Origin of the sequence: Texcoconibacillus texcoconensis, assembly GCF_014202575.1 — a bacterium.
Lineage (GTDB): Bacteria > Bacillota > Bacilli > Bacillales > Salisediminibacteriaceae > Texcoconibacillus > Texcoconibacillus texcoconensis.
Genome location: NZ_JACHHB010000003.1, coordinates 1 through 57,671 on the forward strand (window position 1 = coordinate 1; position 57,671 = coordinate 57,671).

Annotated in this window: 51 protein-coding genes, 1 tRNA gene, 1 CRISPR repeat array and 1 riboswitch; of the genes, 5 read left to right on the forward strand and 47 right to left on the reverse strand. The window is 41.5% G+C overall.

Annotated elements, in window-relative coordinates; genetic code table 11:
- Positions 1–110 precede the first annotated feature (110 nt).
- Positions 111–1,405: a CRISPR direct-repeat array (repeat unit 30 nt; unit sequence GTTTCAATTCCTCATAGGTAAGATGAAAAC).
- A 211-nt stretch (positions 1,406–1,616) separates the two neighbouring features.
- A complete protein-coding gene (locus HNQ41_RS03800; protein WP_184663105.1) occupies positions 1,617–3,236 on the reverse strand; it encodes a copper resistance D family protein in 1,620 nt (539 codons plus the stop codon).
- Between the two features lies 1 nt (position 3,237).
- Positions 3,238–3,831 carry a copper resistance CopC family protein gene (locus tag HNQ41_RS03805; RefSeq protein WP_184663106.1) on the reverse strand — a complete coding sequence of 198 codons (594 nt, stop codon included), beginning with the start codon at positions 3,829–3,831 and terminating at the stop codon, positions 3,238–3,240.
- 406 nt (positions 3,832–4,237) lie between these two features.
- Between HNQ41_RS03805 and HNQ41_RS03810 the strand changes: the two genes are divergently transcribed.
- Positions 4,238–4,732 (forward strand): cation:proton antiporter regulatory subunit, encoded by a 495-nt coding sequence (locus tag HNQ41_RS03810; RefSeq protein WP_184663107.1) that lies wholly within the window; start codon positions 4,238–4,240, stop codon positions 4,730–4,732.
- Positions 4,733–5,911 carry a cation:proton antiporter gene (locus tag HNQ41_RS03815; protein ID WP_343043322.1) on the forward strand — a complete coding sequence of 393 codons (1,179 nt, stop codon included), beginning with the start codon at positions 4,733–4,735 and terminating at the stop codon, positions 5,909–5,911.
- A gap of 37 nt (positions 5,912–5,948) precedes the next feature.
- Here the strand turns inward: HNQ41_RS03815 and HNQ41_RS03820 are convergent, their stop codons facing one another.
- From HNQ41_RS03820 to pxpB, 4 genes are all read right to left on the reverse strand, one after another.
- On the reverse strand, positions 5,949–6,131 hold the full coding sequence (locus HNQ41_RS03820; RefSeq protein WP_246421479.1) for a hypothetical protein: 183 nt from the start codon (positions 6,129–6,131) through the stop codon (positions 5,949–5,951).
- An 80-nt stretch (positions 6,132–6,211) separates the two neighbouring features.
- Entirely contained in the window at positions 6,212–7,174 is a 963-nt protein-coding gene (locus HNQ41_RS03825; protein WP_184663109.1) for a 5-oxoprolinase subunit C family protein, read from the reverse strand.
- Positions 7,174–7,938: a LamB/YcsF family protein gene (locus HNQ41_RS03830; RefSeq protein WP_184663110.1), complete on the reverse strand. Its 765-nt coding sequence runs from the start codon at positions 7,936–7,938 to the stop codon at positions 7,174–7,176. Before HNQ41_RS03830 ends, HNQ41_RS03825 begins: the two co-directional genes overlap by 1 nt.
- Positions 7,939–8,001: 63 nt before the next feature.
- Entirely contained in the window at positions 8,002–8,733 is a 732-nt protein-coding gene (gene pxpB / locus HNQ41_RS03835; protein ID WP_184663111.1) for a 5-oxoprolinase subunit PxpB, read from the reverse strand.
- Between the two features lie 177 nt (positions 8,734–8,910).
- Here pxpB and HNQ41_RS03840 point away from each other — a divergent pair, with 177 nt between their 5' ends.
- Complete coding sequence (locus HNQ41_RS03840) at positions 8,911–9,282, forward strand: hypothetical protein (RefSeq protein ID WP_184663112.1); 372 nt, start codon at positions 8,911–8,913, stop codon at positions 9,280–9,282.
- A 29-nt stretch (positions 9,283–9,311) separates the two neighbouring features.
- On the opposite strand, the gene HNQ41_RS03845 is transcribed toward HNQ41_RS03840, so the two are convergent.
- The 8 genes from HNQ41_RS03845 to hemA all read right to left on the reverse strand — a co-directional run bounded on the left by HNQ41_RS03845 (position 9,312) and on the right by hemA (position 16,529).
- On the reverse strand, positions 9,312–9,743 hold the full coding sequence (locus HNQ41_RS03845; RefSeq protein ID WP_184663113.1) for a ribosomal eL19 family protein: 432 nt from the start codon (positions 9,741–9,743) through the stop codon (positions 9,312–9,314).
- Positions 9,740–10,066 (reverse strand): hypothetical protein, encoded by a 327-nt coding sequence (locus HNQ41_RS03850; protein WP_184663114.1) that lies wholly within the window; start codon positions 10,064–10,066, stop codon positions 9,740–9,742. Before HNQ41_RS03850 ends, HNQ41_RS03845 begins: the two co-directional genes overlap by 4 nt.
- A gap of 58 nt (positions 10,067–10,124) precedes the next feature.
- The gene (gene hemL, locus HNQ41_RS03855) at positions 10,125–11,411 is read right to left on the reverse strand and encodes a glutamate-1-semialdehyde 2,1-aminomutase (protein ID WP_184663115.1); all 1,287 of its coding nucleotides are present in this window, start codon (positions 11,409–11,411) and stop codon (positions 10,125–10,127) included.
- Between the two features lie 19 nt (positions 11,412–11,430).
- Positions 11,431–12,408, reverse strand: coding sequence for a porphobilinogen synthase (hemB, locus tag HNQ41_RS03860; RefSeq protein WP_184663116.1), 978 nt, complete (start codon positions 12,406–12,408; stop codon positions 11,431–11,433).
- On the reverse strand, positions 12,405–13,235 hold the full coding sequence (locus HNQ41_RS03865; RefSeq protein WP_184663117.1) for a uroporphyrinogen-III synthase: 831 nt from the start codon (positions 13,233–13,235) through the stop codon (positions 12,405–12,407). Before HNQ41_RS03865 ends, hemB begins: the two co-directional genes overlap by 4 nt.
- Positions 13,232–14,164: a hydroxymethylbilane synthase gene (gene hemC / locus HNQ41_RS03870; RefSeq protein ID WP_184663118.1), complete on the reverse strand. Its 933-nt coding sequence runs from the start codon at positions 14,162–14,164 to the stop codon at positions 13,232–13,234. Before hemC ends, HNQ41_RS03865 begins: the two co-directional genes overlap by 4 nt.
- 44 nt (positions 14,165–14,208) lie before the next feature.
- Positions 14,209–15,030: a cytochrome c biogenesis protein CcsA gene (locus tag HNQ41_RS03875; protein WP_184663119.1), complete on the reverse strand. Its 822-nt coding sequence runs from the start codon at positions 15,028–15,030 to the stop codon at positions 14,209–14,211.
- A gap of 113 nt (positions 15,031–15,143) precedes the next feature.
- Positions 15,144–16,529 carry a glutamyl-tRNA reductase gene (gene hemA, locus HNQ41_RS03880; protein ID WP_184663120.1) on the reverse strand — a complete coding sequence of 462 codons (1,386 nt, stop codon included), beginning with the start codon at positions 16,527–16,529 and terminating at the stop codon, positions 15,144–15,146.
- Positions 16,530–16,813: 284 nt separating this feature from the next.
- On the opposite strand from hemA, the gene HNQ41_RS03885 reads away from it, so the two are divergent.
- Entirely contained in the window at positions 16,814–17,290 is a 477-nt protein-coding gene (locus HNQ41_RS03885; protein ID WP_184663121.1) for a hypothetical protein, read from the forward strand.
- Between the two features lie 35 nt (positions 17,291–17,325).
- On the opposite strand, the gene yihA is transcribed toward HNQ41_RS03885, so the two are convergent.
- From yihA to HNQ41_RS04000, 23 genes are all read right to left on the reverse strand, one after another.
- A complete protein-coding gene (gene yihA / locus HNQ41_RS03890; protein WP_184663122.1) occupies positions 17,326–17,907 on the reverse strand; it encodes a ribosome biogenesis GTP-binding protein YihA/YsxC in 582 nt (193 codons plus the stop codon).
- Positions 17,907–20,228, reverse strand: coding sequence for an endopeptidase La (gene lon, locus HNQ41_RS03895; protein WP_184663123.1), 2,322 nt, complete (start codon positions 20,226–20,228; stop codon positions 17,907–17,909). Before lon ends, yihA begins: the two co-directional genes overlap by 1 nt.
- Positions 20,229–20,359: 131 nt before the next feature.
- Complete coding sequence (gene lonB, locus HNQ41_RS03900) at positions 20,360–22,042, reverse strand: ATP-dependent protease LonB (protein ID WP_184663124.1); 1,683 nt, start codon at positions 22,040–22,042, stop codon at positions 20,360–20,362.
- A 403-nt stretch (positions 22,043–22,445) separates the two neighbouring features.
- Complete coding sequence (clpX, locus tag HNQ41_RS03905) at positions 22,446–23,720, reverse strand: ATP-dependent protease ATP-binding subunit ClpX (RefSeq protein ID WP_184663125.1); 1,275 nt, start codon at positions 23,718–23,720, stop codon at positions 22,446–22,448.
- 389 nt (positions 23,721–24,109) lie between these two features.
- Positions 24,110–25,405: a trigger factor gene (tig, locus tag HNQ41_RS03910; RefSeq protein WP_184663126.1), complete on the reverse strand. Its 1,296-nt coding sequence runs from the start codon at positions 25,403–25,405 to the stop codon at positions 24,110–24,112.
- Positions 25,406–25,511: 106 nt separating this feature from the next.
- Complete coding sequence (locus HNQ41_RS03915) at positions 25,512–26,558, reverse strand: tetratricopeptide repeat protein (protein ID WP_184663127.1); 1,047 nt, start codon at positions 26,556–26,558, stop codon at positions 25,512–25,514.
- A 667-nt stretch (positions 26,559–27,225) separates the two neighbouring features.
- A tRNA-Arg gene (locus tag HNQ41_RS03920) sits at positions 27,226–27,302 on the reverse strand.
- A 111-nt stretch (positions 27,303–27,413) separates the two neighbouring features.
- Positions 27,414–27,920 carry a YfcE family phosphodiesterase gene (locus HNQ41_RS03925; protein ID WP_184663128.1) on the reverse strand — a complete coding sequence of 169 codons (507 nt, stop codon included), beginning with the start codon at positions 27,918–27,920 and terminating at the stop codon, positions 27,414–27,416.
- Positions 27,921–27,935: 15 nt separating this feature from the next.
- The gene (locus HNQ41_RS03930) at positions 27,936–28,529 is read right to left on the reverse strand and encodes an XTP/dITP diphosphatase (protein ID WP_184663129.1); all 594 of its coding nucleotides are present in this window, start codon (positions 28,527–28,529) and stop codon (positions 27,936–27,938) included.
- 2 nt (positions 28,530–28,531) lie between these two features.
- Complete coding sequence (gene rph, locus HNQ41_RS03935) at positions 28,532–29,296, reverse strand: ribonuclease PH (RefSeq protein ID WP_184663130.1); 765 nt, start codon at positions 29,294–29,296, stop codon at positions 28,532–28,534.
- A 102-nt stretch (positions 29,297–29,398) separates the two neighbouring features.
- Positions 29,399–30,517 (reverse strand): GerMN domain-containing protein, encoded by a 1,119-nt coding sequence (locus HNQ41_RS03940; RefSeq protein WP_184663131.1) that lies wholly within the window; start codon positions 30,515–30,517, stop codon positions 29,399–29,401.
- Positions 30,518–30,630: 113 nt separating this feature from the next.
- Positions 30,631–31,431 carry a glutamate racemase gene (racE, locus tag HNQ41_RS03945; protein ID WP_184663132.1) on the reverse strand — a complete coding sequence of 267 codons (801 nt, stop codon included), beginning with the start codon at positions 31,429–31,431 and terminating at the stop codon, positions 30,631–30,633.
- A gap of 36 nt (positions 31,432–31,467) precedes the next feature.
- The gene (locus HNQ41_RS03950) at positions 31,468–31,938 is read right to left on the reverse strand and encodes a MarR family winged helix-turn-helix transcriptional regulator (RefSeq protein WP_184663133.1); all 471 of its coding nucleotides are present in this window, start codon (positions 31,936–31,938) and stop codon (positions 31,468–31,470) included.
- 284 nt (positions 31,939–32,222) lie between these two features.
- Positions 32,223–33,947, reverse strand: coding sequence for a phosphoenolpyruvate--protein phosphotransferase (ptsP, locus tag HNQ41_RS03955; protein ID WP_184663134.1), 1,725 nt, complete (start codon positions 33,945–33,947; stop codon positions 32,223–32,225).
- The gene (locus tag HNQ41_RS03960) at positions 33,947–34,210 is read right to left on the reverse strand and encodes a phosphocarrier protein HPr (RefSeq protein ID WP_184663135.1); all 264 of its coding nucleotides are present in this window, start codon (positions 34,208–34,210) and stop codon (positions 33,947–33,949) included. The genes ptsP and HNQ41_RS03960 overlap by 1 nt, the downstream gene beginning before the upstream one ends.
- 514 nt (positions 34,211–34,724) lie before the next feature.
- Entirely contained in the window at positions 34,725–34,949 is a 225-nt protein-coding gene (locus tag HNQ41_RS03965; protein WP_184663311.1) for a helix-turn-helix domain-containing protein, read from the reverse strand.
- A 164-nt stretch (positions 34,950–35,113) separates the two neighbouring features.
- On the reverse strand, positions 35,114–35,557 hold the full coding sequence (locus HNQ41_RS03970; protein WP_184663136.1) for an acyl-CoA thioesterase: 444 nt from the start codon (positions 35,555–35,557) through the stop codon (positions 35,114–35,116).
- 355 nt (positions 35,558–35,912) lie between these two features.
- Complete coding sequence (locus HNQ41_RS03975; protein ID WP_184663312.1) at positions 35,913–36,836, reverse strand: IS3 family transposase; 924 nt, start codon at positions 36,834–36,836, stop codon at positions 35,913–35,915.
- On the reverse strand, positions 36,785–37,081 hold the full coding sequence (locus HNQ41_RS03980) for a transposase (RefSeq protein WP_184663137.1): 297 nt from the start codon (positions 37,079–37,081) through the stop codon (positions 36,785–36,787). The genes HNQ41_RS03975 and HNQ41_RS03980 overlap by 52 nt, the downstream gene beginning before the upstream one ends.
- Positions 37,082–37,463: 382 nt before the next feature.
- Positions 37,464–38,225 carry a succinate dehydrogenase iron-sulfur subunit gene (gene sdhB, locus HNQ41_RS03985; protein WP_184663138.1) on the reverse strand — a complete coding sequence of 254 codons (762 nt, stop codon included), beginning with the start codon at positions 38,223–38,225 and terminating at the stop codon, positions 37,464–37,466.
- Positions 38,222–39,991, reverse strand: coding sequence for a succinate dehydrogenase flavoprotein subunit (gene sdhA, locus HNQ41_RS03990; RefSeq protein ID WP_184663139.1), 1,770 nt, complete (start codon positions 39,989–39,991; stop codon positions 38,222–38,224). The genes sdhB and sdhA overlap by 4 nt, the downstream gene beginning before the upstream one ends.
- 23 nt (positions 39,992–40,014) lie before the next feature.
- Positions 40,015–40,623: a succinate dehydrogenase cytochrome b558 subunit gene (locus HNQ41_RS03995; RefSeq protein WP_184663140.1), complete on the reverse strand. Its 609-nt coding sequence runs from the start codon at positions 40,621–40,623 to the stop codon at positions 40,015–40,017.
- 421 nt (positions 40,624–41,044) lie between these two features.
- Complete coding sequence (locus HNQ41_RS04000) at positions 41,045–42,394, reverse strand: TrkH family potassium uptake protein (RefSeq protein ID WP_221301845.1); 1,350 nt, start codon at positions 42,392–42,394, stop codon at positions 41,045–41,047.
- A 180-nt stretch (positions 42,395–42,574) separates the two neighbouring features.
- On the opposite strand from HNQ41_RS04000, the gene HNQ41_RS04005 reads away from it, so the two are divergent.
- Positions 42,575–43,012, forward strand: coding sequence for a DUF2507 domain-containing protein (locus tag HNQ41_RS04005; protein WP_184663141.1), 438 nt, complete (start codon positions 42,575–42,577; stop codon positions 43,010–43,012).
- Between the two features lie 306 nt (positions 43,013–43,318).
- Here HNQ41_RS04005 and HNQ41_RS04010 read toward each other — a convergent pair whose 3' ends face one another.
- The 10 genes from HNQ41_RS04010 to HNQ41_RS04055 all read right to left on the reverse strand — a co-directional run bounded on the left by HNQ41_RS04010 (position 43,319) and on the right by HNQ41_RS04055 (position 57,669).
- Positions 43,319–44,557: an aspartate kinase gene (locus HNQ41_RS04010; RefSeq protein WP_184663142.1), complete on the reverse strand. Its 1,239-nt coding sequence runs from the start codon at positions 44,555–44,557 to the stop codon at positions 43,319–43,321.
- A 160-nt stretch (positions 44,558–44,717) separates the two neighbouring features.
- A riboswitch (Lysine riboswitch) is annotated at positions 44,718–44,900 on the reverse strand.
- Between the two features lie 77 nt (positions 44,901–44,977).
- Entirely contained in the window at positions 44,978–46,780 is a 1,803-nt protein-coding gene (uvrC, locus tag HNQ41_RS04015) for an excinuclease ABC subunit UvrC (protein WP_221301846.1), read from the reverse strand.
- A gap of 341 nt (positions 46,781–47,121) precedes the next feature.
- Positions 47,122–47,436, reverse strand: coding sequence for a thioredoxin (trxA, locus tag HNQ41_RS04020; RefSeq protein WP_184663144.1), 315 nt, complete (start codon positions 47,434–47,436; stop codon positions 47,122–47,124).
- A gap of 253 nt (positions 47,437–47,689) precedes the next feature.
- Complete coding sequence (locus tag HNQ41_RS04025; RefSeq protein WP_184663145.1) at positions 47,690–48,667, reverse strand: electron transfer flavoprotein subunit alpha/FixB family protein; 978 nt, start codon at positions 48,665–48,667, stop codon at positions 47,690–47,692.
- A 16-nt stretch (positions 48,668–48,683) separates the two neighbouring features.
- Positions 48,684–49,454, reverse strand: a complete 771-nt coding sequence (locus HNQ41_RS04030; protein WP_184663146.1) for an electron transfer flavoprotein subunit beta/FixA family protein — start codon at positions 49,452–49,454, stop codon at positions 48,684–48,686.
- Positions 49,455–49,549: 95 nt separating this feature from the next.
- The gene (locus HNQ41_RS04035) at positions 49,550–50,332 is read right to left on the reverse strand and encodes an enoyl-CoA hydratase (RefSeq protein WP_184663147.1); all 783 of its coding nucleotides are present in this window, start codon (positions 50,330–50,332) and stop codon (positions 49,550–49,552) included.
- Positions 50,333–50,404: 72 nt separating this feature from the next.
- A complete protein-coding gene (gene fadR, locus HNQ41_RS04040) occupies positions 50,405–51,001 on the reverse strand; it encodes a fatty acid metabolism transcriptional regulator FadR (RefSeq protein ID WP_184663148.1) in 597 nt (198 codons plus the stop codon).
- A gap of 180 nt (positions 51,002–51,181) precedes the next feature.
- Positions 51,182–52,888 carry an AMP-binding protein gene (locus tag HNQ41_RS04045; protein WP_425506954.1) on the reverse strand — a complete coding sequence of 569 codons (1,707 nt, stop codon included), beginning with the start codon at positions 52,886–52,888 and terminating at the stop codon, positions 51,182–51,184.
- A gap of 190 nt (positions 52,889–53,078) precedes the next feature.
- Positions 53,079–54,773 carry a long-chain-fatty-acid--CoA ligase gene (locus HNQ41_RS04050; RefSeq protein WP_184663149.1) on the reverse strand — a complete coding sequence of 565 codons (1,695 nt, stop codon included), beginning with the start codon at positions 54,771–54,773 and terminating at the stop codon, positions 53,079–53,081.
- A gap of 532 nt (positions 54,774–55,305) precedes the next feature.
- Complete coding sequence (locus HNQ41_RS04055) at positions 55,306–57,669, reverse strand: endonuclease MutS2 (protein ID WP_184663150.1); 2,364 nt, start codon at positions 57,667–57,669, stop codon at positions 55,306–55,308.
- Positions 57,670–57,671: the final 2 nt, after the last annotated feature.

The following is a 57,671-nucleotide window of genomic DNA, read 5'->3' on the forward strand; positions in this document are numbered from 1 at the left end:
CTAGCATCATTTTCAAATGAAGATTCATAACTTATTAGCTCTTTAAAAAGTAAATGTACCTTAAAGAAATTGTTCAGTTTAGTGTTGACATTCCAATCGCAAACAGTGGTGTTTCAATTCCTCATAGGTAAGATGAAAACAATCGTCGAAAAGGACGGCGAGGAAATCGCTAGGCAGTTTCAATTCCTCATAGGTAAGATGAAAACAGAAGAAGGCGCGATGGGTTTTCGTCCCGGTTCGCAAGTTTCAATTCCTCATAGGTAAGATGAAAACAATTGCGGCGCACAACTTAAATGCGGAATGTAGCGCAAGTTTCAATTCCTCATAGGTAAGATGAAAACTCCGGAACTGAACCGACCTGTCACCGTACCCATCGGGTGTTTCAATTCCTCATAGGTAAGATGAAAACTGTTCGAGAATGCTTTCATCACCTTCTACATAATCAGTTTCAATTCCTCATAGGTAAGATGAAAACTTTAACTCTACGCCTAAAGGTTGCATGTGGAGAGGATCGTTTCAATTCCTCATAGGTAAGATGAAAACGGAAGAGTTCGCAAATGCTATCGTTCGAGGAGCTGGTTTCAATTCCTCATAGGTAAGATGAAAACAGAGGACGCGCTATCTCTGCACACTGACCGAAAGAGGTTTCAATTCCTCATAGGTAAGATGAAAACGGGATAAAGACGAAGCCAAAGAGTTTTTAGAGTGCTGGTTTCAATTCCTCATAGGTAAGATGAAAACTCTGCCATTTTCATCAGCACTGGAATTTTGCATAATCAGTTTCAATTCCTCATAGGTAAGATGAAAACAACTCTACCGCTATCAAGAACATCTTGTTTTATCTGTTTCAATTCCTCATAGGTAAGATGAAAACGGACGAATGGTCAGAAGCTGAGGACATTGTTGCGGAGTTTCAATTCCTCATAGGTAAGATGAAAACTATAATCAATCCCCCACGTTTTTTCTTCTTTACGGATGTTTCAATTCCTCATAGGTAAGATGAAAACCTATACGACCAACATTCAGCCGCAGACTTTGATGGTGTTTCAATTCCTCATAGGTAAGATGAAAACTAATGGCGAAAAACCTTTGTTTGCATATGTAGACACGTTTCAATTCCTCATAGGTAAGATGAAAACCCGAAGACATAACGCGTGAAGACATCGAAATTATCGAAGTTTCAATTCCTCATAGGTAAGATGAAAACGTTTGACGTTGGTAATACATCTATACGGGAAAACCCGGTTTCAATTCCTCATAGGTAAGATGAAAACCTACAATCAACGAACAAAAATTACTAAGAATAAATTGTTTCAATTCCTCATAGGTAAGATGAAAACAATCTTATCTATTGAAGATGGGGGCAACAAGTGGTGTTTCAATTCCTCATAGGTAAGATGAAAACCCCAAACTTCCCTCTAATATAGGTATTCTTTATAGACCAAAAGAATCCTTCCTGAAATTTTCAATCAAAGTTTAAGCTTTATAATAATAGGTTTGCTTTAAAAACCTTCCACATTTTCTTTTTTTCTTCTTTTTCCTATTTGTCGTCGATCCCCTGGATTTATTGTTCAACTAGAGATCGACGACATTATTATAATTGTGTAGCTTCGCCTTTAATGACAAAACGCCCCAGTCTCCATCTCCATTCTCATATACTCTCCGATGACTGTGCCGTCATCTGCCATGAAATTGATTGGATGGTTTTCGCTCCATGCTTCGTCGCTATGGGCGATGTTGATGAATGCATCATTTTCAACATCGACGAAGTTGCCCATCTGTTCGTATTCGATTTCGACGCGGCTCGTTTCTGCTGGTTCTTGCACGTATCCTAATGTGACGTACGTATATTCATAGTCTTCGTGGTCCCAAAAGCCGTCGCGAACGATGAACGTACGAATCGTATGGTCTGCTTGCTTCACTGGTTCACCACCGACGGTGAGGGTGGCATTTGGCAGCCGCTGATATCCGTCTTCCGTTTCTTCGACGAGTTCAGTCACGAGCAATTCATCATCAACGACATAAACGACCGCTTCGTAACCATCTTTGTATTCTTCCACGACTAACACATCAACTTGGCGACCGTCTTGTGTCACCTCTACCGCTGACTGTACGTCTTCATAGACCGTATCATCGACTGTCGCCGTCGTCGTTTCCGTACTTCCTATGACCCAAGTATACCCTGCTGCCACAATGCCTAACGTGACAATAGGGGCAAGTAACAATCGACGTTGCGTTTTTAAAATCATCCCTAGCCAAATAAACAGCCCAAACGCAGCAACCGCTGCCAACAGAGCTGGGTGGAAAACGACGAATTGTAAATCGCTCCCTGGGACAAAATCACCGATCAATGCCGTTGCAACTGTAGACGGCAACTCAAATTGTAACGTCGTGGCGACTTCGTGAGGTGGGGTTTGATGTGACATCACCGCTGTGACAACAAAAATAGCTAAGCCGATGACACTCTCAATTTGAAACGACCGTTTCGGTGAAAACTGCGGTTTACGTTCAATCTTCTTCCGCAACAAAAAGCCATGTGCAAATCCGTAAAACACGAGAGGAATAAACAATAAATGTTTTAACAGCAAAAGCTGTCCGTATGGAAGCATCCAAGAATTCATATACTCAGGCACGATATATCCCATCAGTACAAATCCGGATGCGATCATCACCGATACACATACAATCGCAAACGGTGTAAACCACTGTAAAAACTTATCCCAATTCGCATCCTCTTTTACAAAAAATGAAACGGTAAGTAACACACCGATCCAACTCACCGCTGCTAATAAGTGCATCCCATTGCCTAAAAAACCACCGATCGCATCAAGTGACGCACCGTGACTCGCCCAACTGACGGAGAACACCATCCCGACCGCAAGCAATAGCGGCAGGAAAGGTCGATAGCCTTTTTCTTTTTCAAATCCTAATTTCAAAAGCCCTATCAACATCAAAGCCAATACAAGTGTAAACATCCAAGCCTGACCGACTTGGTAATCCCCTAATACCGTGATAGCAGCTTCAAAAATCGGCATTTGGAATGCAGTCATTAAATGCTGCACGATATCAATCGCTGGCGCGGCTGCTAACAGAACAATCGCGCCAATGGCAATGAATAAATAGGACCGGTTCATCGCAACTTCTGGCTTTCTCTGTTCCGAAATCACTGAAAGAATGAGATAACCAAAAACAAACGCAAAGCTTACATAAAGGAGTGCATCACTGATTGCGATCATTTTATCCCTTCTTCCTTAGAACAAAATATCCGCCGATCACAAGTACAATCGCAATCGGTGCATACAATAACCAGTTGTCGTTCTCATCATCACTTTCCCCAGCCGTTTCATCGCTTTCTGAAACTTCATTTTCTGATGCTTCATTTTCAATATCCTCATTGACTGATTCCTCTACTGTCGATGTATTTTCACTTTCGTCTCGACTCTCTTCTTCACTTTCTTGATCTGAGGATGCTGCTTCATCAGACGACACTGTAAATGAGAAACTTCCGTCTGTCGTATGTCCGTCCGTTGCTAGCGCTTGCCATTCGGCTGTGTAATCGCCACTTGCGAGCGGCTCAGCCAAAGTTGCTGTTAATTGTGGACTGTCCACAATTTCTTCTGCGATTTCCAATTCCTCACCTTCATCATCGAAAACGGTAACTGTTGTATGTTCTTCGATCCCCGAATCAAAAACGAGTTCAATCGTTTCAAGTTTCTCTTCGACGTCTTCCCCACCACTAGGAGAAGATGATTCCAAATGTGCATGAGATAAAGCTTGCGATGGAAATAATAACATCATAATGACCGTAAGTGGGAACAACCATTTCATCATACCCAACCTCCCAACTAATTCCTACTATTCTAATAGGTATTATATAGTTAATTAGACGATTTGTGAACAGGTAAAAATCGAACTTCTTCTAAAAAGGCTCTTTCCGTAAACTTTGTTGTTTTTGATAAATGTGATCACATCGGCTGTTTCGTGCGCTTCGGACATGAATTTCGCTTTTTATTGCATGAAAAAGTGAAGATGTACGGCACATACGTCCGCACCCGCATCTGTCATCTGTGTCTGCAAGTCGCATTCACCTGACCAGGTTCAACATCGTGTGGTCGTAGTTGCTGTGGTACGAATTGCTGCTGTCAACGATCCAACCTTTTAGAAATGAACTTGCGCTCGTTGTTTACATGTTTTTGTAAGCGAAGGATATACTAACGAAATATTGGGAGGCTTGTTTATGAACATTCATTCGACAAAGTTACCTGGAATTGGAGAGAAGATTTCTTTTCGTACGATGGATGACAGTATGATTGTTTTAGTGACTTATCACACCGGGAAAAGGGAGCTTTATTTTTTTGATGAGGCTGATGAGGATGAAGCGGATTTCAGTATTGAGATGAATGCCGATGAAACCCGTGAATTAGGGGCTCAACTTCTTGGTGCGACGTATCAGCCGATAGAGACGGAGCAAATGAAGTTGTTCCGTGACAAGATTTTAATGCAATGGTTGAAGGTGAATCCTACGTCTCCATTTGCGGGGAAAACAATTGAAGAAGCGAAAGTGAGAGAAAAAACAGGGGCTTCAATTGTAGGGATTTTCCGAGATGATGATGTCATTGCAAGTCCTACACTTGACCAACGTCTTGAGGCAAGGGATACGATCATGGCCGTTGGAAAAAACGAACAAATTCAATTGCTTGAACGTTGGATTGAAGGTGAGGTGGATCTGTAGGTGGCTTTAGAGATGCCAGAAATGTTTGGTGCGGGTCTTTTACTGTTACTCATGGGCATTTTTGGTTTTATTGGTGCGAAATTTAAGATTCCTGAGGTCGTCATCTACATTTTACTCGGGTTTTCTTTAAGTGGTTGGCTAAGCGGTAATGACATGCTTCATTTTATCGGTGAAGTAGGGATTGTTCTGCTTTTCTTCATGCTCGGCATGGAATTTCCGATTAAAGAGCTGATAAAAATTGCCAAGAAAGTGACACCAGCTGGGACGATCGATGTTATTTTAAGTTTTGGTGTCACAAGTGGCATTTGTCTTCTTGCTGGAATCGATCTCTTGATGTCGATGATCATCGGTGGTGTTGTGTATGCGACGAGCTCTTCAATTACGATGAAAATGCTCGAGAGTTCTAAACGAACAGCCAACCCCGAATCTGAGTTTATGCTTGGGGTTTTGATTTTTGAAGATCTTGTTGCACCTGTAATGGTAGCAATTTTCGTTGCCTTAACAGCCGGTGAAGATATTACCGTTACATCGATGAGCTTGTTAGGTTTACAAGTCGTCGGGTTGATTGTACTAGCGATATGTCTCGGTCATTTCATATTCAGTAAGCTCGGACCTTTTTTTATCCGTCATCTACATCAAGACGTCTTCATTTTATTTGTCGTCAGTATCGCCCTCTCGTATGGCGGGCTTGCCCTTTACTTCGAATTGTCGGAAGTGCTCGGCGCTTTCCTCGCGGGGATCATTGTCGCAGAAGCACGGCGCACACATGAATTAGAAGGGTTAATGTTACCTTTACGTGACTTAACACTGCCTTTATTTTTCGTCTACTTTGGGACGAGTATTGACCTAAGTGAAGGCATTCCAATGATCGGACTGTTAATCGCCGTATTTATCTGGTCAGTGATCGCCAAATTAGTCGTTGGTTATTACGGCGGTCAATGGTACGGACTGTCAAAAAAAGTGGCGCTTCGTGCAGGACTTTCATTTACACAAAGAGGGGAATTCTCCATCATTATGGCAAGTCTTGCCACAACGGAAATCATGGCGTTTAGCAGTGTGTATATCTTGATATCTGCCATGTTTGGAATCGTCCTCTTTTCTTATGCGCCAAAGATTTCAAAAAAGCTTTTTGGAAACGGAAAAGGCAAATCAGGAAAAAGCCATGTACCAGAAGGATAATCTAATAAAGCAAGAGACGGATCAAGCGCCTCTTGCTTTACTTATTTGATTGATCCTGTTCCATAAGCTTTCGAATATGGTCTTTCGGACGCCAGCAATTAAACTGATACGTCGTCTTCGTATCAAAGCCTAACCTAGCACAATAATAACGCATCCCATCTTCTAATTTCTCTGCTCGAAAATGCTCGCACGTTGCACAGCAATGAAAGTTTTTGTTCAAGTTGATCAACTCTTTCATTAGGGATTGTTTGAAAATAGACTAACGATCCAATCCTTCATTGAAACGACGAAATAAGCTCGTCAATTGATTATACCTGCACCTAAGCTTAGTTGACGGAAAGCTTTTTCCCGCTTCACATTTAACGCTTGTGCCTCATCAATAGACACCGCCTGAAACGATATCTTATTCCCCGGTAACATTTGCCCAAGGTAAGGCAAATCGACAGAAATGACGGTCCCAATTCGCGTATATCCGCCCGTCGTTTGCCGATCCGCTAGTAAAATAATCGGCTCACCACTTGCAGGTACTTGGATCGTTCCAGGAAATATCGCATCGGAAAGAATATCTGCTCCTGAAACGTGTGTAAGTTTCGCCCCTTGCAAGCGATAACCCATTCGATCTGATTGTGGACTGATTTCATACGCTTCTGATAGGAATGTACCGATACTTGATTCATGGAAAGCTTGTTCGTCAGGTCCTAAAATGACACGCAATGTTTGATCTCGTTCATAGTCAGGGACAAGCGATGACTTTAAACTTCGACTGACGAGACCTCTGTTATGAAAGGTTGGTTTCCCCTTCTCTATTACATCACCTTTTTGCAGTTCACGACCGTCCACGCCACCGACTTGCGCTTTCATGTACGTTGATTTACTTCCCATCACCGTTGGAATCGAAATGCCACCGGCGACGGTAATATATGCACGCGCACCACTTACTGGTCGTCCGAAACGAATTGTCTGCCCTTGCTGCACGTAAAACGATTTCCATAAAGGGGCTGGTTTGTTGTCTACAGTCGCAGACAGATCCGCGCCACAAATCGCGATCACCGCATCTTCTAGCAACTCAATCTCAGGACCCATGATGGTGATTTCAAGCCCCGCTTCCCCGCGCTCGTTTCCGACCAACAAGTTCCCGACTTGCAAAGCATAAATATCCATCGCACCAGACACGACCATCCCGTATTGTTGGTAACCTGTACGCCCAAGATCTTGCACAGTCGTCAGAAGTCCCGGCTTCACGATCCGAAACACCGCCGCCATTAACTCCCAACCCGCTTTAATGTAATACCATTCTCTGTTAGCGCGTGTCGGAGCTGTTTGACAAACTGCAAAGCACTCGGTTCGTCCCCATGGACACAAATGGTGTCAGCTGTCAAGTCAACGTCCGACCCATCGACCGCCGCAACCTTCCCTTCTTTCACCATACGAATGACACGACGGGTTGCTTCGTCGGCATCATGGATCATCGCATTCGGTGATGTACGCGGTGTCAGTGATCCGTCTGGCTGATATGTGCGGTCTGCGAACACTTCGTTGGCGACGGTGAGACCGACCTTTTCCCCGGCTTTTACGAGCTCGCCATTTGCTAGACCAAATAGAATGAGATGGGGATTGAGTTGGTAGACGGCTTCTGCGATCGCTTGTGCAATGGCTGGATCTTTGGTCGCCATATTAAAGAGCGCGCCGTGTGGTTTGACGTGATTGAGCATGAGTCGGTGTAGCTCTGCGAAGCCTTGTAATGCGCCGATTTGGTAAATGATGAAATTGTACACGTCATCTGGGTCTACGTTCATTTGGCGGCGCCCGAAACCGATTAAGTCGGGTAAGCCTGGGTGGGCGCCTAAGCCAACTTGTTTTTCTACGGCGAGATTGATTGTTCGCCTCATGACGTTATGGTCGCCTGCGTGATAGCCACATGCAATGTTTGCGGATGTGATTTGTTCAAGGACGAGTTCATCTTGGCCGATCGTATAGGCGCCAAAGCTTTCTCCTAAATCGCTATTTAAATCTACTTGGTAAGTCATTTGTATCCCCTCCGTTCTCAATCGATGAAAAATGTTCTGCGTGATTTCACGCCATTTTCAGACTCATTCCTTACCTGTGTAGTAATCAATATAAGGTTCATAGGTTCCGTCTTGAACTTGTCGTTCGATATTTTGATATTCATGTTTTGATATCGCGATAAATTTTAAGTAATCGCCAGCCTGTAATAGAATCGGATTTTCCCGATATGGATCATATAATTTAAGAGGCGTTCGGCCAATGAGCTGCCATCCTCCTGGTGTTGACATCGGATAAACGCCTGTTTGCGATCCAGCAATGCCGACAGAACCTTTAGGCACATGTGCCCGTGGTTCGGCAAGTCTTGGTGTTGCAATCTTTTGGGACATTCCTCCAAGGTATGGGAAACCTGGTGTAAAGCCCATCATATAGGTGAGGTAGTCTGAGGCTGTATGAATAGATATCACCTCTTCTTCCCGGAGTCCGTTTCGTTTTGCTACCTCAGCTAAATCGGGGCCATAATCGCCACCATAACATGTTGGCATATGAATAATTCGAGCGGGCGGAAGTGTTGCATCTGTTTGTTTGTCTTTCATTTCTATTAAGGTTGCTTTTAAGTCATGGTACGACACGATATACGGATTATAGGAAATCGATATCGCTGTATAAGTCGGAATCCATTCTATCACACCTGGGAGTTCTTGTTGTTCAAGGAGAATCGCAAAACGACGAATCAACTGGTTGATTTGCGGTGAAATCTTTTCTCCAAAATGAATTCGTAGTCCTGTATCTCCTAATGGTGTTATATGAAACTGCATTTTTTCACCACCTACAGAGAAAATCAGTACCTTTCTATATTATATATGAGAAAGGTTTTTGTAGCTTTCCTTAGACACTTAAGCAAATAGCTGTGGTTTCTGAGATATTAATGTGTTCATACCGAAGTATGTCATAATAATAACAACAAACGCTCCAAATATGGATAGAGTAATTGGATGTTTGTAGTCACCAACAATCTTGCGGTTGTGCGCTGCCAAGAGTCAGGTGAAATGTTTTTTCGTTCAGGTGAAGCAGTTTTTCCTTCAGGTGAATCAGTTTTTCCTTCAGGTGAAGCAGTTTTCCCTTCAGGTGAAGCAGTTTTTCCTTCAGGTAAACCGTTTTTTCCTTCAGGTAAACCAACTATTCCGTCAGCTGAACTATTTTTTCCGTCAGGTGAATCACTTTTTCCTTCAGGTAAACCGTTTTTTCCTTCAGGTAAACCAACTATCCGTCAGGCGAACCACTTTTTCCTTCAGGTACGACCATTTTCCCTTCAGGTGAATCACTTTTTCCTTCAAGTAAACCGTTTTTTCCTTCAGGTAAACTAGTTTTTCCTTCAGGTAAACCGTTTTTTCGTTCAGGTGACTTCTTTTTTCTTCAAGTAAACTAATTCCCCCTTAGGTACGACCATTTTCCCTTCAGGTGAACTGTTTTTTCCTTCAGGTGAATCAGTTTTTCCTTCAGGTAAACTAGTTTTTCCTTCAGGTAAACCGTTTTTTCCTTCAGGTGAATCACTTTTTCCTTCAAGTGAATCACTTTTTCCTTCAAGTGAATCACTTTTTCCTTCAAGTGAATCACTTCTTCCTTCAGGTGAATCACTTTTTCCTTCAGGTGAACTGGTTTTTCGTTCAGGTGAAGCAATTTTCCCTTCAGGTGGAGCAGTTTTTCGTTCAGGTGAATCACTTTTTCCTTCAGGTGGAGCAGTTTTTCGTTCAGGTGAAGCAGTTTTTCCTTCAGGTGAGTCGATTTTTCCTTCAGGTGAATCAGTTTTTCCTTCAGCTAAACTCATTTTCCCTTCAGGTAAACCGTTTTTTCCTTCAGGTGAGGTGGTTTTTCCTTCAGGTAAACTTTTTCCTTCAGGTAAACCGTTTTTTCCTTCAGGTAAACCGTTTTTTCCTTCAGGTGAGTCGATTTTTCCTTCAGGTAAACTCTTTTTTCCTTCAGGTAAACTCTTTTTTCCTTCAGCTGAACCGTTTTTTCCTTCAGGTGAACTGGTTTTTCGTTCAGGTGAGTCGATTTTTCCTTCAGGTAAGCCATTTTTTCCTTCAGCTGAACCGTTTTTTCCTTCAGGTAAACTCTTTTTTCCTTCAGCTGAACATGTTTCCCTTTCATCTAAAGACGCAAAAAAACCGACAGCAACTGTCGGTTTTTTCGTCTATCTAACCCATTACTATTTAATTTCTGCAAATGCGCGTTCTGCTGCTTCAATCGTTGCTTCGATATCTTCATCAGAATGCGCTGTTGAGAGGAACATCCCTTCGAATTGAGAAGGTGGCAAGGAAATGCCTTGTCCAATCATCGAACGGAAATATTTTGCAAACATCTCTTTATCTGATGTAGCAGCTGTATCGTAATCAACAACTTTTTCACTTGTGAAGAAGAAGCCAATCATCGAACCTGCACGGTTAATATGATGTGGAATCCCGTGTTTTTCAGCTGCTTCATGTAGACCTTGTTCTAGTCGCTCTGCTTGGCGGTTAAATTGTTCATATGACTCTGGTGTCAATTGACGTAACGTTTCATAACCAGCCGTCATCGCAAGAGGATTACCTGATAACGTGCCGGCTTGGTAAATGGGACCGTCCGGTGCGATATGTGCCATAATTTCTTTCTTTCCACCATAAGCACCGACTGGCAGACCACCGCCGATGACTTTTCCTAGACAAGTCAAGTCAGGCGTAACGCCAAATTCTCCTTGGGCACATTCGTAGCCGACACGGAAGCCAGACATCACTTCATCAAAGATTAATAAGCTTTCGTACTCGTTGGTCAAGTCGCGTACACCTTGTAAGAAACCTTCTTCTGGTAAAACAACGCCCATGTTTCCTGCGACTGGTTCCATAATGACACAAGCAATATCATCGCCGAATTTTTCAAACGTATAACGCAAGCTTTCTAAGTCGTTATAAGGAACGGTTAATGTGTTTTGCGCGACAGATTCAGGGACACCTGGGCTATCTGGGAGACCTAGTGTCGCCACACCTGAGCCTGCCTTAATTAATAAGGAATCACCGTGTCCGTGGAAGTTACCTGCGAATTTAACGATCTTATTACGGCCGGTATAACCGCGGGCGAGGCGCAATGCACTCATCGTTGCTTCTGTTCCAGAGTTGACCATGCGGACAACTTCGATCGATGGTACACGCTCAATGACGAGCTCAGCAAGTTTTGTTTCCATTTCACTTGGCGCACCGAAGCTCGTGCCTCGTTCAGCCATCGTCTTTAATGATTCAACAACTTGGTCATCAGCATGTCCAAGAATAAGTGGTCCCCATGACATCACGTAGTCGAGGTATTCATTTCCATCCACATCCCAAATGTGCGAACCCTTTCCTCGTTCCATATAGATTGGATCCATCCCTACGGATTTGTAAGCACGAACAGGACTGTTCACACCACCTGGCATCACTTTTTTCGCTTTGTCAAACGCTGCGACCGATCGGTTTAAATTTAACATATTGCGATCACCTCATCTGTTATTGGTTCAACCATTTTGCTACATCTTTTGCAAAGTACGTTAAGATTAGATCAGCACCTGCTCGTTTCATGCTCGTCAATTTTTCCATGACAACGGCTTGTTCATCAATCCACCCTTGAATTGCAGCACCTTTTATCATTGAATATTCTCCACTAACGTTGTAAGCAACGAGCGGATACGGGTGACGGTCTTTTAATTCACGCAAAATATCTAGATAAGAGAGTGCGGGCTTTACAATGAGAAAATCTGCGCCTTCTTCAATATCTGATTGCGCTTCGCGAAGGGCTTCGCTTCTGTTTGCTGGATCCATTTGATACGTTTTACGGTCACCAAATGACGGAGAACTATGAGCCGCGTCCCGAAATGGACCGTAAAAAGCGGACGCATACTTCACCGCATAACTCATGATCGGGATGTTTTTAAATCCTGCTTCATCAAGACCTTGGCGAATTGCTGCTACAAAACCGTCCATCATGTTTGATGGTGCGATGATATCAGCACCTGCTTGTGCTTGGGATACGGCTGTCTTAGCCAAAAGATCTAGTGATGGATCATTTAAAATTTCTCCATCCTCAATCACACCACAGTGTCCGTGATCTGTGAATTGGCAAAGGCAAGTATCTGCAATAACAGTTAGTTCAGGGTGACGGTCTTTGATCTGACGTGTCGCCCGCTGAACAATCCCCTTCTCATCAAAAGCCGATGTGCCTTCGTGATCTTTATGGTTGGGTACACCAAATAAAATAATCGACGGAATACCGAGGTTGACAACCTCATCTACTTCTTCATTCACTTGATCAATCGGAAACTGATAAACACCTGGCATTGAAGGAACTTCCGTTTTGTCAGTACCTTGCTCTTTTACGAAAATAGGATAAATCAAATCATCTGTATGCAATGTCGTTTCACGTACCATCTGACGAATACCGGCTGTACGGCGCAAACGACGATGTCGTTGAAAGTTTACTTCAGTCACGACCGATCTTCCTTTCTAGATTTCAAGTTTTGTTGATGGATGAGCCCTCGCTCGACCGTCTCGACGAGTCCACGGACCGTATATTCTCTAGCCATTGTTACATATCGGAACCCGTGCTCTCGTGCAGTTTTTCCAGTCACTGGACCGATCGTATATACAGGGAGAAATTTTGCCTTTTCTTCCCATAATTCGTCGTTAATAAATGAAACGAAAGTCTCTACTGTCGATGGGCTTGTAAACGTTAAAGCATCAAGCTGATTATCCTCAACTAATGATTGCAATTGATCACGAGAGGATTCATTTGGAAATGTTTCGTATACATCGACCGCGTCGACGTCCACTCTCGCCTTATGTAAAATCGATTCAACCGTATCTGAAGCGAGTTGTCCTTTCGCAAACAACACACGTTCACCAGGACTGACTTTTGACTTTAAGCCATTAGCTAAGTCTTCCCCTGTAAAAGCGAGCGGAACATAAGCTGCCTCGAGTCCATAAGATTTCAGAACGGCTTCAGTTTTTGAGCCAACAACGGCAATTTTCTTCTTCTTTAATTCTTGTAACGAACCTTGTATTTCATAACAATAGTCAACGAGAGGGCCAACAGCGTTAGCACTCGTGATGATGACCCACTCGTATACTGACATTTGATTCAAAACGTGACGAATTGGTTGTTCGTCTTTTGGTCTTTCAATCGTTAACAGTGGAACGTGAATCGGATGAGCTCCTCTAGATTCAAGCATCGTCATGATTTCATCAGTTTGATGAATTGCTCGGGTTATTAAAACCGTTTTTCCAGCAAGGCGCTCATATTCAGCCCCTGACATCATTTATCTAACTCCGCTTTCACTTGATCGAGCACTTCTTTTGCTCCTTGATTTAAAAGCGTATGAGCAATTTCTTCCCCGAGCTCTTTAGGATTCTCACCCGTTTTTTGTTCCTTAAATATCGTTTTACCATCTGGTGACGCGATAAGCGCGGTGAGCGATATTTGATTATCATCAGTTAACATTGCGTATCCACCAACTGGTACTTGGCAGCTTCCTTCAACGGCGTGTAGAAAGCTACGTTCCGCTTCAACTGTTCGTGCTGTTTCACCGTGATTGATTTTTGCCAACAACTGACGAATCTCTTCATCGTCTTCGCGACATTCAATACCGAGTGCCCCTTGACCAACGGCTGGTAAACTGAGCGTTGGCGCTAAAAATTCGCTGACGATACCTTTATCCCAACCAACTCTTTCAAGGCCTGCTGCAGCAAGGACAATCGCATCAAATTCCCCATCAGTGAGTTTTCGATACCTTGTATCAATGTTGCCGCGAATCCATTTAATTTCAAGGTCTGGACGTTGTGCCAAAACTTGCGCCGAGCGCCGCAAACTACTTGTACCAACGACCGATCCTTCAGGTAAATCCATAAGACCTTGACCGCTGTTAGAGATAAATGCATCACGTGGATCAACACGGCGCGGTACAGAAGCAACCACTAAACCTTCTGCGATTTCTGAAGGTAAATCTTTCATGCTATGAACAGCCATATCAATTTCTCCGTCATACATCGCTTGCTCGATTTCTTTAACGAATAGTCCCTTTCCGCCTACTTTTGAAAGTGTAACGTCTAGGATCTTGTCACCTTTTGTGACAATTTCTTTTACTTCAAATTCATATGGAACATCCAATGAACGGAGCTCGTTAATCACCCACTCTGTTTGTGTTAAAGCAAGATTACTTTTTCTCGATCCAATAATAATTTTTCGCATACGTCCCTCCATCATTTTGCCCAATATCAATAAGTTATTAACGTTTAATACCACAAATGAAAGTCAGAAAAAGCATTAGATAAGAAATAATTAATAAGCAAAACAAGAAACGCCCCTGCATTAAATAACGCTAAGTTGTATCCACGCACACCTCGAACCACTCGTTGAAACAAATAGCCGCCGTATACAAGGAGTACTAAAAACGATGTAACCACTTTCGGGTCAAACCATGGTACGGAATCAAAGGTGATCCATGTATAGACAATACCCAAAATAAGACCTGTGAGCATGAGTGGAAAACCAATGATCGTAAATATAAATGAAGAGCGTTCAAGTTTTGTTAAGTTATCAAAACGACCAAGTCGCTTTCCCCATTTTTTCTGCTTTAACATTTGATGTTGCACGATGTACATGATCGAAAAACTAACCGAAAGTGTGAAACTTCCATATGACAGTAATACAACCACAACATGAATAACAAGCAATTCAAAGATAAGTAGCTCAGCTAGTTGTGGTGAAATATCACCAGCTGGTGCAAAAATACTAATCGCCATCAACGCAAAGCCAATCACATTAAGAAAAAAGACAAGAAAATCAACCCGAAATAAATGGTTGATGACAAGTGAGAATGTAACGAGTAACCAAGAATAAAAAAATAACCCTTCAAAAATCGTCATGAGTGGCAAGCGGTCAAACTCTAACATTCGCAAAATAATAAATGTGACTTGTAGTATCCAAACAATAGAAAGCAACCAGAAGGACCATCGATTTACCTTCTGGTTGTTTTGTATAAAATCATAAAAATAACCTAAAACACTGAAGCAATAAAAGACAATGATAAATACGTGAATGAGGTTTAAGAGCACGGTATGAGCGCTCCTCTCATTTAAGGTGTTGAAAAAGTTAGGAATCTTTGTTCTAGTTTACTCATTTTCGAGTGAAAAAGAAGTGGATCCTAACCTTTTGTTTTTAATCTTCATTAAGAGCGAACCACTGCTTGGTTGGACGCCATAGTAGTCTTTTTTTTCTTCGCGATTTTCCATTCCCGCTCTGCTTTATCAATTTCTAATTTGACCTGTTGTAAATGCTCTTGCTCCTTCAAATCCTCTTCTAGGTTAAAAATTCTCGTAAATAACTCGATTGATTCATGTGCATTTTCTTCCTCAGGTAATTCTTTCACTGTAAGGATCGGATCTTTGAGCATTTGGTTTACAACACTTTTCATGTGTTTGCGAACGACTTTCTTTTCACGCTCCGATAAGTCGGGGAGTTTACGCTCTAAGCTGTCCATTGTTTGCGATTGAATCGATAAAGCTTTCGAGCGTAGAGCAGTAATAACAGGTACAACTCCTAGCGTATCTACCCATTCACTAAAAGCGACAATCGCTTCCTCAATTTGCAACTCTATTTTTTCTGCTTCTTGCTTTCTTTCTTCGATATTTTGAGAAACAATCCCTTGTAAATCATCAATATCGTACAAGTAAATGTTATCAAACTGTTCTAATTCTGGATCAATATCCCTTGGTACAGCTATATCTACAAGGAAAAGTGGGCGTCCTTTTCGTTGTTTGATCACTTCTTCCATCATGTCTTTTTGAATGACATAATTTTTCGCTCCAGTAGACGTGATCAAGATATCAGTGTTCACTAATTCCTCTTCAATAGCATCAATTTGTTTGGCTGCGCCTTGGAAATTTTCTGCTAACTCAGCTGCTTTTTCAAACGTTCTGTTCATGACGGTAATCTTTTCAACCCCACTTGCGTGCAAGTGTTTTGCCGTCAATTCGCTCATTTTACCAGCGCCAACGATAAGTACATCTTTTTGTTCGAAAGAACCGAAGATTTTTTTCCCTAATTCTACTGCTGCATAGCTAACAGAAACGGCATTTTCTCCGATCGTCGTTTCTGAATGCGCGCGTTTAGCAAGCGTAATCGCTTCTTTAAATAGGTGGTTAAAAATCGTTCCCGTTGTTTCTTGATTTTGCGCCGCGAAAAATGCTTCGCGAATTTGTCCGAGAATCTGCGTTTCCCCTACAACCATTGAGTCGAGACCGCACGTTACTCGTAATAAATGCTCAACAGCATGTTCTCCTTCGCGAATTTGCAAAAACGGTGCAAAATCTTGTTTCGGCAAATCGAACCAGTTCGAAAGGAACGCTTTTGTATAATAGCGCCCAGTATGAAGTTGATCGACCACCGCGTAAATTTCTGTTCGATTACACGTAGATACAATCGCACACTCTAAAATACTTTTCGACTGTTTTAATGTCGTTAATGCTTCATTAATGTCCTGTTGAAACGTAAATTTTTCTCGTATTTCAACAGGTGTTGTTTTATAATTCAAACTGACAACTAGGATGTGCACCCGATTCACCCCCGACTACATATGCGTCCACCAACGAAAAATTCCTAGTTCGAATAAAATCTATCTAACATCACGTAACAATCACATTTCATCATGTACAATTATAACACTGAAATAGCACCTGTAAAATGAAAGGCTCAAACATATATGAACATTTTGTGACAAAAACTTCACAAACCGCATTCTCTCGTGTTAAAAATCGAGTTAGTATATTCAATCCTTTAATGGAACATTGTGGTACAGGTATCATCTACATTTATTTTTTCTAAGGTGGTTTGTTAATCATGCGTCGTCAAGGACTTTTCTATGGTCTGTTATTAATCAATATCGGTAGTTACTTTCTTCTTCTTCAGTGGGATGTGCCGATCTCAAACCAATGGCTTACTTGGCCAACGCTTCTTTTTATGATTGGTTTTGCATTTTTGTTTCACGGTTTTTGGGTAAAGTACCCTGATCATACTTTTGTGGGAACTTTGCTTTGTGGATTGAGCGCTCATTTTCATGCATTAAACTTTTTCCAAACGTGGCCTTCACACTGGGGAATGTATACGCTCGTGATCTCACTTGCTTTTTTTATCCGTTACTTGCAATCTAAAAGGCGCGGATTAACGATCGCGATCATTCTACTCATTTTGTCTTTATTAAGCTTTTTTTATCAGCCTTTTCTCTCGTCATTTCACCGTGTATTTGAAGCGATTGATCAACTATGGCCAGTGGCGCTGATGATACTTGGTGTTTATTTACTAATCTTTAAAAAATGAAAGTTTACGAAAAGAACTTTGTAAAAAATCCGTTCCTACAAAAAGGAACGGATCGCTTTCCAAGCTTCTTCTTTTCCTTGTGCGGTTTCAGCAGAAAAAGGGATTAAGTAATCTTCGGAATCGTAATTTAACTTGTTTTTAATTTCTTTTAAGTGCTTCTGATGTTTCCCTTTTGGAATTTTATCTGCCTTCGTTGCGATAAGGATAACAGGAATCTCAAGATGTTTTAACCATTCGTACATCATCACGTCGTCGCTCGTTGGCGAATGACGCATGTCGATGAGCTGTACGACTGCTTGTAGTTGTTCACGCTCTTGAAAGTACGTTTCCATCATACGTCCCCACGCAGCACGTTCTGCTTTACTTACCTTTGCAAAACCGTACCCAGGAACATCAACAAAATGGAAAGCTTCATTAATAAGGTAAAAATTAAGTGTTTGTGTTTTCCCCGGTTTTTGCGATGTTCGGGCCAACTGTTTCCGGTTTAGTATTTTATTAATAAATGATGACTTCCCGACATTTGAACGGCCAGAAAGCGCCAATTCTGGCATTGGCGCTTTTGGGTATTGGTCGGGGCCTACAGCACTAATTACAATTTCTGCTTGATTAATTTTCATTATTTCTCCCCTACCATTGCATGTTTTAAGACATCGTCTAGATGTGAGACAGGAATAAATGTTAGATCTTCACGGACGCTGTCTGGAATCTCTTCTAAATCTTTTTCATTTTCTTTCGGCATTAAGATGACGGATAAACCAGCACGGTGAGCGCTCATCGCTTTTTCTTTCAAACCACCGATCGGTAGTACACGACCGCGAAGGGTAATCTCACCAGTCATCCCAACTTCTCTTCGAACAGGGCGACCTGTAAGCGATGATATGAGTGCCGTTGCCATCGTGATCCCGGCTGAAGGGCCATCCTTTGGTGTCGCACCTTCAGGAACATGGATGTGAATATCTTGATTCTCATTAAATTCAGGATCAATATTTAACTCGTCTGAACGAGAGCGGATATAACTAAACGCAGCTTGTGCTGATTCTTTCATAACATCTCCAAGTTTTCCTGTTAGTGTCAACTTCCCTTTCCCTGGTGAAACGGAAACTTCGATCGTTAACGTATCGCCACCAGCAGACGTATAAGCAAGACCTGTAGCAGCTCCTACGAGATCTTCCGCTTCTTTCTTACCGTAGCGATATTTCGGCTGACCAAGAAAATCTTTTAACGTGTTTTTCGTCACAATCACGCGCTTTTTGTCACCAGACACAATAATTCTCGCTGCTTTACGGCAAACTGTTGCTAACTGACGCTCCAAGCTTCTAACGCCTGCTTCTCTTGTATAATGGCGGATTGTATCTATAATCGCTTCGTCTTTTACTTGAATTTGGGAACGTGTTAAGCCGTGATCTTCGACTTGTTTATCAAGCAAATACGTCTTCGCAATTTGCACCTTTTCCACTTCAGTATAACCACTAATATGAATGATTTCCATTCGGTCCAAAAGTGGGGCCGGGATTGTTCCAACATTGTTTGCAGTCATGATAAACATTGTTTTCGATAAATCGTAAGGTTCCTCAATGAAGTGGTCACTAAACGCATTGTTCTGCTCTGGGTCGAGTACTTCAAGGAGCGCAGAAGAAGGATCTCCACGGAAATCATGGGCCATCTTATCAATTTCATCAAGTAAAAATACAGGGTTCATACTACCTGCTTTTTTCATGCCTTGAATGATTCGTCCAGGCATCGCACCAACATACGTACGGCGGTGACCTCGAATTTCAGCTTCATCGCGGACACCACCAAGGGAAATGCGAACAAAGTGGCGGTCAAGGGAACGAGCAATTGAACGAGCCAACGACGTTTTCCCTACTCCTGGTGGCCCTGCAAGACAAAGGATCGGTCCTTTTAGCTTTTCTGTCAATTGTTGAACAGACAAATATTCAAGCACGCGTTCTTTCACTTTTTCTAAGCCGTAATGATCTTCATTTAGTATTTCTTCTGAGCGGTGGATATCATGGTGATCTGTCGTTTCATAGGACCATGGAATTTGTGTTAGCCACTCGATATAGTTTCGAATAACGGAACTTTCCGCTGAACTAGGTGACATTCTTTCATAACGCCCTAGTTCTTTTAATGCCTTTTCCTCAATGTGCTCAGGCATATCCGATTCTTGTATTTTTTCGCGCAGTTCAGCGACTTCGCCATCTTTACCATCCTTATCACCGAGTTCTTTTTGAATGGCTTTCATCTGTTCACGCAAATAATATTCTTTTTGCGTCTTTTCCATCGATTTTTTTACGCGTTGACCTATTTTCTTCTCTAGACCTAACACTTCTTTTTCGTTATTTAAAATGTTAAGTACGCGTGTAAGTCGATCGGTAATATCAAATGTCTCAAGAATTTCTTGTTTTTGAGAAATTTTCAGCGGTAAATGTGACGAAATAATGTCTGCCATACAACCTGGCTGTTCAATATCTGCCACTGAATCATACGTCTCCTGAGAGATTTTTTTGGACATTTGTGTATACTGCTCGAATTGTGCTAGCACATTTCTCATCAGTGCTTCTTCTTCGGCAGTCGGTTCTTCTCGTTCTTCATACAGGTCAACGTCCACTTCATAATAAGTGTCTCGTTCAACAAACGAAGAGACTTCACCACGTTTTAACCCTTCAACGAGAACGCGAATCGTTCCATTTGGAAGCTTGATCATTTGCTTCACTTTTGCTAACGTACCAATTTGATAAATATCGTCTTCGGTCGGTTCATCGACTGAAACTTCTTGTTGCGTTGCTAAAAAGATTTCGTCATCATCGACCATTGCTGTCTCTAATGCTGCCACTGACTTTTCTCGTCCGACATCTAAATGCAAAACCATCGTGGGATATACGAGCAAACCTCTAAGTGGCAACAACGGACGGGTGACCGTTTTTTCTTTTTCCATATGTAACACCTCCAAGGTTACCTGACATGTTCAAGCAAATTCCGGGATGTAAGTCACCGTACTAACGCCCTAACCTCTGTACAATTTTATCCTATCGACATGGCTTTGTCTAACGAGGACATGCTTCCTCGTTAGACGGGGGTCTTTTCATTTGAAAAGCCACCTGCTAAATCATCATTTGCAGTAACCGATTCTTCATGCTTCGGTTCCTCTATTAGTGACGCCTCAAGAACCTCATGAAAATGTTCTACTGGATGAACAGTGACACCATCAATTTCTCTTAATATCGATTGGTCATTTTCTTTAGGAATGAGAATCCGTTTTGCACCTGCTTGCTTCGCTGCTTCAACCTTTGCAATAATTCCACCAACAGGTTTTACCGTGCCGTGAATACTCAATTCCCCTGTCATTGCAACATCCCATGAAACCGAGATATTATGGATCGCTGAATAGATTGCAGTTGCTATGCTAACACCTGCAGAAGGACCATCAACGGGGATTCCACCTGGGAAGTTGACGTGAATATCATAATCAAACGTTGGTATCCCCATATGTTTTAACACCGTCACGACGTTTTCAACAGAGCCTTTCGCCATACTCTTTCGTCGGTAAGAGCGCCCGTGACCGCCGACTTCTTCTTCCTCAGCAATCCCGGTCACTGTTACATCACCATTTCCTCGATTTGAAAACACCGTCACTTCAACTTCTAATACAGAACCTAAATTTGGTCCAAATACTGCAAGCCCATTTACAAATCCTACTTGATTGTTTTTAATAATCGATTTTTCTGGACGCGGGGCGCGTTGGCTGGCGTTTACAACCCATTCCATATCGCGCAATTCGATCCGCGAACGTCCTTCTCCATCAGCTACACCTGCTGCAATTTGCATCATGTTGACAGCTTCGCGTCCATTTGTTGCATATTTACTAATAAATGAATATACCCGCTCATCAATGTCTATAGACAACTTCTTAGCAGTCGAGGAAGCGATTTCTTCAACTTCCGAACGAGTTAATGCACGAAAGTACACTTCTAGGCAACGAGAACGAATGGCTGGTGGAATTTCTTCAGGCCTTCTTGTCGTTGCACCAATTAGGCGAAAATCAGCTGGCAAACCGTTTTGAAAAATATCATGAACATGGTCTGGGATTTGTCTATTTTCTTCACTGTAATAAGCACTTTCAAGAAATACTTTACGATCTTCTAATACTTTTAACAACTTATTTAATTGAATACCGTGTAGTTCACCAATTTCATCAATGAAAAGCACACCACCGTGGGCTTTCGTCACCGCGCCTTGTTTTGGTTGCGGGATCCCTGCTTGCCCCATGGCACCTGCCCCTTGATAAATCGGGTCATGTACAGAACCAATTAACGGGTCGGCAATTCCCCGCTCATCAAACCTCGCTGTGGCACCATCTAACTCGACAAATACAGAGGATGAACGGAAAGGTGATGACTCTTCCTTTTTGGATTCCTCTAGTACAAGACGAGCTGCGGCCGTTTTTCCAACCCCTGGCGGTCCATAAACAATCACATGTTGAGGGTTGGGTCCACACAATGCCGCTCGCAGGGAACGGATCCCATCTTCTTGACCGATAATGTCATCAAACGTTCTCGGCCTAACTTTTTCTGTTAATGGTGCACTTAAAGATATGTCGCGTAAACGACGAAGTTCATATAATTCTTTTTTCGATTCCTTATCTACTGAAACGCGTTGATTTCGTTGCGAACGTAACATTGTCCAAAAGTAGAGACCGATGACAATTCCGAAAAACAATTGGATCAATAATGCCAATCCTGTCCAATTCAAGATATCTTCCTCCTTCACATACAGCTTCCTCCGTGATTAGTATGACCTGAAGATACGAAGCTACTCTCTGTGAAGGGGAGGCAATAATTAGGGAATTGGCAAACATGAAGTACTTTAGGTACGAGGGACGCGGTCTCTATTAACTCCAAGTTGGTGATAGGTAACGGTGGTGAGGGGTGCTGACATTCATTCCGTTATTTAAGCTAAAAACGTGATTTTTGGTCGCCTTACGGACATTGATTCCGTTAACGCCCCTATAAAAAGCAAATAACCTGTGATTTTCAAATATAACGGACTCGATGTCCGAACTGCTCAAACAAAAAAACTCATCCAACCGCAACAATGTTCGCTTTACAAAAAGGGAGGTTAACTCGTTCGCATGAGTCAACCTCCCCACTTTTAACTATGCGCTTTCTCGTGGTTCTTGCTGGTCTGGTGTCAAAACTTCTCCGTCTTTCGTTTCTAACGTAGGACGTTCACCATCTTTTACCGTATCTTTCGTGATGATACATTTGGCAATATCTTCACGGGATGGTAATTCATACATGACATCTAGCATTAAGTTCTCGATGATCGAACGAAGGCCACGTGCCCCTGTCTTACGCTCAATCGCTTCACGAGCGACTTCACGTAATGCTTCATCTTCAAATTGAAGTTCAACATCATCAATTTCGAGTAACTTTTTGTATTGTTTAACGAGCGCATTTTTCGGCTTTGTTAAGATTTCAACAAGCGCTTCTTCGTCCAACTGTTTCAAAGCAGAAATAACTGGAATACGTCCGATAAACTCTGGGATTAATCCGTAACGAAGTAGGTCTTCAGGAAGGATTTTGTCCATAAATTCATCTTCTGTTAACTCATCTTGTTCAACATCAGATCCGAACCCGATCACTTTTTTACCAAGGCGACGCTTGATAATTTGCTCAATACCGTCAAAGGCACCACCTACGATAAAGAGAACGTTCGTCGTATCGATCTGAATGAATTCTTGATGAGGATGCTTTCTTCCGCCTTGAGGTGGGACACTTGCGGATGTTCCTTCAAGAATTTTTAGTAGGGCTTGCTGTACACCCTCACCTGATACATCACGCGTGATTGATGGGTTCTCAGATTTTCGAGCCACTTTATCAATTTCGTCAATGTAAATAATACCGCGCTCTGCTTTTTCAACATCATAATCTGCCGCTTGGATAAGTTTTAGAAGAATGTTTTCCACATCTTCTCCTACATAACCGGCTTCAGTTAAAGACGTAGCATCAGCAATCGCAAATGGGACATTTAAAATACGTGCTAACGTTTGAGCAAGTAACGTTTTACCGCTTCCTGTTGGTCCAATCATACAGATGTTACTCTTAGCAAGCTCAACATCATCACTTTGTTTGGTCGTGTTCACACGTTTATAGTGGTTATAAACAGCAACAGATAGGGACTTTTTCGCTTGATTTTGGCCGATGACATAGTCATTTAAAATTTCACGAATTTCTTGTGGTTTCGGGATTTCTTGGTAATCAACTTCTTCTTCATTACCAAGTTCTTCCTCCACAATTTCGGTACATAGTTCAATACACTCATCGCATATATATACCCCTGGACCAGCAACTAACTTACGTACTTGATCCTGAGTTTTACCACAAAAGGAGCACTTCAATTGCCCTTTTTCTTCGTTAAACTTAAACATTCCGTTCACCCCTTACTTATTATTCCGAGGAACCTTCGTCTATATGAAGCTAGATCGATCTCTTGAATGTTAGCTAAAACTGCATCTTCTTACATTGTACGTCTGATCCCTCATTTTTAACCACATTTTTTTGAAACTGTTGATCTTCGTACAATTAATCCCCACTCTTATTGTACCACATGAACTTACTTTCGTATTATGTATTGCCATTTTTAGACGCTCCTTCGCATCAGCACGGTGGAGCGATTATTATGTGTAACTAGGATAAAACAGTGAAAAAAACATGTCAAACGTAAGCATTCACAACTTTTTTTCATTATCCGTATAAACATGTCAAATATGTACAAAACAAGGCACGAAATGTTTCGCGCCTTGCAAATTATGTTAAATTATGCTGCTGTCGTACGGTTCTCAACTAAGAAATCGATTGCTTTGCGTACTTTTAAGTCGCCTTTAAGCATATCTACGCCACCTTGCATTGCAAGGATTTGCTTGATTTCTTCTTTAGAACGTTGATACATTTCAGCCATGTTATCTAATTCTGCTTCAACGTCTTCATCTGTTGCTTCTAAGCCTTCAGCTTCAGCAATCGCTTCAAGCGTTAGGTTCATGCGAACACGCTTTTCAGCATCTTCTTTAAATTGTTCTTTCATGCCTTCTTCATCTGTACCTGCGAACTGGTAGTACATATCTAAGCTCATGCCTTGAGCTTGTAGACGCTGACTGAATTCTTGAAGCATTTGATCTGTTTCTTTTGTAACCATCGCTTCAGGAATATCGATTGTTGCGTTTTCTGTCGCTTTTTCAACAAGCGTATCACGCATGTCAGTATCTGCGTCTTGCTCTTTTTGTGTTTTTAGACGTTCACGTACATTGTTTGTAAGCTCGTCTAATGATTCAACGTTTTCGTCTGCATCTTTAGCAAACTCATCGTCAAGTTCTGGCAATTCTTTTCTTTTTACGTCATGTACTTTCACTTGGAATAACGCTTCTTTTCCAGAAAGTTCTTCTGCATGGTACTCTTCTGGGAATGTTACCTTTACTTCACGATCTTCGCCAGATTTTGCACCAACTAATTGCTCTTCAAATCCTGGAATAAATTGACCCGAGCCAATTTCAAGGGAGAAGTTTTCAGCTTTTCCGCCTTCGAATGCTTCACCATCAACGAAACCTTCAAAGTCGATTACGACTGTGTCACCTTCAGCAACTTCACCATCTTCAATTGCTACAAGTTCAGCATGCTTTTCTTGCATTTGCGTTAATTCGTTTTGTACATCTTCTTCAGTGACTTCTGTGTCTTTCTCTTCAACTTCTAAGCCTTTATAGTCACCTAGTTCTACTTCAGGCTTTACAGTCACTTTTGCAGTGAAAATCATTTTTTCACCTTTTTCGATTTGTTCAACATCGATTTCTGGACGATCTACAGGATCAATTCCAGCTTCTTCTACAGCTTGTGAATAAGCTTCTGGAAGAATGATGTCTACAGCATCTTGGTAAAGGGATTCAACGCCAAAGCGCTGTTCGAAAATTTTACGAGGTACTTTCCCTTTACGGAAACCTGGTACATTTACTTTTTTAACAACTTTTTGGAACGCTTGGTCCAATGCAGTATCTACCTTTTCCGGCTCAACCTCTACTGTTAATACACCGGTATTCCCTTCCTGTTTCTCCCATTTTGCAGTCATTTATTCTTTCCCTCCAACATCAAAGGTTCTATTATGTGCGATATCCGTTTATGCAACCATTTTATTATAACATAGGATTTTCGCTTTTCAATATGTTCAATTCGATTTATGTATGATCTAACGTCGGATGAAATACATGGTTTTCAATGGCTACAATTTTAGCCATCGCTTCTGCTACCTTTTCATCGTTCGCTTCATAGATCATCGCAATTTCATCCGCTTCATCTTCACCACCAAGTAATCTACTCGTTAAAGCATGGAGAGCTGCCGCCCACACGCTTTCTTCATCAGGCTCAGGAGACTGCGGAAAAATCGCAAATAAATAGTGCCACCAAAGTTGCTCAGCCATTTCATATAAAGTCGGATTCTCATGAGCTAATGTGTCATGCAAAATGGCTAGTACCCTTTCACCAAACCTTTCATGAAACACACTTTCTAATTCATTCGGTATTAAAGAATATGTACGCCCAAACTTCGCAATGTAAAACGTTTCAGTGACTTCGTTTTCTTTTAACAATTGTAACAAGTAACTTTTTAAAGCTGGGTCATTATCTTCTGTTTTTAAAAAAGTACGATAAGCATCGAGTACTTCCTCGTCCATTTTTGGACCCAGTTGTTGAATGGCTCCCCACTGTTGATCTTTATTGCCCTTTTGTAAGAATTTTAACCATTCCTTCGTGTTCGTCCAGTCCTCACCTACATCGAGGTCTTTAAAGTGTTCCTCTTGGTCTGGCTTCACCATATGACGGCTAAAATCCAATAATTGATAAAGGGATTCCGCCATATCGGGCGGCGGTTTCTCTTCTTGGACGACTGGCTCTAAAACGTCGACAACATCTTGGTATTCACCTAGTTGCACGAGCAAGGAAACGTAAACTTGCAGAACTTCAAAATATTGTCCAATCCCTTCTTTCAGGAGACGCTCGCAATGTTCACGAGCTTCTTCGAGACGTTTCATCTCTATAAAACAAATGACTATACCATACCTTGCTTGTGGGTGTTCTTGTTCCAATTCCACTGCTTGTTGAAAATAATGCAACGCCTCTAGGTGTTTTTTTTCTTTTAAGGACGTCATCCCTTTTTCAACGAGGCGATTTGCGAGCCCTGGGAACAAGACAACGTTATCCCTACACTCTTTCGGTTCTTTGCCCATGTATACGCGCCACCTCTAATTTACGTTTGCTATCACTTGGTGTTCAGTTTACCAATTTCACCGTTGAAAAACAAACGTTTTCAAATGAATTTTAACACGTTTTTTATGTCACACTCTTGGAAAAGATAGGAATGAATTCTTTTGCCTCTAGGAGTGAATCAACCGTAATATCTGTTAGTATAACTATCAGACGCTACAGGTGGACGTTGTTGGTTGTAAGCTCAAGTGATAAAGCGTGTGTCTTGTGGTTCGCGGACATACGTTCCGTTATTTCAGCTAAATACGCCATTTTTTTGGGGCGAACGGACATATGTTCCGTTATCACTCTCTTTTGCAGGCAATAAAGGGCGAATTTTTACGAATAGCGGAACACATGTCCGCAAAACGCTAAAAATCAGCCTTTTTTAAGCAAATAACGGAATCAATGTCCGCATCGAACATCACAACAGTGAACGTGACCATATTTAGCCTTCATAGCATCGTCATCTTTCACTTCTCCGAGTTCATCAGAAACAACAAAGTTTACGCGAAAAGAGCTTTTTATAATGACGATCGTGGACATTAGACACTCTAGACATGGAAAGGAGTGTCTTTTGTTATGGGTGAACGCGATTGTTTTCATATACAAGAAACCCCCTTGCATGCAAGGGGGGTGATTTTTTATGTATGGCGTCCCAGGCAGGATTCGAACCTGCGACCTACGGCTTAGAAGGCCGTTGCTCTATCCAGCTGAGCTACTGGGACAAAGTGATAAGTTTTTTATATCTTTTCGCGACATTTATTAATATATCAGATGAGAAGAAAGAAGTCAACTGGCAATTCAAATCTTTCTTCTCACCTTTTTATTTTTTTACTTTAAAACGTTTGACTAAGCGCGTCGACACGGTCACCTTCTAGCGTATAATAGCTTACATCACGTGATCCACTCTCGTCAATAGTCAAAATCACATAAGTCGCAACAGACACTGAACGAGGCAACCGTAAACTGCCGGGGTTAATAAACAACATCCCTTTTTCCTCAAACGCGGTTGGCACATGTGTGTGTCCAAAGCAGACGACATTGGCCGAAACTTCTTCACCACGATAAGCAAGGGGCATTGGAGATGTTTTTACCTGGTGCAAATGGCCATGGACAGCTAAAAAGCGCACACCTTGAATATCGTCCACAATTTCCTTAGGAAAGTTCGCTTGGAAATCACAGTTCCCTTGGACAACAAAAACATTCTTCAGCTCTTTAGCATCTTCTGATAGTTCTGAGTCACCGCAATGAATCACTCCATCAACTTCCGACTCATGACGATCAATCACCTTCGCTAACGGCTCTTGCCACCCGTGACTATCACTTGTAATGAGGATACGCACCTTGAATTCCCCTTTCTAAAACCACTCTTTCCATTCTTCTTCTAATTTTTTTAATGCATTGGCTCGGTGGCTGATTTCATTTTTCTCCTCAGACGTTAGTTGTGCCATTGTTTTATGTTTATCCTCAAGGTAAAAAACCGGGTCATATCCAAACCCATGATCCCCCTTTGGTTCTTGGGCAATCTTACCTTCACAAGTGCCAATGACAACTTCTGTCTCTCGATCTGGAAACGCAACCGCTAACGCACATACAAAACGAGCTTTACGATCTTCATCACTTACATTTTCTAATTCCCTTAACAGTTTTTGATTGTTGGCTTGGTCATTTTTTTCATCCCCTGCATAGCGAGCCGAATAAACGCCAGGTTTTCCGTCAAGAGCCTCCACTTCTAAACCAGAGTCATCAGCAACAACGACGTTCCCTGTATAGCCTACAATTGTTTCCGCTTTTTTGCAGGCATTTCCTGCAAAGGTTGACGCATCTTCGATGATAGAGATATCTTCATCAATATCATTGAGTGAACGTATTTGAAAACCTCTCTCCGCAAACAACGCGCGAAATTCTGCTACCTTTCCTTCATTTTTGGTCGCTATGATGATTGTTTTCATTTTTATTCCCCCGAGTCTGATTGTGACACAGATTGGATGTTATTCACAATATCGCCAAGCGCTTCTGCTTGAATTTCAAACAAACGGTGTAAACCATTTTCTGCTGAATCAAGCAATTCATTTAATTGTTGACGTGAAAATGTCGCCTCTTCACCTGTTCCCTGAACCTCAACGAATTCCCCTTTCCCTGTCATCACGATGTTCATATCTACATCTGCATTAGAGTCCTCAAGATAATCTAGGTCAAGTAATACCTCTCCTTCACTGTTGACACCAACTGATATTGCTGCTAAATAATCAGTGATTGGGAAGGTTGAAAATTTCTTGTTTTTCTTGTACTGATCACACGCCAAAACTAAAGCAACAAACGCCCCAGTAATGGAAGCTGTACGCGTCCCACCGTCCGCTTGAATGACATCACAATCAATCCAGATTGTTCGTTCTCCAATTGAATCTAAGTCAACGACAGAACGTAAAGCACGTCCAATTAAACGTTGAATTTCAACAGTACGACCTGTTAATTTCCCTTTTGATGATTCTCGTATATTTCTTTGTTCGGTCGCCCGTGGAAGCATGCTATATTCAGCCGTAATCCACCCTTTCCCTTGATTGCGCAAAAATGGTGGCACACGCTCCTCAATACTTGCTGAACAAATGACTTTCGTATCTCCAAAATGGACGAGCACCGACCCTTCTGGATGCTTTATGTAATTCGTTTCAATTTTAATCGGACGTAATTGTTCATTTCCACGATCTTCTGAACGCATTTGATCACTCCTCTATTTTCGTTGCAAGAAATAAGGGATGGCTTAATGGCCATCCCTTTACATCATAATCGTTTACGAATTGAAATTCAAATCGCTCCGAGATTAAAATTCACCTGTGTTCACTTGATCAGGTCGGCTCACTGGCTCGGAAATCCACTCTCCCGAAGCATGTAACAATTCCTCTTCATCATTTACAAGAATCGAAACTTCATCAACATTTTCATCTTCAGTAAGCGACAATACAATCATATTTAATACGTGATCAGAAACCGCTGCTCCATCCATTCGACTCAAAATTTCATCGTTGAAGTTAACCGTTAAGACACCATTTGATAACTCAGGCTCTTCGAGTAACTCGACATCTGTTGTGAAATCAGTTAATAAGTGTGTCGTTAACGCAGGGCCACCTAGAAGTTCATTAACAACGGTCTCATACTGGTTGTCTGATGGTTCAACCCGTCTAGTGACTGGCACATAATAGGTTTCACCACTTTGTTCGGCAAGGAAGTAAACGGTCACTGAGTCACTTGCCGTCACATCTGCCACAGTCCCTTGCTCAAGGTTAATGCCATTGTCACGGGAAAGACCATTTCGTACAGGCGTTCCATTTTGTGGCATATTTTCGACTACTTCCCCATCAATTCGAATTTCTACTTCGTCCACTTCTTCAAACTGCGTAAGCGTCCACGTTAAAGCTTGCAGCATTGGCATTTCTTCATCAGGATGATAGTCTTCAATTCCTTCTGAAAAATCGACAACGAGTACCCCTTCTTCATTCTTCTCAATGTCTAAAACTTCTGTCCCTGAAGGCAACACAGCTTGGAACCCATTTGGTAGCATTGATGTGATTGGACCATCTTTCATTAAGTATTCTAGGGATTGCTCAATTTTCTCTTCTTGTTCATCTGTTTCTGTTTTCGGTAACGGAAAACTTTGTGGAGCAACCATGCCATATTGATCAATTAAGTAAAGTTCTCGGATGTCTGTTTCTTCGTCACTTCCATCTTGTTGTTCATCCGATTCTTCTTCTAATCCGTCCATATTCCCCTCTTCCAATTCACTCTCTTCAATTTCATCTTCATCCATATAATCGATCGGTGGTGGGTCGATATCCTCCAACGATTGTGAAGTCGGATCTCCGCTACATCCGACAGCAATCATAGCGGTGAAAGCGACACCGAACAAGAAATACACCGGCTTTCGTCCAATATTGACTCGCATACTCTTCCCTCCTAAGGTGGTTGTACTATGATGTATACGAGCCTAACTAAAATTTAGACCACTTTTCTTAATTGTTTCCCCAAATACACAAAAACGATCACCCATTCGGCAATCTACGCCGTAAGAGCGATCGTATATACATTCGCTACAGGAATGTCTAACCAGCGGTTTGCGATCTCCTTAAAGGATAAAGACATACCTGTCGTATAAAATTGATGTTTCGCTTCACGATCTCCTATATATAGAAGCTGTTGATGATATAAAAGAGAACTGACTTCTCGAGCGGTTTCATCTCCCGAACATATAATATGAACGTCTTGTCCCATGACGTCTTGAATTACGTCATAAAGTAGAGGATAATGTGTACAACCAAGAACGAGAGTATCTATCGCAGTGTTTTTCAGCGGGGCAAGCGATTCTTCAACAGCTGTCTTCGCTTCCATACCTGATACAGCCCCTTTTTCAACAAGCGGAACAAAACGCGGACAAGCAAGCGTTTCTACCCGTACATGGTTATTGATCGCTTTTAGCGTTCGCTCATATTCGCCACTACGGATTGTTCCTTCAGTACCTATGACGCCGACATAATCATCGTTTGTTACTTTTAAGGCCGCAATCGCTCCAGGATGAATCACACCGATGACCGGAATTGGCAAAATTTCCTTCGCCTCTTCTAACACAACAGCAGTTGCTGTATTACAAGCAATCACAAGCATTTTGATTTCTTGAGCCATTAGAGCATTGATCATTTCCCACGTAAATTGTCGCACTTCATCACGTGTACGCGGACCATATGGGCATCGCGCTGTGTCACCAATATAAACAATCTCTTCTTTTGGTAATTGTCGAATGATTTCACTGACGACGGTCATGCCACCGATACCAGAGTCAATCACACCAATAGGTTTATCCACAATAAATCTCCCTTTGTTTCAATCTTTGCTGTTCAATCAAAATGACTTCCACGTTTCTGCATCCCGCTTCATTTCATCATTCAAAAAACGTAAGCTACGTTCTAAAAAGTCAACATCCTCTTTTGAAAAATCCCCTAAAACATCTTGCAAGTAATCTTGTCTTTGGTTAATCACTTCACGAATGATTGTTGCCCCTTTTTCCAACAAGTGAATACGGACAACGCGACGGTCATTTTTATCTTTGACCCGCTCAACTAACTCATTTTTCTCCATTCGGTCTATAAGGTCTGTCGTCGTACTACACGCAAGATACATTTTCGATGACAACTCACCAATGGTCATATCACCATACTCATGTAACCATTGCAATGCAACAAATTGAGGAGGGGTAATCGGAAATTCGTTTAAAATTTCCCTTCCTTTTTGTTTCACGATATCAGAAATTCGTCGCAACGACTTTTCGATGTTCGCAACTTGCTGTTTATCTAGCACTTCGTTTTCTGCCATAGTCGTCCCTCCTTCTGTACAGCTACATTTGTTACATACATTTTCTTAGTTTTCAGCAAAAATTTCAACTATTTCCTATGGTCATATTAAATGCAGACGAACGACTAAACGTGAAAAAAGGTCGGTACCTAGAAGAGGCCATGTGTACAGTACGGTTAAATTAGGGTGAGACAGGCCATCCTTTAAGGATTTAACACACTTTCACCGCCTATAACCGATTTGTACGAGCATGACACAATCAGGTCCAACCTTTATCACTCATTTCTTTCTTTGGGGCAGAAAAACTATTGAACGTTTAACGAACGCTCTTCAACAAGTTTAACGACTTGATCAGATGTTTCAAGTTGCAACGCTTTATTAGCTATTTCTTCTGCTTCCGTTCGTGTCAGTTTTGCGATCTGACTTCTAGCTGGTAAGACAGATGTTGCACTCATACTAAATTCATCTAATCCAAGACCAAGTAAGATCGGAATCGCCGTTTCATCTCCTGCCATTTCTCCACACATTCCTGTCCATTTCCCAGCAGCGTGCGATGCGTCAATAACTGATTTAATCAGTCGTAAAATCGCTGGATTGTATGGTTGATACAGGTAAGAAACTTGTTCATTCATGCGATCTGCCGCCATTGTATATTGGATCAAATCATTCGTTCCAATACTAAAGAAGTCGACTTCTTTTGCGAAAATATCAGCAATCGCAGCCGTGGATGGGATTTCAACCATGATCCCAACTTCCATGTCACGATTGACATCCACCCCTTCACCTTCAAGCTTTTCGCGTTCTTCATCAAGAATTGCACGCGCTTGTCGGAATTCGTCGACTGTCGCGATCATCGGGAACATAACTTTTAAGTTCCCGTATGCACTCGCACGAAGTAACGCTCGTAATTGTGTACGGAAAATATCATCGCGATCTAAGCATAGTCGAATTGCGCGATAACCTAAGAATGGGTTCAATTCTTTTGGTAAGTCAAGGTAAGGAAGTTCCTTATCTCCACCGATATCTAAGGTACGGATAACAACTGGCTTGTCACCCATATTTTCAACGACCTTTTTGTACGCATCAAATTGTTCATCTTCTGTTGGCAATTCAGTGCGACCCATGTAAAGGAACTCTGTTCGGTAAAGACCGATTCCTTCTGCTCCATTATTTAGAACACCTTCGACATCTTCAGGTGTACCGATGTTCGCTGCTAATTCAACGTGATGAGCATCTTTTGTCTCTGTCTTTTCATCGACAAGCTTCGCCCACTCTTTTTTGCGTTCTTCAAAATCTGCAAGCTTTTGCTTATATGTGCTTATTTGATCTTCTGAAGGGTCGACAATCACTTCGCCATCCAAGCCGTCTACAATGACTGTGACATCATTTTCAACAGTTTCAGTCACTTCTTTTGTACCAACGACTGCAGGGATTTCGAGTGAACGTGCCATAATCGCTGAATGAGATGTACGACCTCCGATATCTGTAGCAAAACCTTTTACATAATTGCGGTTTAACTGTGCTGTATCAGAAGGTGTTAAGTCATCTGCGATGATCACAACTTCTTCATTGATTTCTGCAAGAGAGGCTAACTTCACACCTAAGAGGTGAGCAAGCACACGCTTAGAAACGTCACGAATATCCGCTGCACGCTCTTTCATATACTCGTTATCCATGTTTTCAAACATCGTAATAAACGAGTTGGAAACTTCATCTAAAGCATATTCAGCATTAACTTGCTCGTCTTTGATTTTGTTTCGAACGCCATCTAAGTAATCTGGGTCACTTAGAACTAAAAGGTGAGCTGCAAAGATCTCTGCTTTATCAGCACCCATTTCATTTTCCGTATGTTGCTTAATTTTTTCTAACTCGCCTTTGGCTGTCGCTAATGCATCATCTAAGCGCTTATGTTCACCTTCAACATCGGAGATCGATGTTTTTTCCACTGTTAAGTCAGGACTTTCTAGGCGGAAGCCTTTTGCAATCGCAATCCCTGCCGATGCAGCAATGCCTGTTAGCGTTTGGCTCATTATTCTCCAAGTCCTTCCTTGATGACTTCTTCGATACCTTTCATTGCTTCTTCAGCATCTGAACCTTCTGCTTTAATCGTAACTTCAGCACCTTGACTTACGCCTAGCGACATAACACCCATAATTGACTTTAAGTTCACAGATTTTCCGTTATGCTCTAAAGTAACTTCGGATTCAAATTGACCAGCCTTATTCACCAATTGTGTTGCTGGACGTGCGTGAAGTCCTGTTTCTGCTGTAATTGTAAATGTTTTCTCTGCCATGAAAGACACTCCTAACTTATAGCATTTTTTTCATCTTTTTAATATGACTAAATACTGAACATCACTTGTTAAAAAAGCCTATTTATCTGTTTAATGTGTACGAAATGCTCATGATTCATCCATTATCATTCATGAAACATATTTAACACTTACTAAAACAAGCAATCCACCTACGTTTATGTATTCACTGACCAAGTAAAACATAAGGAACGGATTTTTATTAAGTGATTGTTCAGAAGATAGACACCCACTACTTTACCACCCATAAAAAATTTGACAAGTATTTTCAACAGACATCAACATAAAAGTGAAGGGACAGCCTCAGGACTTTTCCTTATCTTTCACCTTGACATCTAAATCTCTTTTAGGATAACACAGCTTTTTCGACATGAAAAGACAACCTCCTCATCCTTGTGAAATTCTTCATAATATAAAAAGTCTCCGATACTCACCCCATTTAATTCACTAATCGTTGAGGAGAGAGTAACGAAGACTTTCAAAATAAATATTTTGTTTAAATTTCTAGTTCTCCTAGTCGGATGAGCTCAATCACAGCTTGAGAGCGCCCCTTAACTCCCAATTTCTGCATTGTATTTGAAATATGGTTACGTACTGTTTTTTCACTGATAAAAAGTTGTTCTGCAATTTCTTTTGTTGTTTTGTCTTGAACTAGTAGTTCAAAGACTTCACGTTCTCGTTTTGTTAACAGCGGTTTTGGCCTGAACTCGTGTTCTCTCAATCGTTTCACCCTTTCCTGCTGGGCTGCACCGATTTCCTATTTTGGCAGGTATTTAGTCACCAACATCTTATGTAAGCAGGAAAAGGGATGTTACACCTTTGTACAATAACCTTAAATTAGACCTCTACTTAAAGAAACGGAATGATCTCAATAAAGCAGTCAGTTCATTGGTGGAACAGGTTTCGGGTTGATTCTCTCCACGCTGAGGGACGTCCAGTTTGTTTGTGAATTTGTACAATTGTCCCACGACCAGTTACGCATGTTTCTTGTTTTTCATTACAAATACAGTAATGTAGATCTACCGATGCCCTTCCTATGTGCGCTATTTTTACATACACATCAATTTGATTTGGAAAATACATTTGCTGAATGAAGTCACACTGTAAATCAGCTGTAACCGGAATTTCTTCTACATTATGGTCAAACCAGACGGCATTCAGGCCAATTTCATCAAAAAAGTTGATCCTTGCCTCCTCAAAGTATATGAACGGAACCGTATTATTCACGTGCCCAAAGGCATCCGTTTCTGAAAAGCGAACCTTAATAGGGTAACGATATTTAAAAGAACTCAGCCATGTTTCCCATTCGTCAATATAGCTAGGTTTCATCCTCGCCCACCCTTTACATGTTTTATTTTCTCAAAAGGCCTTTTTCTAAAATATTGTTGCTTTTTAAAGAATTAGTTTAGTTCGCCGTCGTGGACATACGTTCCGTTATTTCAGCCAAATACGTCATTTTTAGGGTTCAGAGGGACATATTGGACCTATGTCAAGAAAGTGGACACCCAAATAACGGAATATATACTTTTTTGATTTTGGTTGTGAGTTAAACCTTCTTCACGTTTCAAAGCGTAGATGATGCCGCGGAAGCGTCAAGCCCAAACCGCTTGACCCATCCCGCTCTATCATCTGATGGGTAGTTACTGTGAAGAAGGGGTTAGACTGCTGTGGCAGCCTAGGATCATTAAGCAGAGTGACCTTTGTAAAACTTCTCTTCCCATTGAATTGGGGAATTGTAACCGATCGCACTGTGAATTCGTTTACGATTATAGAAAAACTCTATATAACGGTAAATCTCATCATAGGCTTGTTGTTTGGTCTTGAACCTTTTTCCTTGGATCAACTCTTTTTTCAAAACACTGAAAAAGGATTCTGCACATGCATTGTCGTAACAGTTTCCTTTACGACTCATACTAGCGACCATGCCGTAGTCTTCTAATTTTTCGCGGTATTCATTAGAAGCGTATTGAGTTCCTCGGTCGGAATGATGAATTAAGCCTTTACCTGGTCGCTTCTTTTGATAGGCATCGTTCAACGCATCGAGAACCAGTTGGTTCGTCATATGTCCATACAGGCGCCATCCTATAACTTCACGTGTATATAGGTCGAGAATATTCGCTAAATATAATTTCCCTTCACGACAAGGAATCTGGGTGATATCAGAAACCCAAACCTTGTTAGGGGCAGTGGTTGTAAAATGTTGATTCAACGTGTTTGGAGCGATAGGGTTATTATGATTTGAGTTAGTTGTGCTTACTTTGAATTTTTTGATAACTGTCGATTGTATACCAAGTTCATTCATATATAGGCCCACTGTTCTTTCAATAATGTTGTAGCCTTCTTGGCGCAATAAGTGGGTAATTTTTGGGGCACCATATATCTTCTTCGAATCGTAATAATGAAATAAAATTCGTTCTTGGATCGCTTTTTTCCTTCGTTCTTGTCGGCTTGGTTGGTGGTTTCTCCAGTTGAAATAACCGCTCCGAGACACGTTCATCACTTTACACATCTTCACCACTGAGAACTCGGAGCGATGGTTCTCAATGAATTGAAACCTTACACTTTTGGTCGACTGAAGATGTGTACTGCCTTTTTTACGATAGCTAATTCCTCTTCCCTATCTTTCAATTCACGTTCTTTCTTTTTCAATTGTTGTTCTAGCTGTTGGATTCGCTCATCGTATACAATAGGTTCATTATCAAATTCACGATATTTAGCGATCCACTCGTACAAAGTGCTTGTTGGTACCTTTAACTCCTCGGCCATATCAGATACCGTTTTCTTTTGTTCCTGGACATAGCGAACTGTCTGCTTTTTAAATTCTTCGTTATACCGTTGACGATGTTCACCCATAGGGAACTCCTCCTTTATTATTCTCAGTATTACCAATTCTGTTAAAGGGGAGTCCACTTTTTATTCTAGCTGCATATGTTCCGTTAACCCTCACTTTTGCATGCAATAAAGGGCGATTTTTTACAAATAGCAGAACTCATGTCCGCAAAAAGTTCAAAAACAGCCTTTTTGAAGCGAATAACGGAATCAATGTCAGGAGCGAAAGAAACAGTGGATGTGATTACATTTAACCAATCTCAAATCGTCACCTTTCGTTTCTATGAGTTTGTCAAAAAGCACATCGTTTACGAAAAGATCCTTTTAAAAAGACAATATATTATGAATGAATACTCACTCATAATCACTCGCGAGGAGAAGCCTCCTCGCTTGGAGTGAGGCTTCGTTAAATTTTGTCACTTCCAAAGAAATCTTTAAATGATTGAATCGTCGTTTCACGGTTAAGAGATGCAATTGATGTAGTAAGCGGAATGCCTTTCGGACATACTTCAACACAGTTTTGCGAGTTTCCACAATCTGTAATTCCGCCATCATCCATAATTGTGTTCAAACGTTCAGCTTTGTTCATTTCTCCAGTTGGGTGAGAATTGAACAAACGGACTTGTGAAAGCGGCGCTGGCCCCATGAAGTCAGACTTACTGTTTACGTTCGGACACGCTTCAAGACAAACACCACATGTCATACATTTAGACAATTCATAGGCCCATTGTCGTTTCGGTTCAGCCATGCGTGGACCTGGCCCGAGATCATATGTTCCATCGATCGGGATCCAAGCTTTCACTTTCTTTAAAGACTCAAACATTCGACTACGGTCAATGAGTAGATCTCTTACAACTGGGAATGTACTCATTGGTTCGAGTCGTACAGGCTGCTCAAGTTGATCAATAAGTGCCGTACACGACTGACGAGCTTCCCCATTAATTACCATCGAGCACGCCCCACATACTTCTTCTAGGCAGCTTGCATCCCAAGCAACAGGGGTTGTCTCTTCACCATTTGCATTGACTGGATTACGTCGGATTTCCATAAGCGCAGAAATGACGTTCATATTTTTACGATAAGGAATTTCAAAGGTTTCCTCGTACGAAGGTGAATTCACATCATTTTTTCGTTTAATGATGAGTCGAATTACTTTGTTGTCACTCATGACTTAGCACCCGCTTTCTTTTTCGATGTATAGTCACGTTTTCGAGGCGTAATCAAAGAAACGTCAACATCTTCGTACTCAAATTCTGGTGCTTTGTTTTCTCGGTCGAATCTTGCTTTCGTCGTCTTTAACCATTCTTCATCATTACGCTCTGGGAATTCTGGCTTATAGTGAGCCCCGCGACTTTCATTACGATTTAATGCCCCTTGTGTAATCGCGCGCGCGAGGTGAATCATCCCTTCTAACTGCCTTGTAAATGCAGCAGCTTGGTTGCTCCAGCGAGCTGTATCTTGAATGTTAATATTTTCATAACGTTCAAGGAGCTCTTGAAGCTTCTCATCTGTTTTTTGTAGTTTGTCATTTTCACGAACAACTGTGACATTATCAGTCATGAGTTGTCCAAGCTCTTGGTGCAATTTAAAGGCGTTTTCTGTTCCATCCATAGATAAGATCTTTTCAAATCGATCTTTCTCTCTTTCGTATTGGTCGTCAAATACCGTGGAAGAAATGTCCTCAGCTGATTTCTCGAGGCCATTCATATATTCAACGGCTTTCGGACCAGCAACCATACCTCCGTAAATCGCAGAAAGTAAAGAGTTAGCACCCAAACGATTTCCACCGTGTTGAGAATAGTCAACTTCTCCTGCTGCAAATAAACCAGGGATATTGGTCATCTGATCATAATCGATCCAAAGTCCGCCCATTGAATAGTGAACGGCAGGGAATATCTTCATTGGTACTTTACGTGGATCATCACCCATGAATTTTTCATAGATTTCCATAATTCCACCAAGTTTAATATCCAATTCTTCTGGATCCTTATGAGAAAGATCAAGATAAACCATATTTTCGCCATTAATACCTAGCTTCTGATTCACACATACGTCGAAGATTTCACGTGTTGCAATGTCACGTGGAACCAAGTTACCATACGCAGGATATTTTTCCTCAAGGAAGTACCATGGTTCACCGTCTTTATAAGTCCAAACACGGCCACCTTCACCACGAGCAGACTCACTCATCAAACGGAGCTTATCGTCGCCTGGGATAGCTGTCGGGTGAATTTGGATAAATTCACCATTTGCATAGTAAGCACCTTGCATATAAGCAGAAGCTGCAGCGAAACCTGTGTTAATCATTGAGTTTGTTGATTTTCCGAAAATAATTCCTGGCCCACCTGTTGCAAGAACAACAGAGTCTGCCTTGAACACTTGAATATCTGATGTACTTAGGTTTTGAGCTGTGATTCCGCGACAAACCCCATCATCATCAATCACTGCGCTCAAATATTCCCAACCCTCATACTTCGTCACTAATCCGTTTGTTTCATGTCTACGAACTTGTTCATCTAATGCATATAAAAGCTGTTGACCTGTTGTTGCACCTGCATAAGCTGTACGGTGGTGTTGTGTTCCGCCAAAGCGACGTAATGATAAAATCCCCTCGCCAGTACGGTTAAACATAACACCCATACGATCTAACAAATGAATAATTCCAGGTGCAGCATCACACATCGCTTTTACAGGTGGTTGGTTAGCAAGGAAGTCCCCGCCATAAACGGAGTCGTCAAAATGCTCCCACGTTGAGTCACCTTCACCCATTGTATTTAAAGCTCCATTAATCCCGCCTTGCGCACATACGGAATGAGATCGTTTAACTGGTACTACGGAAAATAAATCAACCGATACGCCGGCTTCTGCAGCTTTGATAGTTGCCATTAAACCAGCCAGTCCTCCACCGACAACGATCATTCTTCCTTTACTCATAACGAAACACTCCTTCTATTTGTCTAAACGAATGCTAAGATCGCTCGAACACCTACGAATGTGATTACTACAAAGATGCCTAATGTTACGTATGTGGAAATAACTTGTGATCTCGGTGTTACCGTAATTCCCCACGTTACTGCAAACGCCCATAAACCATTTGCAAAGTGGAATACTGCTGCAACGATTCCGATGATATAAAGGATCAATGCTAACGGATTGGCAACGATATCAGCTACCATTTGATAATTCACTTCCGCACCCAACATCGCTTGGACACGCGTGTCCCAAACGTGCCACGCAATGAAGATGATCGTAATCACACCTGTAATCCGTTGGAAGCGAAACATCCAGTTACGGAAGGTGCCATATGTAGTTGTATTGTGGCGCGCTTGAAATGCAATGTAGAGGCCATAAATCCCATGGAAAAGGATCGGCAAATAAATCAAGAAAATTTCCAAAACGTACACAAATGGTAAACTTGTCATAAATTGAGTTGCCTGATTGTAACGCTCAACTCCATAAACTGCTTGGTAGTTTACCAACAAGTGAACTACCAGAAATGCGCCGATTGGTATGACGCCTAATAAAGAGTGCAACTTACGGTAAAAAAACTCTCGATTCGTGGACATACACGTTTCCCCCTGTTTTATTTTTTTCTCCCAGTGGAAAGAAGACGAACTTACCGCTTAAAACAACCCTCCCTTTTTGTGTCACAATATTCATTCAAATGTTAATAGATGCAACTATCTCAAATTTGAATAAAGTGTGACAATTTCATCTTACCGCTATTATAGCAAAATCGTCAAGAAAACGGATTCATAATTATTTTAACAAATTTATCCTCGCTTGGACACAATCTTTAAAAAATTCTGATTGATTAATCATAAAAATTTTCAAACTTTTCATCATTGCATATTGACGTTTTTATTTTAAAATAGTATTGAACTTTGAAGAAACCTAGCTTCTTCGTCAAAAAGAAAAAGCCCGTCATGACTTTAACTATCACGACAGACTTTTAATACAATCCCATTTCATTGTTTCGATATCATTTTACCCGATGATAATTCGTTCGGTTGGATATTTATAGTATGTTTTTCGTTCTTCTTTTCGTATCGAGAATAAGAACGCAACCAGACCGACACGGCCAATAGACATGAGTATCATCAACACAGATTGGCTTGGTAATGATAAGTCAGAAGTAATTCCCATCGATAAGCCACACGTCCCAAATGCGGAACTCACTTCAAAAATGATCCCCATAAGTTCAATATCATTACCACGTTCAAAGCTAGAAATCACAATCACAGCTAAGAACCATATGAATACAAACACGCTCAAAACGATAAAGGCTTTTTGGCGATCCTCTGGATGGATTTCACGCCCAAAAACTTTCACATCCTTACGACCTAAAGCAAAGCTACGGATCGTTAAAAACATAATCGCCAAAGTCGTTGTACGTATTCCCCCACCAACACTAGACGGACTTGCGCCAATAATCATGAGACCTGAGAGGAACAAAAGACTCGCCAACCCTAGGTTAGAAATATCCATTGTCGCTAAGCCACCGCTTCGGGCTGTTGCTGAATTAAATAAGGAGAAAAAGAGTTGCCTGTGCCATTCCATATCTTCATAAAAATGACCAATCTCTAACAACCAAAGCCCGACAAAACCAATCAAAAACACAACCAGATAACTACTGGCAGCGATTTTTGTAAATAAGCTAAAGCGGAAATTCGGATTATGTTTTGAGAAATATTCTTTCAATTCCATTAGAACAGGAAAACCAATCGCTCCACCAAATATGAGCAATATATTAATAAGTTGTACAAAGTAATCATCCGCAAATGGAATCAGTGATTCTCCTGTAATGTCAAACCCTGCATTCGTAAACGCAGACAATGCACCGAAAGCTCCTTGATAATAGGCTTCAAGAACCGTATCAAAGTAATTAATATAATACGTTCCTAATACGAGTGCACCAACTAACTCAATCATTAGCGCAACGACTAAGATTCCTTTCATGAGGCTAACAAGTCCCGCGACTGTATTTTGATTATGGTCAACCATGATAAGCATGCGTTGAGACAAGACAATTTTCTTACCTAAAATCATCCACACAAATGTCCCGAGCGTCATGATACCAATACCACCTAATTGAATCGCTAAAGACAAGACTAGAATACCAAAACCACTAAATGTATCAGCAATATTTACAACCGTCAGCCCTGTCACACTCACAGCACTGACTGCCGTGAATAATGCTTCTGAATATGTAAGTTCTATTCCATCTTGGGTCGAAATAGGAAGATAAAATAAAATACTAAATGTAGCCATAGCAATTAAGTATGAAATGAGAATAAATCGAAAAGGCGTTAAAAACTTATTTTTTCCTAAGCGCATTTTTATCCTTCCTCTACACTGTAATCCTTTTGTACAAACTTCGCGCCTTAGTATATCATTCCTAATATGCGGTGGCTATATCATGTTTGATAATCGAAAAAAATAGGGACGATCTACAATGAATATGATATGATGTCCCTATCAGAATTTTGGTTGTAGGTAGAAGGGATGAAACGAATGATGAGTTCTTCAAACGAATATACACATACTTCGGAATACGATGACTCATTTGGTTATCAATTAATTCGTCGTGATTTATTAAATGAAATCTTTGACGACGATGATGGCATGGTTTTGTATTGGGCGGGAAAAGCACTCGCTCGCAAACACCGAACACAATCGCTAGAAGAGCTCGTACAATTTTTTCAAGCTGCACGTTGGGGAAGTTTGCATCTAAAAAAAGAAAAGCCAACAGAGTATCGTTTTGAATTATCCGATTTACCGTATCCTGATGACAACATACCATCATTATATCTAGAAGCTGGCTTTCTAGCTGAACAAGTTGAGGTATGGAAAGGATACACGACTGAAACAAATTATGTTGTCAAGCGTGGAAAACCAAAATATATTCAGTTTCATGTTATTTGGAATCGGAAAGAACCTGTAGATCATGAATAATATAGAAAAGGATCTAACTTCCTCCTAGTGGAGTGAGTTAGATCCTTTTTTATCCTATGTGAACTGTTGTCGCCGATAGGCGGGCACCTTCAGCTTTTGGGCGTCTAGCTTCAGGTGGCCATCGGCTCAAGGTCACTTCAGGCCTTTTCTGAAGCCATAAAGCGGCTTAGGCATCCATGCTACTCCAAAGAGCGTTTACATCGGCGAGTAAGCTGCGATTTGCCTCGACGGATACACATCTCTGTAAAGCTTGCAGAGGAAGAGGCAGTGCTTGTCGCTCGTGCCCAAGGCGTTTCAGCTTTTGGGTTAAGATTCGTTTGTGATTGGGATACGTTCATCCAATTCGAAGTACGTGTGTAGTGCTTCAACTGCGTTTACCATATCTGGTTCACTAACAACAACGGATACTTTGATCTCAGATGTACTGATCATCTGGATCGGAATTTCTTTTTCCGCTAATACAGCAAACATATCCGCAGCTACACCTGGGTTGGAAATCATCCCTGAACCGACGATCGATACTTTCGATAAGTCGTCTTCGTGTTGAATGGCAGAGAAGCCTAATGTACTCTTTTCTCGATCCAAGATTTCTAACGTCTCTTCTAAAGAAGAAGAATGGATAGAGAAAGAAATATTCATTTTGTTATGCTGATTAACTTGTTGAACGATAATATCTACGTTAATCCCTGATTCAGCGAGTTTGGAAAACAAGCCTGAAACACTTCCAACTTCGTTTGGTAAATCTTCTACTGTAATTTTTGTTACCGAACTTTCAAAAGCAATACCACGTACAATTAAATTTTGTTCCATTGATGCATCCTCCTCTACCAGTGTTCCTTCAACATTTTCTTGACTAGAACGAACAATTAATGGAATTTGATAATTTTTAGCGAATTCTACGGCTCTCGGGTGCAAGACGCCCGCTCCTAAGTTCGCAAGCTCTAACATCTCATCATAAGTAATACCATCTAACTTTCTTGCTTTTTCTATATAGCGCGGATCTGTTGTATAAACACCTGTTACATCTGTGTAAATGGAGCAACTTTCCGCTTTTAATGCTGCAGCTAATGCAACGGCTGATGTATCAGATCCCCCACGACCAAGAGTCGTAATCTCTCTATCCTCTGTCATCCCTTGAAAACCTGCTACAATAACAACTTTCCCTTCTTCAAGGTGGCCATCTATCGTTTCTGTTTCAATGTTCGTAATTCTCGCATCGCCATGACGGTCTTCTGTTCTAATTCCAGCTTGCCACCCCGTCAATGAAACAGCTTCAATCCCTCTTTCTTGCAAGGCCATAACCATTAAAGAAATCGTTACTTGTTCTCCTGTTGTTAAAAGCATATCCATTTCTCGCTGTGCTGGCTCGTCACTAATTTGATAAGCCAAATCAACGAGCGTGTCCGTCGTTTTTCCCATTGCGGAGACGACCGTTACGACGTCTTTTCCTTGTTGTTTCTGTTGATAAACGCGGTCGGCGGCGCGCTTAATTTTTTCAACGTCACCGACAGATGTTCCCCCAAATTTTTGTACTACCGTTGCCATCACGATCATCCTCCCTATAATCATCGGTTTTTCAATACTCGATGTCTCATACAAGCGACACGTATATCGTCGTCGTAATTTTGAATCATTTTTGTTAATCAAAAAAGCCAGCGAGGAAAACTCCTCACTGGCCATCACGACAGATTCATACGTTGTCGCTCGGTGAGATAGTTCTCCATACAACCTTTCGTTGTATGACAGCCCTGTGCTTATTCAACACAGATCCAGATAGATAAACGATGAGTTTTATCCACCTTCGGCGACCATTCCCTTTCAAAGATCTTCATTAAGGCTCATCCCTTTCTGATCCTTTACTGATGAATATCGCTCCTCTACCCTCACTTCAAGAGCTGAAGTTAGGCGATTCAATTATTATGGAACTTAGTCTAACAAGAAAGTATTCCTTTGACAACTACGAAATCATTCCATTTTAGACGATGAATCTGTTTCTTGATTCTCTTGCACGGAATTTTTTATCGATTCCGCGACCGTACGTGGAATTCCTGCTTCCTGTAATTGGGAAACGCTCGCTTCTTTCATTTTTTTCACTGAACCAAACGTCTTCAGTAAGTTTCGCTTCCGCTTCTCACCAACCCCCGGAATATCATCGAGAAAAGAAGAAGTCATAGATTTCGATCGTAGATTTCTGTGGAAAGAGATCGCAAAACGGTGTACTTCATCTTGCACACGCTGTAATAAATAAAACGCCTCGCTATCTCGAGGTAAAGGGACCACTTCTGCAGGATCACCAATCATCAACTGCGACGTACGGTGCTTATCATCTTTAACAAGACCACAAACAGGAATATCGAGCGCAAGTTCATCTTCAAGCACACTTTGCGCAGCAGAAATTTGCCCTTTCCCACCATCGATCACGATTAAATCTGGCATCGCACGTTCTTCACGCAAAAGGCGAGTGTACCGTCGGCGGACTACTTCTCGCATCGATTCATAGTCATCCGGCCCTTCCACTGTACGCACTTTATATTTTCGATATTGCGATTTATCTGGTTTTCCATCGAGAAATGAGACCATCGCCGATACTGGGTCAACCCCTTGAATATTCGAGTTATCGAAGGCTTCAATACGGTGTGGAGTGTCGATATTTAACGCCTCACCTAGTTTTTCAACAGCGACAACTGTCTTTTTCTCATCCCGCTCGATTAAAGAAAACTTCTGTTCTAATGCGACCTTTGCGTTTTTCGTCGCTAGATCAACAAGTTCGCGCTTTTGCCCTCGTTTTGGCTGAACCGTCTTCACTGATAAAAATTCACTGACGACATCGGCATCAATATCTGTCGGAACAAAAATTTCCTTTGGCTTTTTGTGTTGTTCGTCTAGGTAAAACTGACCGATGAACGTCAAAAAATCATCCTGTGGCTCTTGATACATCGGAAATGTCGATACATCGCGCTCAATCAACTTCCCTTGACGGACGAAGAAGACTTGAACACACATCCACCCTTTGTCATACGTGTAACCAAACACATCTCGATCAACTTGATCTGTAACAGTCATTTTTTGCTTTTCCATCACGGCTTCAATGTGTTGGATCAAGTCACGCATTTCTTTCGCTCGTTCAAATTCTAGGTTTTCCGAAGCTTCGTGCATGTTTTCGGTTAATTCTTTTTTCACCTCACCGTGTCCACCGCTTAAAAAACGAACGATTTTTTTGACGAGTTCATCATTTTGTTCCTCGCTTACATGAAACTCGCAAGGCGCTAAACACTGACCGATGTGGTAGTAAAGACATACCCTGTCAGGAAGCGTTCGGCACTTCCGTAACGGATAAAGGCGGTCAAGCAACTTTTTCGTTTCGTTAGCCGCGCCTGCATTTGGATAAGGGCCAAAATACTTGCCACCGTCTTTTTTCACATTTCTCGTTGTGATCAAACGCGGATGTTCCTCTTTCGTCACTTTCAAGTACGGGTAGCTTTTATCGTCTTTTAATAAAACATTGTATCTCGGCTCATATTTTTTTATTAAATTTTGTTCGAGAATCAAGGCCTCAATATCCGATGAAGTAACGATATAATCAAAATCTACAATCTCAGACACGAGCCGTTGCGTCTTTTTATCATGTGAACCTGTGAAATAAGAACGAACACGATTACGCAACACTTTCGCTTTTCCAACATAAATAATCGTATCGTGTTTATTTTTCATTAAATAGCACCCTGGTTGATCAGGGATAATGCTTAACTTCTCTTTTAACGCATCCATCACCGGTGTACTCCTTTCCCGAGTATCCATCTATATTTACTATAGCACAATGCCAATCGTGCTATAAAGCAGATGATTGCTGGGATAGTGAAGATGCGGAAACAACCTTCGCCGTACCACTCACAGGACTTAAGTCACTGTTCGTTCGTAAATCATCGTTTTTCGTTCGTAACAAGTTTATTTTCGTTCGTAAACATCAAATTTTCGTTCGTAAATGCCCATTTTTCGTTCATTACACAAGAATTTTCGTTCATAAAACCCCACGCCCCACTTCCCCAAAATAAAAAGGCCTCCCCATCCTAGTGTTTAACTAGAAAAGAAAGGCCCTCCCCATACGCGAATTATAAATGTTTGTTTAATGTTTCTTGTAGCTGTTCCTTCGGTTGGAAACCAACGATTTGATCCACAACTTCACCATCTTTAAATACGATCATCGTTGGAATACTCATCACACCATGCTTGCTCGCTGTTTCTTGGTTTTCATCGACGTCAATTTTCACAATTTTAACTTTGTCGCCCATTTCACCATCAAGCTCTTCTAAAACAGGTGCGATCATCTTACAAGGTCCACACCATGGTGCCCAGAAGTCAGCTAGAACAACGCCTTCACTCGTTTCAGACGCAAAATTTTGATCCGTTGCATTTACAATAGCCATTTAAAGTCCTCCTCATAAACACATCATATTTCAAGGATTATTATACCATTTACCCGCATCATGATGCGAACGAAATGTTTCCGTGACCATGCAAGGTTCCACCCCACAGCCACTGACTTTTATCCTACCCCAAACAAGCCACGAAATCAAAAACTTTGCTTCCCCCATTTCCCCTTGAGAACAATCAGACTGTCCAAGCTTTACGAGCTCTCCTTGACCCCTTCCATGAGCACCCTATTTTCACGATGAATCATTACGACTGGACGAGTTCTTGACGCAACGCTTCCGTTAATATTGGAATGACTTCAAAAAGGTCACCAACAATACCGTAATCTGCGATCTTGAAAATTTCCGCTTCTGGATCTTTGTTAATCGCCACGATCACTTTTGAGTTAGACATCCCTGCGACGTGTTGGATCGCCCCTGACAAACCAACAGCAATATATAGATCGGGCGTGACCACTTTTCCTGTTTGGCCGATTTGCAATGCATAATCACAATACTCTGCATCACAGGCGCCACGCGAAGCACCGACAGCCGCTCCTAATACTTCTGCTAAATCATCGAGCAATTGAAAGTTTTCTGCACTTTTTAAACCGCGTCCACCTGAGACAATTGTTTTTGCTTCAGACAAGTCGACACCTGAAGTTGTATTTTTGACAACTTCCTTAATGGTTGTACGTAAATCTTTGATGTTCACATCCAAAGTACTTACATCTCCATCACGACTTTCATCTTTTTCAAGTGCGGAAATATTATTTGGACGCAATGTCGCAAATATTTTTCCGTCTGTAATCGCCTTCTTTTCAAATGCTTTTCCAGAATAGATCGGACGGGTAAATATCGTTTCTTCTCCGACAACCTCGACCGAGACGAAATCAGATACTAATCCAGTTCCACACTTACTTGCTACTTTCGGTAACAAGTCACGACCGATGGATGTGTGACCCATCAGAACCCCTTCTGGCTCTTCTGATTCAATAACTTGCATGAGCGCTTGACTATAGGCATCAGGGGTGTATTGTTGCAAATCAGGATGTTCAACTTTTAAGACTCGATCAGCACCATAAGCAAACATCGTTTTGTCAAAATCGCTTATATTTTCTCCTAATAACACACCGACGACTTCATTATTACTATCTATAGACTTCACAGCTGCAATTGCTTCAAAACTAACATGCCTGAATTCACCATCACGGATTTCTCCTACAACGATCCATTTTTTACTCATATTTTACCACTCCCCCTTACAGTACTTTTGCGTCTGTCTTTAATAAACGAACGAGTTCTTGCACTTGTCCCTCTACTTCTCCTTCTAAAATGCGCCCAGCTTGTTTTTCTGGAGGGAGAAAACGCTCAACCGTTTTTGTCTTCCCTTCCGCATCTTCTTCATCTACGTCCAAATCATCCAAATCAAGGGTTTCTAGTGGCTTTTTCTTTGCTTTCATGATCCCCGGAAGCGAAGGATAACGCGGTTCATTTAAACCTTGCTGAGCTGTGATGAGCGCAGGTAATGATACAGATATAATTTCTTGGTCACCTTCAACATCACGTTCAACCTTTGCTTCGTTTCCTTCAAGCGTAATGTCGACAGCTGATGTAACATGAACGATGTCAAGTTGATCAGCAAGGCGCGGTCCGATTTGACCCGACCCGCCATCTACAGCAACATTACCACCGAGTATCAGATCGTACTCTTTTTCGGCGAAGAAGGCTTTTAATAGTTCTTGTGTCGAGTACTCATCGCCATTTTCTATGTCCTCGTCTTCAATTAAGTACGCTTGATCTGCCCCCATAGCCAGTGCCGTACGCAATTGTTTTTCTGCCTCTTCATCACCTACAGTTACAACAGACACTTCGCCACCGTGCTCGTCACGGATTTGAATCGCTTCTTCAACGGCATATTCATCGTAAGGATTAATAATAAATTCCGCACCGTCATCAATGATTTCTCCGTTTTCAATTTCGATTTTCTCCTCTGTATCAAATGTTCGTTTTAACAATACGTAAATGTTCATCTATCTCCCTCCTAAAATGGAATATCGATTTATGTTTTAAAAAAGGTGTTTCTTTTCTGAATTTTCCGACATTATATGATAAAGAAAAAGCCGACTTAACGATCAGTAAATTGAGGCTTTCGTTTTTCCAAAAACGCTTCAATTCCTTCTTTCGCATCATCGGTTTTGAATATTTGCCCGAATAAGCGCGCTTCTTCTTCGCTTCCTTGGGTAAATGTTGAAGACGCTGCATAACGAGTTAACGATAAAACATCTTCAACGGTCTTTCTACTATTTCTTGCAAACGTACGAGCGAGATTTAGTGCTTCTTCTTCTAAGTCGTCTTCTGAACAAACGCGGTTTACTAGTTGCCACTTTACAGCATCTTGCCCGCGGATCGGTTCTGCAGTAAGCAACATTTCTAAAGCCTTTGCACGCCCAACTAGTTGAGGTAACCGTTGCGTACCTGCAAAACCTGGAATTAACCCAAGTTGCAACTCTGGTAAACCTAACTTCGCTGACTCCGTCGTGAGACGTAAATGACACGCTAACGCTAATTCTAAACCTCCACCTAATGCAGCACCGTGAATCGCTGCGATGACAGGTTTTGAAAATGATGAAATGCGTTCAAAGGTACGTTGACCCATTTGCGATAACGCTTGAAAATCGCCACCTTCTAAATCATTTGCGAATTCTTTAATGTCCGCGCCTGCGGCAAAAAAACGGCCTTCTCCTTGTAAAATGACAACACGTATCTCATCATCTTGCTCCATTCGCTTAAAGGCGTCATCGAGTTCTTGAATCATCGTTTGTGAAAGTGCATTCGCTGGTGGGTTATTCAAGGTAACGACCGCGATCTGGTCTTCTTGGTGAACGGTTAATTGCTTCGCCTCCGGCATTCGTCCAACCCCTTTCACTATTTAAGGAAGTAGACCATAGCACCAACCTACTCTTATACGAAACTTATAAGGTCAACCTGTTTTCGATTGTTTTAATCCGTGAAAGATCATTTCTTTCAACGGATGCGCTAGTTCTACCAAATCATAGCGCATATCTTTCATCACCCAGTTCGTTACAACTTCATCAATCGCACCAAAGGTCATTTGCCGAGCGACTCGCTTGTTTAATGAATGTGGGAAGACCCCTTGTTCGACGCCTTCATCAATGATGTGATCAATTAAGCCGTAGTAAGCTTTCAACACTTCATTGATTTCGTTTCGTAACGCAATATTTGATTGTCGAAGTTCCAATTGGGTAACGATCGCTAAGTCATGGTCCGCTTCTAGCTGACACAAATGCATTTCTATCAATGTATAAAGTTTGTCTTCAATCGTTTCTTGTTCTGCTAAACGTTCCTTACTTTTTTGTACAAACACGCCCATTTTTTCTTCAAACAAGGAAACGAGAATGTCTTCTTTATTTTTAAAGTATAAGTAGATCGTCCCGTCAGCGACGCCTGCTTTTTTGGCGATTTTCGATACTTGCGAATTGTGGTAGCCATTTTCAGCAATGACACTGACAGCTGCATCAATGATTTGGTTGAACTTTTGCCCTTTTTTCTTTGCCATCAAATCCCTCTTCCATATTTTTCTGAATGATCACTCATTCATATTTATTTTATTTGAAGTAAAATTCCTAGTCAATGAACTTAGAGGCTCTTCATGTGATAACCAAAAGCAGAAGAGCGCCATACTAAGAGAGTTTGAATAGCATTTAGGCAAACATGAATAGACGGTTTTCTTCATAAATTAATCGTTTGATATTTCCCGAGAAACAATTGGCTTCTTTTCATTCGTTAATTCTCTTTTTAGCACTTTCCCTACGGTCGTTTTCGGCAATTCTTCTCTAAATTCATACATCTTCGGTACCTTATAAGCAGCTAAATACTTTCTGCAATAAATATCTAATTCTCTTTCATTTACTGTCGCGCCTTCTTTTAACACGACAAACGCCTTAACCGTTTCGCCACGGTATAGATCGGGGACACCAACGACAGCCACTTCTTGAACATCATCATGTTTAAAGAGAACTTCTTCAATTTCGCGCGGATAAATATTAAAGCCTCCTGCAATGATCATATCTTTTTTCCGATCAACAATGTAGAAAAATCCTTCTTCGTCCATATACCCCATATCCCCTGTCAACAACCACTCTTCCTGAAACGATGCTCTTGTTTCTTCTCGTCTCCTCCAATATCCACGCATGATTTGCGGACCACAAATGGCGATTTCTCCAATTTCCCCTGGACCCACCATTTCACCTGTCTCTTGAGAGATAACCTTTACATCTGTATTTGGCCAAGGTAAACCAATACTTCCTTTCGGCCGGTATCCCCACACGAGATTAAAATGGCTAACAGGTGAGGCTTCCGTTAAACCGTACCCTTCCACTAGCTTTCCACCTGTTAATTGTTCAAATCTCATCTGAACGTCAAACGGCAATGGCGCTGAGCCACTAATACTGACATTGACCGATGAAAGGTCGTACTTATGAACATGAGGATCGTTGATGATTCCAATGTACATTGTCGGCGTTCCAGGAAAAATTGACACTTTTTGCTTTTGAATTGTTTTTAACACTTGTTCACGCTCAAAACGTGGAACAATGACCATTTTCGAGCGATCCATGATCGAAAAATTCATACCTACAGTCATGCCATATACATGGAAGAAAGGTAACGCGCATAAAATAACTTCATTGCCATGATCAATTTTGTACATCCAGGTAAGAGCCTGGGCCGTGTTCGAAACAAGATTTCTATGGGTTAACATACACCCTTTTGCCGAACGTGTTGTGCCACCAGTATATTGCAATAAAGCTAAATCTCTTTTTGGGTCGACCGATACCGAATTGACTTGAGTTGGATGTCCATTTTTTATGAGCGTATTTAGTGAATGGGTATGATCTGTATGATACGTGTTTACAAGCATTTGATGATTTCTTTTTTTCATTAATGGATAGATCATGCTTTTTGGAAATGGTAAATACTCTTCTACCTTTGTAACGATGACATGTTCGAGATTCGTATGACCGAAAATATTCATCACTCTTGGATAGACCATGTCAAGACAAATAATCAGCTTTGCACCTGAATCAACGATTTGATTCTCTAATTCACGTTCAACATATAATGGATTCGTCTGAACAACCACCGCACCTGCCATGAGCGTACCATAATAACTAATGACAGCTTGGGGACAGTTTGGTAGCATAATGGCCACTCGATCGCCTTGTTCTATTCCGAGAGATTGTAGACGTTCGCATAACGCGAGAGATTGATGATAAACCTCTTCATACGTCATTTCTGTTCCCATAAATTCAAGCGCTACTTTTTCAGGTTCATCCTCTGCTGCTTCTTGCAAATACATATGTAACGCTTTTTCTTCAATGTTGATTCGCCCAGGAATAGATTTTGGATAGTGAGCAAGCCACGGCCGTTTGAACGTCATGCCCATAGTATGACGCCTCCTTTAAAACTTCTCCCCATTCCATTAAGAAGCATTCCCCTCAGTACATCGTATGAAGTTCAATGACAAAAAATGAACTTGTTGATGAAAAAAATGAAATGGATAGACAGGTTAAGGCAATTGCTCAATGAAAACGGGTGACAGTTTAAAATAAACACCGTCACCCTTCGAATAGGTTTTACGATGAGTCTTGTTGTTTTTCTCGTTCTTCATCGACGAGCACGCGTCGTAATACTTTTCCAACCATCGTCTTTGGAAGTTCATCACGAAATTCAAAACGCTTCGGGACTTTATATGAGGCTAAATACTTTCGACAATACGAATCCAATTCTTCTTCACTAACTATTTTCCCTTCATGTAATACGACGAATGCCTTCACAGTTTCACCTCGATACGGATCTGGAACACCAATCGCACACACTTCTTCAACAGCTTCATGTTCGTATAATACTTCTTCTATTTCCCTTGGATAAACATTAAAACCACTAGCTATAATCATATCTTTTTTACGATCAACGATATAAAAATAACCATGTTCATCCATATAACCCATATCTCCTGTAAGGAACCATTCATCTTTAAAAACAGCTTGCGTTTCCTCAGGTCGGTTCCAATACCCTTTCATCACTTGGGGGCCACGAACGATGATTTCCCCAATTTCATTGGTTTCTGCAAGATCCCTCGTCTCAGTAGACAAAATCGCCACATCAGTATCAGGCCAAGGAAGCCCAATGCTACCTGGATTACGCTGACCCCAAAGTAAATTCGCTGTCGCAACAGGGGAAGTTTCCGTCAAACCGTAACCTTCTACAAGGTGACCACCTGTGACACGCTCAAACTGAGTTTGAACTTCAAAAGGAAGCGGTGCCGAGCCACTAATACACGCTTCAACCGAAGAAAGATCGTATCTCTTAACATCAGGGTGGTTCAATATGCCAATATACATCGTCGGTGCCCCTGGAAAGAGGGTGACCTTTTGCTTCTCAATCGCCTTTAACACATCTTTTGGATCAAATTTCGGTAAGATCACCATCTTCGCCATAAACATAACCCCTAAGTTCATAACGACCGTTAGTCCGTAGACGTGAAAAAACGGCAAAGCAGCTAAAATGACTTCTTCTCCTTTTTCGAGCTTATGCATCCATTCAACAGATTGGGTCGTATTGGCCACGAGGTTATAGTGGGTGAGCATCACACCTTTGGCAGGTCCTGTCGTCCCCCCTGTATATTGCAACAGTGCTAAGTCTTCTTTCGGATCAATATCGATGGCCATCTCTTCTACTTCTCCTGCTTCCATAAATGAGACAAACGGATGCAAGTTTTTATTATATGAAATATCAATTTGAAGGCCATGTTGTCGTTTTTGGATAAATGGGTAAATGATATTTTTAGGAAACGGTAAATAATCTTTTATTCCTGTGACAATCAGATGCTCAAGGCTCGTATGGTCTTTTACTTTTGCTACTCGTGGATAAACAAGATCTAAACAGACCATCACTTTGGCGCCTGAATCATTTAATTGGTGCTCGATTTCGCGTTCAACATAAAGGGGATTTGTCATGACAACTACACCACCAGCCAAGAGTACGCCGTAATAAGAAATGACTGACTGCGGGCTATTGGCTAACATAATCGCAACTCGATCTCCTTTTTCAACACCGATACTTCTCAGTTGATTGGCAAATTTTAATGCCGACTCGTACAGCTCGGAATAGGTCATTTCTTTTCCCATAAAATGCAACGCTGAGCGATCTGGGTAATGTTCGGCTGCTTCATGCAAGTAACTTTGTAATGTACGATTTTCATAATCAATCGACGCCGGCACCTCATCTGGATAGTGTTGAAACCAAGGCCTTTTAAGGGACTGATCCATCACTCTCTCCTCCTTTGATCGAGCTCTGCTCATAGACTGCGGTGGTGTCATTCAACAAAGGACAAATTCAACGCTGACAAAATACACGCTCCTTTCTACTTTCTATTTTAGTGTAAACGTTAACAAACTGGAATCCATTTATTTCAATTTTATGAAAGTTAACTTGTTCTTATTGCATTTATCGAAAAAATTTGTTTCATTGCGTCAATTTGGTCACGTCCTCCGTGCCGCTCGCCCCTTAAAATGACGTTTTTAGCTGACATAACGGAACGTATGTCCGCGACGGGACCTCGAGCCTCAAACATCGGATACTTTAGAAGCCCCCCCATACCCAATAGAACACCAAACAAAAAAAGAGCCGTTTAAGAAGCGAAAAACGCTAAATAAACGACTCCGGAAAGAACAAATACGGCACAGAGAACAATGAGAACTTTAATTAAAGTTTCCAGGGAAAACCCCTCCCTCATTTTCACATCTTAAATGAATTGTGAAATATTCACAGTATTCAACATTCAACGAAACGTAAAGAGACTTACTTTAAATCGGCAACGGTAACACCGGATCCACCTTCACCAGACCCGCCAAGCCTCGTATTTTTTACGTTTTGATGCTTTTCAAGAAACTGTTGTACCCCTTTTCGAAGTGCACCCGTCCCTTTTCCGTGAATAATCGAAACTTGGTGTAGACCTGCTAACACAGCATCGTCAATATACTTTTCTACACGAAGCACTGCATCTTCATACCTTTCACCACGAAGATCAAGCTCAGCGCTGACATGTTGCTGGGACCCTCTAACTGTTGCGAGAGGTTTCTTTTCGATCGGTTTTGGACGATCGATATATTGTAAATCTTTTTTCGGTACTTTCATCTTCATGATTCCGAGTTGGACTTCATACTCTTTATCGCTCACTTGTTCAACGATATGCCCTTTTTGTTCAAGGCTTAGTACTTTCACTTCATCACCTGGGAGCAACTTCACATCTTGACCAGCTTTTTTCGGTTTTGATGCTGGCTTTTTCTTACGTTCTTGATCAGGCGCTGCTTGTTCCAATCGTTTTTTCTTTTCGATCAACTCGTGATCTTTAATGGCTGGATTTTGCTTTTGAATGTCCCTCAGTTCTGAAATGATCGTCTCAGCCTCTTTTTTCGCCTCGTCGACGATCTCTTTTGCTTTTTGTTCTTGCTTTTCTAAGAGACGATCTTTATTTTGTTCAAGTTGATCCCATTTTGTTTCCAAATCTTGCTGTAAGTTTTCTGCTTCCAAACGAATCTGTTTTGCTTCTTCCCACGCTTCTTCCGCTTGTTGACGGCGTTCTTCTAACGTTTGAATCATCGTCTCCATTTGGTTTGTCTCTTCATTGATGTGGCCTTTCGCTTGTTCGATCACATCGGATGACAATCCTAGCCTCTCAGAAATCGCAAATGCATTACTGCGCCCAGGAATACCGATCAATAAACGGTACGTTGGCTTCAATGTTTCAACGTCAAATTCGACACTTGCGTTCATAACGCCTGTCCGGTTATAAGCATAGCCTTTCAGCTCACTATAGTGCGTTGTAGCGACAACGCGTGCGCCGACATCATATACGTGATCGAGAATTGAAATTGCAAGCGCAGCACCTTCTGTCGGGTCAGTTCCGGCACCTAATTCGTCAAACAATACGAGACTTTCATGATCGACGTTATCAAGGATGTCAACGATGTTTGTCATATGTGATGAAAACGTACTTAAATTTTGCTCAATCGATTGCTCGTCTCCAATGTCTGCAAAAACGTTTTGAAATACTGAAGCTTCCGACCCTTCTTCACACGGGATGTGCAAGCCTGATTGCGCCATCAGTGTAAGAAGTCCGATCGTCTTTAATGACACCGTCTTACCGCCCGTGTTAGGACCCGTAATAACAAGGGAGCGATATTCGCTTCCTAAGGAAACATCTATAGGAACAACTTCATCTTGCGGAATTAACGGATGACGTGCCTTTTGAAAGTCAATCTGACCGTCACGATTTAATGTCGGCTGTACGGCTTTTAGCTCTCGGCTATAAAAAGCCTTTGCAAACAAGAAATCAATCTCAGTCATGATTGCTAATTGCGTCAATAACTCTTGTTCATACTCGGCAATGTGTTGTGATAACTCGTGCAAAATGCGATCGATTTCTTGTGCTTCTTTTGACTTTGCTTCACGCAATTGATTATTCGTTGCGACAACTGACTCTGGTTCAACAAATACAGTTGCCCCTGATGAAGATTGGTCATGGACGAGGCCGCCAAAATGAGTGCGATATTCTTGTTTTACAGGTAATACGTAACGTTCGTTACGTATCGTGACAATCGCATCGGATAACATTTTTCGTCCATTTGAAGAACGGGTAATCGATTCGAGCTTTGAACGGACCGTCGATTCAAATTGACGGATTTGTTGGCGAATGGAGCGAAGTTGTGGACTTGCTGAATCTAAAACTTCTCCATTTTCATCGATGGATTGCTTGATTTCACGCTCCGCATCTGTAAGGGGAACGATGTCCTCGACGTGATTTTGTAAGATCGGTACGTCGATTTCATCATCAACGAGCCCTTCAATGTACGTTTTAAAACGACGGCTCGCATGAATTGTAGAAGCGATATCTAATAGTTCTTGTTCATTCAACATACCGCCAATCACCGCTCGTTTGACCGAAGCACGTATATCGCGAATGCCCCCTAGTTGTACTTGCCCTTTAAGTCGCAATACTTTCGTGCCTTCATACGTACTTTGCTGGTGAAACTCGACATCCTCAAAGTCATACATCGGTTCGAGTTGATCGACTTTCTCATCTCCAAGCGTAGACGTCGTATGCTTTTTTAATTGTTCCTTCATTTTATCGTATTCGAGTATTCGCGAAACCCTCGTTAACAAAA

What these genes read in the sequence shown, in the direction of transcription:
- HNQ41_RS03800 (WP_184663105.1), bottom strand. Translation starts at nt 3,236, where the DNA reads ATGATCGCAATCAGTGATGCACTCCTTTATGTAAGCTTTGCGTTTGTT.
- HNQ41_RS03805 (WP_184663106.1), bottom strand. Translation starts at nt 3,831, where the DNA reads ATGATGAAATGGTTGTTCCCACTTACGGTCATTATGATGTTATTATTT.
- HNQ41_RS03810 (WP_184663107.1), top strand. Translation starts at nt 4,238, where the DNA reads ATGAACATTCATTCGACAAAGTTACCTGGAATTGGAGAGAAGATTTCT.
- HNQ41_RS03825 (WP_184663109.1), bottom strand. Translation starts at nt 7,174, where the DNA reads ATGGCGGCGGTGTTTCGGATCGTGAAGCCGGGACTTCTGACGACTGTG.
- HNQ41_RS03830 (WP_184663110.1), bottom strand. Translation starts at nt 7,938, where the DNA reads ATGACTTACCAAGTAGATTTAAATAGCGATTTAGGAGAAAGCTTTGGC.
- pxpB (WP_184663111.1), bottom strand. Translation starts at nt 8,733, where the DNA reads ATGCAGTTTCATATAACACCATTAGGAGATACAGGACTACGAATTCAT.
- HNQ41_RS03840 (WP_184663112.1), top strand. Translation starts at nt 8,911, where the DNA reads ATGTTTGTAGTCACCAACAATCTTGCGGTTGTGCGCTGCCAAGAGTCA.
- HNQ41_RS03845 (WP_184663113.1), bottom strand. Translation starts at nt 9,743, where the DNA reads ATGAGTTTAGCTGAAGGAAAAACTGATTCACCTGAAGGAAAAATCGAC.
- HNQ41_RS03850 (WP_184663114.1), bottom strand. Translation starts at nt 10,066, where the DNA reads ATGAAAGGGAAACATGTTCAGCTGAAGGAAAAAAGAGTTTACCTGAAG.
- hemL (WP_184663115.1), bottom strand. Translation starts at nt 11,411, where the DNA reads ATGTTAAATTTAAACCGATCGGTCGCAGCGTTTGACAAAGCGAAAAAA.
- HNQ41_RS03865 (WP_184663117.1), bottom strand. Translation starts at nt 13,235, where the DNA reads ATGATGTCAGGGGCTGAATATGAGCGCCTTGCTGGAAAAACGGTTTTA.
- hemC (WP_184663118.1), bottom strand. Translation starts at nt 14,164, where the DNA reads ATGCGAAAAATTATTATTGGATCGAGAAAAAGTAATCTTGCTTTAACA.
- HNQ41_RS03885 (WP_184663121.1), top strand. Translation starts at nt 16,814, where the DNA reads ATGCGTCGTCAAGGACTTTTCTATGGTCTGTTATTAATCAATATCGGT.
- yihA (WP_184663122.1), bottom strand. Translation starts at nt 17,907, where the DNA reads ATGAAAATTAATCAAGCAGAAATTGTAATTAGTGCTGTAGGCCCCGAC.
- lon (WP_184663123.1), bottom strand. Translation starts at nt 20,228, where the DNA reads ATGGAAAAAGAAAAAACGGTCACCCGTCCGTTGTTGCCACTTAGAGGT.
- clpX (WP_184663125.1), bottom strand. Translation starts at nt 23,720, where the DNA reads ATGTTTAAGTTTAACGAAGAAAAAGGGCAATTGAAGTGCTCCTTTTGT.
- tig (WP_184663126.1), bottom strand. Translation starts at nt 25,405, where the DNA reads ATGACTGCAAAATGGGAGAAACAGGAAGGGAATACCGGTGTATTAACA.
- HNQ41_RS03915 (WP_184663127.1), bottom strand. Translation starts at nt 26,558, where the DNA reads ATGGGCAAAGAACCGAAAGAGTGTAGGGATAACGTTGTCTTGTTCCCA.
- HNQ41_RS03930 (WP_184663129.1), bottom strand. Translation starts at nt 28,529, where the DNA reads ATGAAAACAATCATCATAGCGACCAAAAATGAAGGAAAGGTAGCAGAA.
- rph (WP_184663130.1), bottom strand. Translation starts at nt 29,296, where the DNA reads ATGCGTTCAGAAGATCGTGGAAATGAACAATTACGTCCGATTAAAATT.
- HNQ41_RS03940 (WP_184663131.1), bottom strand. Translation starts at nt 30,517, where the DNA reads ATGCGAGTCAATATTGGACGAAAGCCGGTGTATTTCTTGTTCGGTGTC.
- HNQ41_RS03950 (WP_184663133.1), bottom strand. Translation starts at nt 31,938, where the DNA reads ATGGCAGAAAACGAAGTGCTAGATAAACAGCAAGTTGCGAACATCGAA.
- ptsP (WP_184663134.1), bottom strand. Translation starts at nt 33,947, where the DNA reads ATGAGCCAAACGCTAACAGGCATTGCTGCATCGGCAGGGATTGCGATT.
- HNQ41_RS03960 (WP_184663135.1), bottom strand. Translation starts at nt 34,210, where the DNA reads ATGGCAGAGAAAACATTTACAATTACAGCAGAAACAGGACTTCACGCA.
- HNQ41_RS03970 (WP_184663136.1), bottom strand. Translation starts at nt 35,557, where the DNA reads ATGAAACCTAGCTATATTGACGAATGGGAAACATGGCTGAGTTCTTTT.
- HNQ41_RS03980 (WP_184663137.1), bottom strand. Translation starts at nt 37,081, where the DNA reads ATGGGTGAACATCGTCAACGGTATAACGAAGAATTTAAAAAGCAGACA.
- sdhB (WP_184663138.1), bottom strand. Translation starts at nt 38,225, where the DNA reads ATGAGTGACAACAAAGTAATTCGACTCATCATTAAACGAAAAAATGAT.
- sdhA (WP_184663139.1), bottom strand. Translation starts at nt 39,991, where the DNA reads ATGAGTAAAGGAAGAATGATCGTTGTCGGTGGAGGACTGGCTGGTTTA.
- HNQ41_RS03995 (WP_184663140.1), bottom strand. Translation starts at nt 40,623, where the DNA reads ATGTCCACGAATCGAGAGTTTTTTTACCGTAAGTTGCACTCTTTATTA.
- HNQ41_RS04000 (WP_221301845.1), bottom strand. Translation starts at nt 42,394, where the DNA reads ATGCGCTTAGGAAAAAATAAGTTTTTAACGCCTTTTCGATTTATTCTC.
- HNQ41_RS04005 (WP_184663141.1), top strand. Translation starts at nt 42,575, where the DNA reads ATGAGTTCTTCAAACGAATATACACATACTTCGGAATACGATGACTCA.
- HNQ41_RS04010 (WP_184663142.1), bottom strand. Translation starts at nt 44,557, where the DNA reads ATGGCAACGGTAGTACAAAAATTTGGGGGAACATCTGTCGGTGACGTT.
- uvrC (WP_221301846.1), bottom strand. Translation starts at nt 46,780, where the DNA reads ATGGATGCGTTAAAAGAGAAGTTAAGCATTATCCCTGATCAACCAGGG.
- trxA (WP_184663144.1), bottom strand. Translation starts at nt 47,436, where the DNA reads ATGGCTATTGTAAATGCAACGGATCAAAATTTTGCGTCTGAAACGAGT.
- HNQ41_RS04025 (WP_184663145.1), bottom strand. Translation starts at nt 48,667, where the DNA reads ATGAGTAAAAAATGGATCGTTGTAGGAGAAATCCGTGATGGTGAATTC.
- HNQ41_RS04030 (WP_184663146.1), bottom strand. Translation starts at nt 49,454, where the DNA reads ATGAACATTTACGTATTGTTAAAACGAACATTTGATACAGAGGAGAAA.
- HNQ41_RS04035 (WP_184663147.1), bottom strand. Translation starts at nt 50,332, where the DNA reads ATGCCGGAGGCGAAGCAATTAACCGTTCACCAAGAAGACCAGATCGCG.
- fadR (WP_184663148.1), bottom strand. Translation starts at nt 51,001, where the DNA reads ATGGCAAAGAAAAAAGGGCAAAAGTTCAACCAAATCATTGATGCAGCT.
- HNQ41_RS04045 (WP_425506954.1), bottom strand. Translation starts at nt 52,888, where the DNA reads ATGGGCATGACGTTCAAACGGCCGTGGCTTGCTCACTATCCAAAATCT.
- HNQ41_RS04050 (WP_184663149.1), bottom strand. Translation starts at nt 54,773, where the DNA reads ATGGATCAGTCCCTTAAAAGGCCTTGGTTTCAACACTATCCAGATGAG.